Annotated in this window: 46 protein-coding genes, 6 tRNA genes and 4 pseudogenes (1 of these 56 cut by a window edge); 23 read left to right on the plus strand and 33 right to left on the minus strand. The window is 39.7% G+C overall.

Going from position 1 to position 57671, the window contains the following annotated elements; all coding sequences use genetic code 11:
• Positions 1-568: 568 nt before the first annotated feature.
• From F927_RS07350 to F927_RS07360, 3 genes are all read right to left on the minus strand, one after another.
• Positions 569-1084 carry a hypothetical protein gene (locus tag F927_RS07350; RefSeq protein ID WP_005083149.1) on the minus strand — a complete coding sequence of 172 codons (516 nt, stop codon included), beginning with the start codon at positions 1082-1084 and terminating at the stop codon, positions 569-571.
• 82 nt (positions 1085-1166) lie between these two features.
• Positions 1167-2237 (minus strand): DUF1176 domain-containing protein, encoded by a 1071-nt coding sequence (locus tag F927_RS07355; protein WP_005083151.1) that lies wholly within the window; start codon positions 2235-2237, stop codon positions 1167-1169.
• 93 nt (positions 2238-2330) lie between these two features.
• Positions 2331-3221, minus strand: coding sequence for a LysR family transcriptional regulator (locus F927_RS07360; protein ID WP_005083153.1), 891 nt, complete (start codon positions 3219-3221; stop codon positions 2331-2333).
• Between the two features lie 99 nt (positions 3222-3320).
• On the opposite strand from F927_RS07360, the gene F927_RS07365 reads away from it, so the two are divergent.
• Positions 3321-3893 carry a chromate transporter gene (locus tag F927_RS07365; protein ID WP_005083155.1) on the plus strand — a complete coding sequence of 191 codons (573 nt, stop codon included), beginning with the start codon at positions 3321-3323 and terminating at the stop codon, positions 3891-3893.
• Positions 3890-4405 (plus strand): chromate transporter, encoded by a 516-nt coding sequence (locus tag F927_RS07370; protein ID WP_005083157.1) that lies wholly within the window; start codon positions 3890-3892, stop codon positions 4403-4405. The genes F927_RS07365 and F927_RS07370 overlap by 4 nt, the downstream gene beginning before the upstream one ends.
• A gap of 59 nt (positions 4406-4464) precedes the next feature.
• Here F927_RS07370 and sbmA read toward each other — a convergent pair whose 3' ends face one another.
• The 5 genes from sbmA to F927_RS07395 all read right to left on the minus strand — a co-directional run bounded on the left by sbmA (position 4465) and on the right by F927_RS07395 (position 11282).
• Positions 4465-5661 carry a peptide antibiotic transporter SbmA gene (gene sbmA / locus F927_RS07375; protein WP_005083158.1) on the minus strand — a complete coding sequence of 399 codons (1197 nt, stop codon included), beginning with the start codon at positions 5659-5661 and terminating at the stop codon, positions 4465-4467.
• A gap of 203 nt (positions 5662-5864) precedes the next feature.
• Complete coding sequence (locus F927_RS07380; RefSeq protein ID WP_205680142.1) at positions 5865-6815, minus strand: patatin-like phospholipase family protein; 951 nt, start codon at positions 6813-6815, stop codon at positions 5865-5867.
• 139 nt (positions 6816-6954) lie between these two features.
• The gene (locus tag F927_RS07385) at positions 6955-8430 is read right to left on the minus strand and encodes an alanine/glycine:cation symporter family protein (RefSeq protein ID WP_005083162.1); all 1476 of its coding nucleotides are present in this window, start codon (positions 8428-8430) and stop codon (positions 6955-6957) included.
• Between the two features lie 95 nt (positions 8431-8525).
• Complete coding sequence (gene gltS / locus F927_RS07390) at positions 8526-9761, minus strand: sodium/glutamate symporter (RefSeq protein WP_005083164.1); 1236 nt, start codon at positions 9759-9761, stop codon at positions 8526-8528.
• 180 nt (positions 9762-9941) lie between these two features.
• Positions 9942-11282 carry a DcaP family trimeric outer membrane transporter gene (locus F927_RS07395; RefSeq protein WP_005083166.1) on the minus strand — a complete coding sequence of 447 codons (1341 nt, stop codon included), beginning with the start codon at positions 11280-11282 and terminating at the stop codon, positions 9942-9944.
• Positions 11283-11707: 425 nt separating this feature from the next.
• Here F927_RS07395 and F927_RS07400 point away from each other — a divergent pair, with 425 nt between their 5' ends.
• Positions 11708-12415 carry a nitroreductase gene (locus F927_RS07400; RefSeq protein WP_005083177.1) on the plus strand — a complete coding sequence of 236 codons (708 nt, stop codon included), beginning with the start codon at positions 11708-11710 and terminating at the stop codon, positions 12413-12415.
• 45 nt (positions 12416-12460) lie between these two features.
• On the opposite strand, the gene F927_RS07405 is transcribed toward F927_RS07400, so the two are convergent.
• Entirely contained in the window at positions 12461-13672 is a 1212-nt protein-coding gene (locus F927_RS07405; RefSeq protein ID WP_005083178.1) for a multidrug effflux MFS transporter, read from the minus strand.
• Positions 13673-13814: 142 nt separating this feature from the next.
• Here F927_RS07405 and yccS point away from each other — a divergent pair, with 142 nt between their 5' ends.
• The 6 genes from yccS (at position 13815) to F927_RS07435 (ending at position 24089) form a co-directional block, all read left to right on the plus strand.
• A complete protein-coding gene (gene yccS, locus F927_RS07410; protein WP_005083179.1) occupies positions 13815-15995 on the plus strand; it encodes a YccS family putative transporter in 2181 nt (726 codons plus the stop codon).
• Positions 15996-16127: 132 nt separating this feature from the next.
• On the plus strand, positions 16128-16712 hold the full coding sequence (locus F927_RS07415) for a YcxB family protein (RefSeq protein ID WP_005083180.1): 585 nt from the start codon (positions 16128-16130) through the stop codon (positions 16710-16712).
• A gap of 375 nt (positions 16713-17087) precedes the next feature.
• Positions 17088-18773 (plus strand): aspartate-alanine antiporter, encoded by a 1686-nt coding sequence (gene aspT / locus F927_RS07420; protein ID WP_005083181.1) that lies wholly within the window; start codon positions 17088-17090, stop codon positions 18771-18773.
• Between the two features lie 55 nt (positions 18774-18828).
• Positions 18829-20433: a bifunctional aspartate transaminase/aspartate 4-decarboxylase gene (locus F927_RS07425; protein WP_005083182.1), complete on the plus strand. Its 1605-nt coding sequence runs from the start codon at positions 18829-18831 to the stop codon at positions 20431-20433.
• Between the two features lie 218 nt (positions 20434-20651).
• Positions 20652-23180 (plus strand): PepSY domain-containing protein, encoded by a 2529-nt coding sequence (locus tag F927_RS07430; protein ID WP_005083186.1) that lies wholly within the window; start codon positions 20652-20654, stop codon positions 23178-23180.
• Between the two features lie 123 nt (positions 23181-23303).
• On the plus strand, positions 23304-24089 hold the full coding sequence (locus F927_RS07435) for a YdcF family protein (protein WP_005083187.1): 786 nt from the start codon (positions 23304-23306) through the stop codon (positions 24087-24089).
• Between the two features lie 50 nt (positions 24090-24139).
• On the opposite strand, the gene F927_RS07440 is transcribed toward F927_RS07435, so the two are convergent.
• The 9 genes from F927_RS07440 to F927_RS07480 form a co-directional block, all read right to left on the minus strand.
• Positions 24140-24610 (minus strand): DUF2750 domain-containing protein, encoded by a 471-nt coding sequence (locus F927_RS07440; RefSeq protein ID WP_004640608.1) that lies wholly within the window; start codon positions 24608-24610, stop codon positions 24140-24142.
• Positions 24611-24703: 93 nt separating this feature from the next.
• Positions 24704-24779, minus strand: a tRNA-Val gene (locus tag F927_RS07445).
• A gap of 140 nt (positions 24780-24919) precedes the next feature.
• Positions 24920-24996: transfer RNA gene (locus F927_RS07450), tRNA-Asp, on the minus strand.
• Positions 24997-25035: 39 nt separating this feature from the next.
• A tRNA-Val gene (locus F927_RS07455) sits at positions 25036-25111 on the minus strand.
• A 100-nt stretch (positions 25112-25211) separates the two neighbouring features.
• Positions 25212-25288 (minus strand) — tRNA-Asp (locus F927_RS07460).
• Between the two features lie 43 nt (positions 25289-25331).
• Positions 25332-25408, minus strand: a tRNA-Asp gene (locus F927_RS07465).
• Positions 25409-25431: 23 nt separating this feature from the next.
• Positions 25432-25507: transfer RNA gene (locus tag F927_RS07470), tRNA-Val, on the minus strand.
• 143 nt (positions 25508-25650) lie between these two features.
• Positions 25651-26181: a cell wall-recycling L,D-carboxypeptidase ElsL gene (gene elsL / locus F927_RS07475; protein ID WP_004640609.1), complete on the minus strand. Its 531-nt coding sequence runs from the start codon at positions 26179-26181 to the stop codon at positions 25651-25653.
• 273 nt (positions 26182-26454) lie between these two features.
• Entirely contained in the window at positions 26455-26820 is a 366-nt protein-coding gene (locus F927_RS07480; protein WP_004640610.1) for a YbaN family protein, read from the minus strand.
• 100 nt (positions 26821-26920) lie between these two features.
• On the opposite strand from F927_RS07480, the gene F927_RS07485 reads away from it, so the two are divergent.
• From F927_RS07485 to dapE, 3 genes are all read left to right on the plus strand, one after another.
• On the plus strand, positions 26921-27784 hold the full coding sequence (locus F927_RS07485) for a DUF1853 family protein (RefSeq protein ID WP_005083188.1): 864 nt from the start codon (positions 26921-26923) through the stop codon (positions 27782-27784).
• A 109-nt stretch (positions 27785-27893) separates the two neighbouring features.
• On the plus strand, positions 27894-28037 hold the full coding sequence (locus F927_RS07490; RefSeq protein WP_004640614.1) for an entericidin A/B family lipoprotein: 144 nt from the start codon (positions 27894-27896) through the stop codon (positions 28035-28037).
• Positions 28038-28162: 125 nt separating this feature from the next.
• Positions 28163-29296, plus strand: a complete 1134-nt coding sequence (dapE, locus tag F927_RS07495) for a succinyl-diaminopimelate desuccinylase (RefSeq protein ID WP_005083193.1) — start codon at positions 28163-28165, stop codon at positions 29294-29296.
• Between the two features lie 48 nt (positions 29297-29344).
• Here the strand turns inward: dapE and F927_RS07500 are convergent, their stop codons facing one another.
• The 7 genes and pseudogenes from F927_RS07500 to pilG form a co-directional block, all read right to left on the minus strand.
• A complete protein-coding gene (locus F927_RS07500; protein ID WP_004640619.1) occupies positions 29345-29800 on the minus strand; it encodes a hypothetical protein in 456 nt (151 codons plus the stop codon).
• 16 nt (positions 29801-29816) lie between these two features.
• Positions 29817-33401 (minus strand): annotated as a pseudogene (locus tag F927_RS07505) (Hpt domain-containing protein); the annotation flags it as partial.
• An 84-nt stretch (positions 33402-33485) separates the two neighbouring features.
• Positions 33486-34898 (minus strand): annotated as a pseudogene (locus tag F927_RS17445) (Hpt domain-containing protein); the annotation flags it as partial.
• Positions 34899-35055: 157 nt separating this feature from the next.
• Positions 35056-37137, minus strand: coding sequence for a methyl-accepting chemotaxis protein (locus F927_RS07510; protein ID WP_005083206.1), 2082 nt, complete (start codon positions 37135-37137; stop codon positions 35056-35058).
• Between the two features lie 47 nt (positions 37138-37184).
• Positions 37185-37721, minus strand: a complete 537-nt coding sequence (locus F927_RS07515) for a chemotaxis protein CheW (protein WP_005083208.1) — start codon at positions 37719-37721, stop codon at positions 37185-37187.
• 48 nt (positions 37722-37769) lie between these two features.
• Entirely contained in the window at positions 37770-38132 is a 363-nt protein-coding gene (locus F927_RS07520; protein WP_004640626.1) for a response regulator, read from the minus strand.
• A gap of 21 nt (positions 38133-38153) precedes the next feature.
• Positions 38154-38537 (minus strand): twitching motility response regulator PilG, encoded by a 384-nt coding sequence (pilG, locus tag F927_RS07525; RefSeq protein ID WP_004640629.1) that lies wholly within the window; start codon positions 38535-38537, stop codon positions 38154-38156.
• Between the two features lie 277 nt (positions 38538-38814).
• Here pilG and F927_RS07530 point away from each other — a divergent pair, with 277 nt between their 5' ends.
• Positions 38815-39471 carry a hypothetical protein gene (locus F927_RS07530; protein ID WP_004640632.1) on the plus strand — a complete coding sequence of 219 codons (657 nt, stop codon included), beginning with the start codon at positions 38815-38817 and terminating at the stop codon, positions 39469-39471.
• A gap of 202 nt (positions 39472-39673) precedes the next feature.
• Entirely contained in the window at positions 39674-41389 is a 1716-nt protein-coding gene (locus F927_RS07535) for a proline--tRNA ligase (protein ID WP_005083211.1), read from the plus strand.
• Between the two features lie 61 nt (positions 41390-41450).
• Here the strand turns inward: F927_RS07535 and F927_RS07540 are convergent, their stop codons facing one another.
• The 3 genes from F927_RS07540 to F927_RS07550 form a co-directional block, all read right to left on the minus strand.
• Positions 41451-41786, minus strand: a complete 336-nt coding sequence (locus tag F927_RS07540; protein WP_004640635.1) for a YegP family protein — start codon at positions 41784-41786, stop codon at positions 41451-41453.
• 159 nt (positions 41787-41945) lie between these two features.
• The gene (locus F927_RS07545) at positions 41946-42290 is read right to left on the minus strand and encodes a zinc ribbon domain-containing protein YjdM (RefSeq protein ID WP_004640637.1); all 345 of its coding nucleotides are present in this window, start codon (positions 42288-42290) and stop codon (positions 41946-41948) included.
• A gap of 186 nt (positions 42291-42476) precedes the next feature.
• Complete coding sequence (locus F927_RS07550; protein WP_171055811.1) at positions 42477-42929, minus strand: SRPBCC family protein; 453 nt, start codon at positions 42927-42929, stop codon at positions 42477-42479.
• Positions 42930-43110: 181 nt separating this feature from the next.
• Here F927_RS07550 and ygfZ point away from each other — a divergent pair, with 181 nt between their 5' ends.
• Both ygfZ and F927_RS07560 read left to right on the plus strand, forming a co-directional pair.
• On the plus strand, positions 43111-43833 hold the full coding sequence (ygfZ, locus tag F927_RS07555) for a CAF17-like 4Fe-4S cluster assembly/insertion protein YgfZ (RefSeq protein ID WP_005083213.1): 723 nt from the start codon (positions 43111-43113) through the stop codon (positions 43831-43833).
• A 256-nt stretch (positions 43834-44089) separates the two neighbouring features.
• Positions 44090-44896, plus strand: coding sequence for a tetratricopeptide repeat protein (locus tag F927_RS07560; protein ID WP_004760852.1), 807 nt, complete (start codon positions 44090-44092; stop codon positions 44894-44896).
• Positions 44897-44958: 62 nt separating this feature from the next.
• On the opposite strand, the gene F927_RS07565 is transcribed toward F927_RS07560, so the two are convergent.
• Positions 44959-47043 (minus strand): TonB-dependent receptor family protein, encoded by a 2085-nt coding sequence (locus tag F927_RS07565; RefSeq protein WP_370736363.1) that lies wholly within the window; start codon positions 47041-47043, stop codon positions 44959-44961.
• A 252-nt stretch (positions 47044-47295) separates the two neighbouring features.
• Between F927_RS07565 and mutM the strand changes: the two genes are divergently transcribed.
• Both mutM and F927_RS07575 read left to right on the plus strand, forming a co-directional pair.
• Positions 47296-48117 (plus strand): bifunctional DNA-formamidopyrimidine glycosylase/DNA-(apurinic or apyrimidinic site) lyase, encoded by an 822-nt coding sequence (gene mutM / locus F927_RS07570; protein ID WP_005083219.1) that lies wholly within the window; start codon positions 47296-47298, stop codon positions 48115-48117.
• Between the two features lie 10 nt (positions 48118-48127).
• A pseudogene (locus F927_RS07575) lies at positions 48128-48421 on the plus strand (peptidylprolyl isomerase); the annotation flags it as partial.
• Positions 48422-48492: 71 nt separating this feature from the next.
• Here the strand turns inward: F927_RS07575 and F927_RS07580 are convergent.
• From F927_RS07580 to typA, 3 genes are all read right to left on the minus strand, one after another.
• Entirely contained in the window at positions 48493-48828 is a 336-nt protein-coding gene (locus tag F927_RS07580; RefSeq protein WP_005083225.1) for a gamma-glutamylcyclotransferase family protein, read from the minus strand.
• Between the two features lie 157 nt (positions 48829-48985).
• Complete coding sequence (gene mscL, locus F927_RS07585) at positions 48986-49420, minus strand: large conductance mechanosensitive channel protein MscL (protein ID WP_004640655.1); 435 nt, start codon at positions 49418-49420, stop codon at positions 48986-48988.
• A 245-nt stretch (positions 49421-49665) separates the two neighbouring features.
• On the minus strand, positions 49666-51501 hold the full coding sequence (gene typA / locus F927_RS07590; protein WP_004640657.1) for a translational GTPase TypA: 1836 nt from the start codon (positions 51499-51501) through the stop codon (positions 49666-49668).
• 175 nt (positions 51502-51676) lie between these two features.
• Between typA and F927_RS07595 the strand changes: the two genes are divergently transcribed.
• From F927_RS07595 to F927_RS17200, 5 genes and pseudogenes are all read left to right on the plus strand, one after another.
• Positions 51677-53035: a uracil-xanthine permease family protein gene (locus F927_RS07595; RefSeq protein WP_005083229.1), complete on the plus strand. Its 1359-nt coding sequence runs from the start codon at positions 51677-51679 to the stop codon at positions 53033-53035.
• 61 nt (positions 53036-53096) lie between these two features.
• A complete protein-coding gene (locus F927_RS07600; RefSeq protein WP_005083230.1) occupies positions 53097-54122 on the plus strand; it encodes a methyltransferase in 1026 nt (341 codons plus the stop codon).
• A gap of 68 nt (positions 54123-54190) precedes the next feature.
• A complete protein-coding gene (locus F927_RS07605) occupies positions 54191-55648 on the plus strand; it encodes an amino acid permease (RefSeq protein ID WP_005083231.1) in 1458 nt (485 codons plus the stop codon).
• 248 nt (positions 55649-55896) lie between these two features.
• Positions 55897-57107, plus strand: a pseudogene (locus F927_RS07610) (RtcB family protein).
• A gap of 4 nt (positions 57108-57111) precedes the next feature.
• Positions 57112-57270, plus strand: coding sequence for a hypothetical protein (locus tag F927_RS17200; protein WP_005083233.1), 159 nt, complete (start codon positions 57112-57114; stop codon positions 57268-57270).
• Between the two features lie 124 nt (positions 57271-57394).
• Here F927_RS17200 and omp38 read toward each other — a convergent pair whose 3' ends face one another.
• Positions 57395-57671 carry the final stretch of an outer membrane protein Omp38 gene (gene omp38 / locus F927_RS07615; protein ID WP_005083234.1) on the minus strand. Its footprint extends 752 nt past the window's final position, so only the last 277 of its 1029 coding nucleotides appear in the window; the start codon falls outside the window, past its right edge; it ends in the stop codon at positions 57395-57397.

Raw genomic sequence — 57671 nt, forward strand, 5'->3', positions numbered from 1 at the left:
AAAGTTAAGATGATGGTATGACAATTTTATATACTCCATAAACCCTTTAAATTAATTAGGTGGTTTATGTCGCACTTCAAGTTTTACTCTGCCCATTTATCAGAAAACACCTTATATTTTGCTAAAAAGAACCATATAGATGAGATATTAAAATCATTTGAAAAATCAGCTATACTACACTATTTAACATTAAGTTTTTCCCTCCCAATTTTTATTATCATATTATCCACCTTGGTAGATATTGAACAAAAGGGAGTGAATAAATCTAAAAAAGATCTAATAAATTCACAACAAATTATCATAATTGATAAGACGAAGGATAAGTACTACCTACAAATATGTTCCAGAAATTTATGCATTTTTTCGAAAAAAGACTATAGCGATTACAAAGTAAAAAACATCAATGAAATTACATTAAAAAGTAATGAATAAAAATCATCTAAACAACAGTTCTCTTTTTAAAAGAAGGGCTGTTGTTTAGTATTATCTATTAAGTAGAGTTAAAACTTAAATTTAGGAGATTAAGTCTACTTTTCCTAAGAAAATTTTAGAGTATTAAGTAGATTTTTTATCTTGTAACACCCAACTTATTCCAAATATCAGGCGTTAAAAAAGTCGTGACCAATTTATTTAAATCAATATAACGCAACGTCCCTTGCAATTGCTGTCGAACCGCTGGATCTTTCACAATATCCTCACCCGCACTCTGACCTAACTGCTGAAAAGCCTCACCAACCGCTTGAATCCCCTCAGCCTGAATCACAGCCTTAGTCTGTGTCGAACACTGCTCCACAATCACACGCTGTAAAACTTGTGCCAATTTCTGATCCAGCTGATTCTTTTGCTCAGGCGTGACACTACTAAAACCCTTTAAATCGGGATGTGCAGCTAAAGCCGTAAATGTCCATTGCAATACCGTGGTTTTATCCGCTGCTGTAGTGGCTTTCACTAAACAATCACTGAGTTGATCGACGGTTGGCCCTGCCATCGCCACTTGCGTTGTACCCAAAACAGCCACAGCCATCAACACAGAACGACTTAAACGAGAAAATTTACCAAGGAGAGAAATATAAACACGAGACATAAGCACAAGTTCCAAAAAGCAATCAGCTTCTTTGTACCATAGCCATAGTATGCTCATCAGTGTGACTGTGTAACGGTAGGTATCATTTCACAACAGCTTCGATCAAATCTAACTCCCATACCCCACCAGCGGCTAATCCCTTACACATACCTGTCCACATATCTTTGGTTTGGACAAACTTTTGACCATCCCACACCCATTCCGAACTCGACCAGCAATCCCCAATCCCTCGACCTTTTTGTGCACTGCTAATTACACCTTCATTAAAATATGATGCAGCTTCAGTCACAAACGTCGCTTTACCCTTTAAGGATTCATCCAATACCCATGCACCATAACCCTCGTTATAGGCTGCACGCCAACACAGACTCATTGCCAATACTTTTTTATTACTCAATTTATAAAGTGCTATCGGCTGAGGTTTTGCACCACCACTGGTATAGTCATATACACCGTCACAAAAATGCTCATCTCTCGCCGAAAATGATGCAGTCATTAATTGTGAGTAAAGCGACTGAAATTGCTTATTTTTAGGTTGCAGAACTAGGTAAGGCTTTGCAGCGGTTTTAACATGTTTCACTAAGATTTTAGGACGAGCTGCCAACACCTTTGACTCATCTGCTTTGCCCTTTTTAACCAGTGCGCCGACTGTGCCAACACGTTTCTGAAAGTCATCCATTTTTAATAATGTAGCCGTCATTCCTGCATCAGAAATTCGCCATTGGAAAGCTGAGTTTTTAAATACAATCTCATTTTTCTGTTTAGACTGTTGTAATAAGGCATTCACTTGTTGGGTAGATAATTTCCCCATCAAAGGTGCTTCCTTAGCATTAACACCGACTGGCCCTAAGTCTTTTCCATTGACATAAAAATGAATATTTCGGAGTCGATTGGCTGCAATAGGACTTTCATCATAAAGCGACAATGCATATTCGGCATTTACAACTTGCTTCGCCCCTGCATGGCGCGTTAATAAAATCGATGCAGGGTTTTCACTTCCATCTAAAGCTTGATAACCTGCAGCACGACATGTCCCAGTATTACTACAATAGATTTCCCAATCTTGATGTGAAAATGAAACCCCTTTCATCTCCTGCGCGACTGCAAAAGAGCTGATCGTGAACAGACAACATACGGAAAATATATTTTTCATTATGGTATTTCTCTAAGGTATAAGGTTATTTTTAAAAATTAACTATAGTTTAAATCTCTTGGTATATTGCGTCATATTTTTTTCATTGACCAACTACCTCATTTTAAGTAGATCAACAAAATGCTCTATGCGTACACTCTTTTGCTTAGCTCGGTATATCGCATATATAGGGGCAATACTGGGTTGATCCGCTGCAAGCGGACGATACACAATCTGCTTATTCCAAAAACCTTGAATCGATGCTGGAACAATCGAAAGCCCAATCCCTGCTGCAATCAAATTCAGACTTGACGTTAAACGTGGTGCTTCCTGCACGATATTGGGACTAAAACCAGCTTGATAACAATTTGCCAAAATATTATCAAACAAGTCTTGTCCACCTAAACGGCGATATAACACAAACTCATAAGCCTCTAAATCAGACAACCGAATTGTCCCCTGTTCCTCTGCCAAAGGATGATTACTCGGCAAAGCCACGATGAGTGGTTCATCGAGCACATAAAAACTATGCAAATCAGCATGAATAGGGGCAGGTTTACGTAAAAAGGCGATATCTAATTTTTCGTTGATCACAGCATCTACCAAAGAGCTACTGCTGTCTTCTTCTAAATGAATCGCCACAGCAGAAAATCGCTCCCGATACTGGCGTAATAGCGCAGGTAAAAAAGGATGTAGTCCTACAGAATGAGTAAATCCAATATTAATCTGCCCCTCCTTTCCTTGTGCAATATTGCGTACTCTTTGGGGGATAGAATCAGCATGATCCAAAATCGTGATTGCTTCTTGATATAAGGCTTTACCCGCTTCAGTTACCTCCACACCGCGAGGTAGACGTTTAAGCAATACCGTATCTAAATCTTTCTCTAAACTTTTGATAAGTCGCGTCAATGGCGGTTGCTGAATATGCAAACGAACAGCGGCCTTGGAAATATTACTTTCCTCCACCACAGCAATAAATGCCTTGAGTTTATGAATATCAATCATACATACCTTGAAAGTATAGATAAGGAAAAATAAAGCATTTGTAAATATACCACTATTCCACCATCCTATCATGAGTCAGATTGATGAGGATAATCCCCAATGAAAGCTCAAGTCATATCCGTAGCGAATCTAACACAATCAAGTACCCCAGATTGTAAAGCGCTATTTATGGGATTTATGAGACTGGGCTTAATGGGATTTGGCGGAGTCTTACCACTGGCGCAAAGGGTGATCGTTGAAGAGCAAAAATGGATTGACCTTAACAAATTTACCGACCTACTTGGGATCTGTCAGATCTTACCCGGCGGCAATATCATTAACATGGCCGTTGCGATTGGAATGGAGTTTCAAGGTGTTAAAGGGGCGATCAGTGCATTATTAGGTCTGATTTCTGCTCCAACAGTGATTGTCTTGCTGATTTATCAAACTTACGTGCATTTCCAGCATTTATCGAGCGTCAAGCATTTAATCCAAGGTTTAGCCGCTGCCGCTGCAGGTTTACTTTTTGCAACAGGTTTACGCATGCTGCAGCCTATTTTAAAAAGTTATCTCACCCTGATCACGATTGTGCTGACCGCAGTTTTTATGCTTTGGATCAAACTGCCATTAATCCTCACCCTGATCCTTTTAGTGGTAATGAATATGTTGATCTTAGGAGTGAAAAAATCATGATATTGCTTACGCTTGCAATGGTATTTACTCAGCTTTCTATCGTCGCTTTTGGTGGAGGAAATGCGATCTTGCCAGAAATGCAGCATCAAGTTGTCACTGTACATCAATGGATGACAGCAGAGCAATTCAGCTCCTTATTTGCGATGGCGCAGGCAGCCCCCGGTCCCAATATGATGATTGTCCCTTTGGTGGGTTGGCATGTTGCAGGACCAGCAGGACTACTTGCGACCTCGATTGCCAAGTTTGGTCCATCTTCTGTCTTAACCATCTATGCACTGAAGTTTTGGCAACGTTTTAAAGATCATCCTCTGAGAGCACGCTTTGAACAAGCACTAAGACCAATTACAGTCGGTTTGGTGTTGGTCAGCGCATGGCTGATTGCCGATGCATCTGTACAAAATTTCTTGCTCGTTTTGATTGTAATTTTAACCGCAATACTGGGCTTATTTAAGAAGATACATCCTTTATGGGTCATGGTATTGGGTGCAGGATTAGGTGTTTGCTTCCTATAAATTCTCATAAAAAAGACCTGTATTTCATCAATACAGGTCTTCACTATCAGATTTACTCTTTATTTCTCTAATGTAGACTCAAAAGCCTTGAGACGTTTATGAATCGACATTAACTCAATAATCGTTGGCCATGAACTAATCAAATATTGGAATGAACTACGTACCTGATTAAAGACATTTAAGATCTGCATCATCAATCCTAAGGTAATTGCACCCGCAGCAATCGATGGAAACAAAATAAAGAGTCCATAAATATTATCTAACTGCAAATACCAAATACGCACTAAATTAAAGTAGGCATAATGAAAATATAAACGAAAATAATTTTGACGTACTTTGGAAAAAAGCTGTTTAAGTGTTTGTGGTTGTGCCCGATCATGCTGATCTTCCCCATAAACTAATTCTTTACGGAAGGCCGCCTCTACTTTTTGATTATTAAACTCTAAACCCGGCAACTTATAACCAACAACCATCAATACAACTGTACCCAACACGGCCCAACCAATTGCAGCAATCATAAGTGCATGTGGAATTTCCCCAACAATAGGTAACTCTTTTACATGTACAGATAATTGTACCAAGATCGGTAAAAAAGCAATCAAGGTTAAAAGTGCTTCGACGAGATTAACCCCAAGTGTTTCCGTCGTCTTCGCAAAACGCATCGTATCCTCTTGAATACGCTGTGAAGCCCCCTCAATATGTCTTAATCGCTCCCAATGTGAGGTATAAAAATCATTCATCGCTGTACGCCAACGAAAAACATAATGGCTCACAAAGAACAAGTTAAACACAGCAAAAGTCACATAGACCATCGCTATATATAGGAAGGTCATGACACCTGAATAGAGTTCTTGTACATTGCCACCACCACTAGATAACATGGTTTGGATGAGATTATAAAATGGGTTATACCACGCATTAATCACGACACTGACTTGTACCCCAAACCAGATATTAAACAAAATAAATGCCGACCCCCAGACTGACCAACGCTGCCATTTATTGTCGGAGAAAAATCGCCAAAAAATCGCAAATAATGCTGTTGCCGCAAAAAACCAAAGGTAGAACCATAGAAATGTTGGAGACCAAAAACGGCTCACATCAATGGGTAAAGCTGCCTCATGATATCCCGCTGAAAAGCCAAGATATGTCCCCCATTCTTTTCCACCTGAATACCATAACAACATGTTAATGATGACCCACAGTAACAATGAAGCAAAAAAATAAAGTGGATTTGGGAAAAAAGATTTAAACATCGTACTGAACTATCCTTGTGGTGCTGCAATAGACGGATGGTTGTATGCTATAACCTCAAACTTAAATCAGTCTGATGGATTGCTAATGTAGTTATTTACCTGTTTTTTCATTATTTTCATAGCGTTTTATCAGGCATTTTTTTTATTGTTTTAATCATTTTCGGAAAATCTTTCGATCTTGTTTTAACCCCCATCATCCTTGATTAAGGCAATAGCGCATTCACGCGTTCTTTTGAATAACGCTTGGTTTGAATTGCCAGCTGAATATCTGCAAGTTTACTTTGCGCAGCATCAACGCCAGCTTGCATGGTGATTTCACGTCCTTTCACATCAAAAATATGAACTTTCTCACGTAGGTCTGGTTGAATCACAATATCCGCGTATTTAAGTTCTTCTTCTGCTAATCGTCCCTGCATGATATTGATATTTTGGTTAAACAGCCCCCAAACATTGGTCGTTTCTGTATGGACGGGTTGCGCCAGAATATCCACCGCAATGACAATATCTGCCCCCAAATCTCGTGCAACTTGAACCGGTACAGGACTTACCAAACCGCCATCAACATATTCGTTGTGACCAATTTTGATCGGAACAAACATACTTGGAATCGAAGCCGAAGCACGTACCGCCTGCCCAGTGTTGCCATAATTAAAGACAGTTTTAGTTCCTTCTTTGAGTTCAGTTGCGACCACATACATCGGGATCTTAAGGCGCTGTAATGGTGTATTTTGGACTTGCTCATTGACATAATCCTCAACCTTTTTCCCATCGAAGAAACCTTTTAAACTCACACTCACATCACGTACATCATTGGCTTTTAACTTGAGTGCAATCTCACGTAACTCAGCTGCACTTTTTCCACTGGCATAGATTGAACCTACAATACTTCCGGCACTGGTTCCTACGATTAAATCAGGACGAATGCCATGTTGCTCTAACACCTCAATCACACCAATATGTGCATAACCTCGTGCACCACCACTGCCTAAAACCAATGCGACGACAGGGCGTTTTTGTTGTTTAATTTTAGCGAAGGGTTGTTCTACAACACGTGTTCGAGCGTCTTCCACAACTGGGGATATATGTGCAGTTGTTTGACAACCAACCAAAGTCATCATCGGTATAACTAACATCCATAATCCAAGCTGTTTCATACGCAATCTGGGCCATTTCCACGCAATTTTCGAGCAAATTTTAACGACTCAATTGTGAAAATACTGTAGCAATTTTTTGTATTTTGACAGCAAAACGGCATAAAAAAGCTCCTCGAAAGGAGCTTTACGACTTAGAACATTACCAAATATCCGAATCGACTTTTTTCTTCAATTCTGGATATTGATCCAACTTAAACTCAGGCTCCTTAACACCCTTTTTAAGCTGAGAGAGGTAATCTTTTAATAAAATCAATAAGATTGGCGTGAGTAATAAAATTGCAATCAAGTTAATGGTTGCCATTAATCCCATAGATAAATCGGCCATTGACCAAACTAATGGAACGCTGGTGATTGCACCAAAGTACACCATGACCAACACCAATACTCGGAAAATGAACATGATTGTTGGATTGTTATTGATAAATTGCACGTTACTTTCTGCGTAAGCATAGTTACCAATAATCGAACTAAACGCAAATAAGAACAACAGCACCGCTAGGAAACCACCGCCCCAACTTCCGATCTGACTCTCTAAGGCTTTTTGAGTTAAGGTCACACCTTCAAACCCTGCCTCATGATACAAACCTGAAACCATGATAATAATAGCTGTACACGAACAAACCACGAACGTATCAACAAATACCCCCAGCATTTGTACCAAGCCTTGATTTACAGGATGTTTAACATCTGATGCTGCTGCGGCATTCGGCGCAGAACCCATACCTGCTTCATTTGAGAATAAACCACGTTTGATTCCCATCATCATTGCCATAGAAATCATTGCACCAAAGAAACCGCCTGCTGCCGCTTCAAATTCAAATGCTTTGGTGAAAATCAATTTGAAAATTTCAGGCAACATTGGGAAATTAATCATCGCAATGTATAACGCAACTAAAATATAAAGTAGCGCCATAAAAGGAACAATTTTTTCAGCAACTTTAGCAATACGTTTGATACCACCAAAGATGACCAATGCTGTCATAATAACCAGCACGATTCCAAGCCATGAAACTTCTAAATCGAGTCCACCTAATCCCATAATGAGATTTGCTTTATCCCAACCCCAAGCGTGTGAAGTTGCGCCGATAATTGCATTTGCTTGCACCGCATTGAAAACAAAACCATAAGCAAGAATGAGTGAAAGCGCGAATACCACGCCAAGCCATTTTTGTTTTAAACCTTGGGTAATATAGTAAGCAGGTCCACCGCGGAATTGTTTATTTTGATGATCACGGACTTTAAATAACTGGGCTAATGATGATTCAACAAATGCCGAACTCATCCCTAGAAATGCAGTCAGCCACATCCAAAATACAGCTCCAGGCCCACCAATCGCAATCGCGATCGCAACCCCTGCAACATTCCCTACCCCAACACGACTAGCCAAACCTGTCACAAAGGCTTGGAAAGGAGTAATACCATGATCATCCTTGCCTTCTTTGCGACTTCCTTTCATCACACGAATACTGTGTAAAAAGAGGCGTAACTGTACTGCACCTGTGATCAAGGTATAAAACAAACCAACTGCAACGAGTAAAATAACCAAGAAATTCCACAGCGGATCATTCAAGTATTGTACCCACGACATGAGTGTGGCATTTAATTGTTCATTCATCACTTATTCGCTTTTGCATGTGCTATGTAAATATCAACATAGACGATTAACAATGGATGAATCAAAAAAGCCCCATTTGGGGCTTTTGATCCGACTTAGGCAAAGAATTTCAAGATCACTTGAATTACAGTTGCATTAATTAAATCGACAAAGAAAGCACCACATAATGGAACAATTAAGAATGCTTTATGTGATGGTCCATACATATTGGTAATGGCTTGCATGTTTGCAACCGCAGTTGGTGTTGCCCCCATACCAAAACCACAATGACCCGCAGCCAATACCGCAGCATCATAGTTTTTACCCATGATCCGGAAGGTAATAAATGCTGCATACAATGCCATCACTAAAGTTTGCGCCGTTAGAATGATCACCAATGGACCAGCCAAGTCAGCCAATTGCCACAACTTGAGAGATAACAATGCCATTGCTAAGTATAAAGAAAGTGATGCATTACCAAATACATCAATTGCGCGATCAAAAATATCGACCTTCAACACACTTTCTAAAATATTACGTAGGATAACACCGCCGCCTAAGGCCCAAACGAAGGTTGGTAATTCAAACCATGTGCCTTTGCTGTATCCCGTCATAAACTCTGCAAATGCAAGACAAGCAGCAAACATACCTAATGTGGTAATCGCATTGTCAGCAGTAATCAAACGGACTTGATGTGGATTTTCAAAAGGTGCTAAATCTTCTGGATGTGGATCTGGATGAGTATCACGATCTTCGATCTGTGCAGGCGTTTTTGCGCGCGCTAAACTATGACGGTTGATTAGCAACTTCGCCAAAGGACCACCGATAATACCACCGATAATCAAACCAAAAGTTGCACTCGCCATACCCAATGCCAATGCACCTTGGATACCGTATTGGGTTTCAAAAATCTCACCCCACGCACCCGCCGTACCATGACCACCCGTTAAGGTTACAGAGCCTGCGATTAGTCCAATCAGAGGATCAACCCCCAATAAGGTTGCCAAACTCATGCCTACCGCATTTTGTACAACAATATAAGCTGCGACACAGCCAAGGAAGAGTACTAAGCCTATACCACCTTCCTTTAGCTTCATAAAATTGGCACTCAAACCAATCGAAGCAAAGAAGATCAACATAAAGCTTGTCTGTAACTGACTACTAAAGGTAATACTGTATCCCAAGAATGAATGGACCAGTAATGACAGTATTGCTGCAACCAAACCACCAGCGACTGGCTCAGGAATATTATAACGCTTTAAGAAATCAATTTTGTTGACGAGCAAACGTCCTAATAACAAAACGATAACCGCTGAGATTAAGGTATAAAAACCATTAAAAGTAAATTCCATATCTTCTTCCGTTTATTTCATTTGTTCTTAGACGTTTTTTCCATCTTATAAACAATGAAATAGTAACTCTCAAAATGAGTGAAAACTCAATCCACTTAATAAAACAATACAGTTCTTTGTAAGAATGTTGCTTCGATCAAGTTGATTCATTTTCACGGATGATTACACCTACAGGGTAGGCTAGAAGTTATAGCGTGCCATTGCTCCTACACGGCTATCCTTACCTTTTTGTCCATCAAAGGTTTTACGTTCACCATAGATATACTCCAGACCAAACGTAATAGGTGTGACAGGTGAATACATGACGTTCCACCAACCTTGTTGCAAAGTCTTATTTTGGGTTTCATCTGTTACAGCCTGTTTAGCAAAGTCATTGCTATCATCTGCAAACATTGCGCCATAAGCTAAGGTACTACGCAATTTAGGCGTAATTTGATAGCTTGTACCGACAGTCAATGCATCAAACTCATTCAGATTTAAACCCATATTATTTGGATTCACATTAAAAGCATTGTTGGTATACAGTAAAAATTTACTGTCACCTTTGACATGCGAATAGTCAACCATCGCTTGCAATGCATCTGTGAGTTTATATTTTGCACCGACTGCAACACCCCAACCTAAATCTGAATCATTGCGACTGATTTGCATGTTGTCTTTGTTAAAAGCAACTTTACTACGTGCTTCTGTCAATAAAGCACGTACAGAAGTCGTGCCTTTCCCTTCTGCAAAATCATATTTCAGTTTAGAGCTTAGCGCTGGTAGTCGATTATCATCATTGCCTTTTTCCAAAGCAATGGCATAACTTATATCTGGATTTAATTTATTACTGTAACGCACCATTGGCGTACGATAAGTACCAATTCCTAATGGCGAGTTAAAATCAAGCATTTCTGGCTGTAAATCAGTTGCCAAAAATGTCGATGTGGTTTGACCAAATAGCCATTCATTCATGGTTAAGTAAGCATGACGAATACGGATCGTGTCATTATTGCTACCACCACGGAAATCAACTTCTAACTTTCCACCCACTTCTGTGCCTTCAACTGGCGATTTAAAATCGAGGCCCAGTCGCGTTACAGTCGCTGTGCTATAGAAACGATCACTATTTTTTTCAGCGCCTTCCAAATCTACTTTATTGATGCGGTTAAAAATCCCATCACCACCCTTTGCTTGATAAGATGCGTCACCACGCAAAAAACCATAGAGTTTAACTTGCGCACCGGAAGCAGTATGTATCGCGAGTGGAGATTTTTTTGCAGGCTCTGTATTTACAACTTTAATATTTTGATTATGTGTTGTAACAGATGCAGGTTGTGCAACAACTTGAGAGGCAACATTTTCTTGTTTTGGTTGTGAAACATATTGTTCTAGTAAAGCCCTCAATTCACTCACTTCTGCACGAAGTTGTTGAATTTGCTCTTGCTCACTCGTCGCGTGAGCAGTGTTCATCATAAGAGTAGCAACAATAATTGCTAAACTTTGCATTACGAACGGCTTGCGGATGAGAGTTAAACTCATAAGAAGCTCCTTTATCCAGTGTATATTTCCACGTTTTCCCAAAGCATAAAACTCGAAAATTAAAATGCTTTGTACAGAAAATCTCCCCCCACCCTAATCAGTAAGGACAGTCTAATCGGTTTTTTAAAAAGGGCGTATTATGCATAAATTTAGGATATTGTGTGTACTTTTTTATTCGAAGAGCCACGGCACTTTTTAGAATACCTATAAAATATTTTATTTTTTTCATCGTGTTATAAATAAAATTCTTTTTCATGCAAATATAACATAGTTCAAAAAACGCACTAGAATAATCAAGTCTTTTGCAGTAATGACTATTTTTCACTCAACATATAAACCATGTTCAAAAAATCATCCGCAAATCTCATGTATTGCTTTATAGTCACCTCACATGAGAAAGATTCGAAAATAAAGAGGCATTTTTTATGAACATGGAACAAGTCCGTTACGTGGATGAGGCAATCCGATCTCGTCATTCTGTACGTGCATTTTTAGACCGCCCTGTTGAGCAACAAATCATCAAAGATATTCTAGATGTTGCCTGTCGTGCCCCTTCAGGTACAAATACTCAACCTTGGAAGGTTTATGTCATCACAGGAAAAAAACGTACGGAAATGATTGACCGTGTTTGTACCGCCCAAGTTGAATCATTCCAAAATCCTGCGCTTGCATCACAATACAAAGAAACCTTCGCTTATTATCCTGAAACATGGATTTCACCTTTTATTGATCGCCGCCGAGAAAATGGTTGGGGACTCTATGGTTTATTAGGTATCCAAAAAGGTGAGAAAGAAAAGATGGCGGCACAGCAGTTGCGTAACTTTCAATTGTTCGATGCGCCTGTTGGTCTTTATTTTACTGTGAATAAAATAATGGGCATTGGTGCCAAAATGGATATCTCCATGATGATTCAAAATGTCATGGTCGCAGCTAAAGCTCGTGGCTTGGATACTTGCCCACAAGCCGCATGGAACCATTTTCATCCAATCGTTTTAGATATTTTGGGTGCCCCAGACGATGAAGAGCTGGTTTGTGCTATCGCACTCGGTTATGCCGACCCCGAACATATTGTGAATACCTTCATTACGCCTCGTGAGCCAGTTGAAAATTTCACTGTGTTTCTTGATGAATGATTAAAGTTTAGGACAATTCCAGAGGCTATAGAAATCTATGGCCTTCTAAACTGAAGCTCGCTGTTGTCGCCCAACTTTAAAGATCATCAATAATCCAAGACTGGTAAACATCAGCATCATCAGCCCCATATTGAGTGATGCCTTCCAAACTAAAAAGTTCAGTATCACCCCACCCAACAACCCACATGCAAACTGCATGCTCCCCATGATCGCACTCGCCGTACCTGCACGAGCACCTTGTTCAGACATTGCCAATGCCATTGCATTTGGACCAGTCAAACCTATACCAGAAACAACCAAAAATAAGCCTGACATTAAAAACCACAATGGCGCATTGACCATCAATCCAGCACTCACCACGCAAACTGCTCCAAAGCACTGGATTGAACCGCCAAGGACTAAACGAGGAAATACCCCCATTCGCGTATTCAAATGCTTATTTAATGAAGACATCAACATAATACCCGCAGCATTAAAGGCAAAAGCATAAGAAAAATGTTGCTGTGACAAACCATACTGTCCCATGAAAACTGCGGAAGCAGAACTGATATAACAAAATAGTGCTGCGCCAGTCAGACACCCAGCCAGCATCGGAAGTCTAAAGCTTTGATCCTTAAAAATGGCAGCGTATAGAGTGGTTACTTGATAAGTCGATAATTTTAAACGGCGTTCTACAGGCAGTGATTCTTTAAAGAAAAAGTGTACACATAAGCCACAAATCACCCCAATCATTGCTAAACAAACAAAAATAGACTGCCAAGGAAAGAAAATTAAAATCCATGCCCCAAAAATCGGTGCCAAAATCGGTGCCAATCCCATCACAATCATCATGCTCGAAAAAGCTTGTGCTGAACCTTGTACATCTAATCGATCTCGAATCGCAGCCCTAGCAATCACGACGCCAACACAGCCCCCCAACGCCTGAAAGATACGAGCAATGATCAGCGCCCATTCATTCGTAACTAAAACACAGGCTAAACTGGCAATCACATAGAGCGTCAACCCAAAATATAAGGGTGTTTTTCGACCTATACGATCACTGACCGGTCCATAAAAAAGCTGCCCGATGGCAAGCCCTAAAAAGTAAGCTGGTAGAGTATTGGCCACCATTTGGGTACTTACCCCAAATTCATCTGCCATCTGGGGTAAGGCAGGCAGATACATATCAATAGATAAAGGTCCCAAGGCCGTTAACAAAGCAAGCAACATAATCCATGTTGTTGAATATTGACGTTGATTGGTTTGCTCTACCTGCATAATGCTCTACTATTCAAGTTTATTCATGTGCAAGCTTAACACTCTCACGTGAATTTGTGCATAATAATACTGTCTGTTAATCATTGATAAACATTCAGCGCACGCAGAATAATTTGATTGCAAAATACAAGAAGGATAAACCTTGAATTCTGGGTCAAAACGCTTAAAACAAGCGACCTATAACACCACGTTTATGTATAACGTACGGATGTTAATTGCTTTTACAGGAACGGCTTTCGTTCCTTATTTGCTCGACTACCAACTCGCAACCATTCCACTTACGCTGGGTGTCGTAGCAGCAGCAATCAGTGACATTGACGATCGCTTTTCAGTTCGTCTAATGAACCTGATTTATACATATATTGGTTTCTTTATTACCGCAGCTTCAGTTCAGCTACTCTTCCCTTATCCAATTGCGTTTGCAGTTGGCTTAATTGCTTCGTGCATCGGATGGATTCTATTAGGTTCACTTGGGCGTCGCTATGCAACGATTGCCTATGGCTGTCTGGTGATCTCTGTCTATACCATGTTGGGTGTACATCTATTTGAAGAATGGTATCTGCAACCTGCACTTTTAGTCGTTGGTGCTGCTTGGTATGGTTTGCTCTCCACCATTAGCTTTTTATTGTTCCCTGTTCGCCAACTACAAGATCAACTTGCTGCGTCCTATAATGCTTTAGGCGGTTTCCTTTATGCTAAGTCAAACTTATTTGATGTAGATATGACGCCATCCAGTTATCAACAAAGTATGATTGATTTGTCCATGGAGAACAGCAAACTCATTGGACTTTTCAACAACTTACGCGTTGCGTTATTAACCCGACTCAAAGGTGATCGAGGACAAAAAGATACACGTAGAAGTCTCCAATACTATTTTGTTGCACAAGACATTCATGAACGCGCAGATTCAGCACATATTGATTATCAAAAGCTGACCAAAGTCTTCCAACACAGTGACATCCTATTTCGTTTTCAACGAATTCTATCTATTCAAGGTAAGGCTTGTCAGGATTTAGCTCAATCCATCTTAAGTCGTACTCGCTACACGCATAACAAACGCTTTAAACATAGCTTTGAAAATCTAAGATTGTCTTTGGAAAAACTTCGTGAAGATGGGCTATATGATCAAGTACGGGTCAATGCACTGTTCGCACTGTATCAAAATCTTAAATCGATTGATGCACAATTACAAAACCTAGAAACCGAACGAAATCTCGTTTTAGATAATGCACAACAGCCTGAGCATCAACTCAAAGATGATGATCTCAAAGGAATGAAGGATATCGTTGTTCGAATCAAACAGAATCTTACGCCTGAGTCTGTTTTATTTCGCCATGCTGTCCGCTTATCAATTGTGCTTTTTATTGGCTATCTCTTTATCCAAATGACCAATATTGCTTATGGCTATTGGATTTTATTGACAGCACTGTTTGTTTGCCAACCCAACTTTAACGCGACTAAACGTCGGTTATATTTACGGATTATTGGTACTTTGGTTGGGATCATCGTCGGTCTTGCCATTATCTATTTTATTCCTTCACTCGAAGGTCAACTGGTGATGCTAGTGTTAAGCGGCATTTTGTTCTTTGAATTACGAAGTAAACAATATGCTCAAGCTACTGCATTTATTACCATCCTTGCTTTAATTAATTTCAACTTGGATGGTTCAGCATTTGCCGCAGGATTTCCTCGTTTTATTGACACAATTATCGGCTGTGCATTGGCATGGTTTGGTGTCAGCTTTATTTGGCCAGATTGGAAATTCCGTAGACTTCCACGTTCAATTCGACGTGCTTTACAAGCTCAATGCCAATATTTAGCTGAAGTCGTCACCCAATACCATCAAGGTCGCAACAATGCCCTCAATTATCGAGTGGTTCGACGCGCAGCACATAATACCGATGCTGAGGTTGCTTCTTTAATTTCTACGTTGGCTACGGAGCCTAATATTGACAGCACTCAAAAAGCCCAAGCTTTTGAATTCTTATGTCTAAGCCATACTTTTTTAAGTTATATCGCAGCACTCGGTGCACATCGTGAACAAATACAGGACCAAGAAGTTCTTGACCTATTAGATCAAGCGCTGGATGATATTCAAGGTGCATTACTCAGAGATGAAGTCCCAGACCTTTCCGCACAAAATATGCTACAAACCATCAGGCAGCGCTTAACCCAAAAAGAAAGTAATGAAAACGACCAAAAGTCATTGATTATTTTACAGCAGCTGTCACTTATGCTCAGTATTTTGACTCGTTTGAGTATGCTCAAACAAAGCTTAGGACATGAACCAAGTGAGGATGGCACTGAGTTTGCGTCACTTTAACCTTGAACTATCCTTTGGATTTCATAGTACTTGATACATTGGTAGAATATCTTTGATTATGAGGGTTTATATCGTGTCAACACCCTCTATTAATGCTAAACTTAATTCAGTTCTAGACTCATTTTTTAAACTATGACCGCCAAAACTCTATACGCTTATACGCTACAACCTGTTCCTTATGAAGTTTCTGAAGTTGAACAACGTCAAGCTCAACTTATGATTTGGCGCAGCAGCAACAAATTTAGCCGCAAAGCTTGGATCATTATGATCTCTCTTGTTATGCTTTCTTTAGTCGCAGCAGGACTTATCAAATATTACTCGACTTACTCGACTGTGATTTGCTGGGTAGTCATTATTGGGGTTGCTTTTTACTACCTCACCAAAAAGTTTGGTCTTGAATGGTATGTAAAACGTAAAATGAAAGAATTCCCAGTACAAGAAATTAAAGGGATTCGCTTAGGCGTACAACCGCATGGTCTTGTAATGCGTCAAAAAGTAGGTTTACAAGATGGTACAGCAACCATTGGCTGGAAAGATATCTATGAGTGGTATGCTTCACCTGACTTTATTTTGGTTAACTTCAAAGTAAAAACACCAAAAGGTGATGAGCAACAAGGTGCTTATATTTTACCTAAACGAATGGATTCAAAGAACTTCTCTTTCAAAACCATTCGCAGACATTTAAATGAAACTGTGGGTGCGCCAAAAACCTTATAAGTTAAACGATCAATATCAAGGCTAACCAATTGGTTAGCCTTTTTTGTTTCTGATGGGCACGCAATCAAATCATCCTTTGCGCCCAATTGTAACAATACGAAAATATATGTAATAAATTTTATACAGCAACTCTGAACACTTCTAGAACAATTCTGCTCTACCTATTCAATCCTTGTCCTGATTCAGTAATAAATACACCAGCTTAACTTTAAAACGATATAAACCAAGTAAAAGACTCAACAAAATATTCTGATATAACAGTAAATTGCCAAAATAAAACATCAAGAGTATGTTATCAATCACATAAAAAAGAAATCAAATTCATTCATTTTTATTCGATATACAAAATATTTAATAATAGTAAGGTTATAAGCAATGATAGAAACCATACAAAATGAGTTAAGACACAGCCCTGAAATTCTCCTTTTTTTATCTTTAGCAATCGGATTTTGGATTGGTCAATTTCAGTTTGGCAAATTCCAGTTTGGCGGTGTTGCTGGCTCGCTTTTAGTAGCAGTTTTACTAAGTCTTTTAGGCGTTCCTATAGACAATGGAGTCAAAGCAATCCTCTTTGCATTATTTATATATGCAGTTGGTTTTGAAAGTGGACCTCAATTTTTCAAATCTTTAGGTCCTGAATCGATTAAAGAAATTTTATTGGCTGTTTTCATGGCAGTCACAGGTCTAATCACTGTTCTGATTATGGCCAAACTATTCAATTTAGATAAAGGTTTAGCCGCAGGAATGGCGGCTGGCGGGATGACGCAATCAGCAATTATTGGAACCGCTGGCGATGCCCTATCACGATTGGATTTACCCTTACAAGAAATTCAACGATTACAGGCTAACGTTGCGATTGGATATGCAGTCACGTATATCTTTGGATCATTGGGTGCCATCATCGTATGTGTCAATATTTTACCTAGATTTATGGGAAGAGAAATCCGTGATGACGCCCTCAAGGCTCAATCTGAAAAATTAAAAGGCGCTTTTGAACTGGCACCGGGGCAGGAGCTAGCAATGCCTGAAATTGTCGGGCGTATCTACAAGGTTGAACACATTGATGGTCAAAAGGTTTCAGAGTTAGAAAGTAAAGTATCTGGGATTACCTTGGAACGCTTAAAACGTAAAAACCAACTCGTTGACATTCGCCCAGATACCATACTACAAACGGATGACATCGTCCTTGTGGTTGGAAGACGAGCAGCAGTCATCCAAGTCGCTGATCTAATTGGCACAGAACTGCAATCCTCTCAAGGTATGGAAATGATCATGGATACAACTGACATTATCCTAACCAATACCAAATACACCAATCGCTCGCTTGGAGATATTAAAACCAATACACCTTCTGATTTAAAACATGGCATTTATGTATTGGGGATTCAGTGTAACGGGGAACAACAGCCCCTTAATGATGAGACCATTCTAAAACAAGGCGATCGAATCACTGTTTACGGTACGGAGAGTGACCTTAAACGTTTAATCAAAGAAGGTGGTCAAGCCCTTCCCGAAAGCCTAAAAACCGACTGGATCTTTCATGGTGCAGGTCTAGTCGTTGGTCTGTTAATTGGTTTAATCGTCGTTCGTGTTGGAGGTGTTCCACTTACGCTTGGTGCTGGCGGTGGTGCTTTATTATCAGGTTTAATCTTTGGATGGCTAAGAAGCCGACATCAAGTACATGGCAATATGCCAGCAGCAGCCTCACAGTTGCTTAAAGATCTGGGACTGGCTAGTTTTGTGGCAGCGGTTGGTCTGCAATCTGGTCTGCAAGCCATCCAAACAATTAAAGAAAGCGGCCTTTCCCTATTCATGATCGGTGTTGTAGTTACGCTGGTACCACTCATTCTTTCGATGTTTTTTGCGCGTTATGTTCTCAAATATACCAATGTTGCTGTCATGGCAGGTGCTATCTCAGGCGCCCGAAGTGCAAATCCAGCATTTGGTGGTGTTCTCGATAAAGCTGGAAACTCGATTCCAACAGTTCCATTTGCAATTACTTATGCATTGGCAAACGTCTTCCTGACATTGCTTGGGCCATTAATTGTCGGTCTAGCCTAAATAAGTTTATGTATTCATCACTGATCTAACTTACGATAACAAAGGAGAAATTCCCATGGGGAATACTGATTACTCAAAATATGCAAAACTAAGCCCTTTCGAGCTTAAAGATAATTTAATTGAATTAGCACAAAATCATACTGATCGAATGATGTTAAATGCTGGACGCGGTAATCCTAATTTTCTAGCGACTATCCCACGCCGAGCTTTTTTCCAACTTGGTCTTTTTGCAACGACTGAATCAGAGTTTTCATTTTCGTATATGCCCGAAGGTCTTGGCGGCTTTCCTCGACCTGTAGGCTTACAGTCTAGATTCGATCATTTTGTGATGGAAAATAAAGATAAAGCAGGTGTGCTGTTTTTAGGAAAAGCGATTTCTTATGTTCGCGACCAACTTGGTTTAGACCCTGATGCTTTTTTACTGGAAATGGTTGAAGGAATTTTAGGATGTAATTATCCAGTTCCAGATCGAATGTTGAGATTAAGTGAAACCATTATCAAAGAATACATCCTTCGTGAAATGGGTGTACAAGGTATGCCGAAAGAAGGTCTAGACCTTTTTGCTGTTGAAGGTGGCACAGCAGCAATGGCTTATATCTTCAACTCTTTAAAAGAAAATAAAATTATTGATAAAGGCGACCGTATCGCGATTGGAGCACCAATTTTCACGCCATATCTAGAGATTCCAAAACTCAACGACTACCAATTAGAACAAGTTTTGATTGAAGCTGATCCTCAACAAGGTTGGCAATACCCAGAAGCTGAGCTACGTAAACTAGAAGATCCAACGATCAAAGCTTTCTTTTTGGTCAATCCAAGCAACCCGCCATCCGTCAAAATGAGTGACGAAGGTCTAGCAATATTAGCGGATATTGTTCGAAAACGACCTGATCTCATTATTCTAACCGATGATGTTTATGGAACCTTTGCCGATCAATTTAAATCAATATTTGCGATCTGCCCAAACAATACGATTTTAGTTTATTCATTCTCTAAATATTTTGGTGCTACAGGATGGCGACTTGGAGTAATTGCATTATCCAATCAAAACATTATTGACCAAAAAATTGCTACGCTGTCTAAGAAGGATAAGAAAGAGTTAGAAGAAAGATACTCCTCACTAACCACTGACCCAAGTGGCATTAAATTTATTGACCGTATGGTTGCGGACAGCCGTAACGTAGCATTAAACCATACGGCTGGACTGTCGACACCTCAACAAGTACAAGTGGTCTTATTTGCACTATTCAATATGATGGATTCACGCCAAGATTATAAGAATGCTGTTAAATCTGTAGTTCGCGAACGCGATGCAGCATTACACCGCCAACTGGGAGTTGAGTCTACTCATGACCTGAATGCAGTCAACTATTACACACTCGTTAATCTTGAAAGTACATCACGTGAATTGTATGGCGATGAATTTGCAGACTGGGTAATGAAAACTAAGAACCCGACCGAACTTCTGTTCCGTATCGCAGATGAAACTGGTGTCGTATTGTTACCCGGCTCTGGTTTTGGTGTACTACATCCCTCTGCACGTGCTTCGCTAGCCAATTTAAATGAATATCAATATGCAGCTATCGGAAACTCATTACGACGTTTTGCTGAAGAAGCCTATGAGGAATATTTAAATAACAGACCTAAACGGAAAAAATAATCCTTACTCATCTCACCAAACAGACTCAGAGAAGGCCTAGTTATTCACATTATTAGGTCTTCTCTTACTTAATGCTGAATCATTCATAACTTCCTTCGATACAATGCACCAAAATAAATGATAATCAAAATCAATATTACCTACAAAATCCACATTATGTACGTATTCTTGCGTTATAATTTTTTACATGAATTCCATTATCTTTTCATTTTTCAACCATGTTTAAAAAAGTTTTCTTCCAAATCCATTGGTTTTTAGGCATTACTGCGGGCTTAATTCTTTCGTTAATGGGAATCACAGGTGCAATTTACTCCTACGATCAACAAATCCTGAAGTGGATCAACCAAGAAAGCTATGTCGTTGAAGTCGTCAATACACCTAAGCTTACCCCAGCCCAACTTTATCAGCACTTTAACCAGCAACAACCTGAAATCGAAATCAATAGTATTACCATCGCTGCCGACCCTACTGCATCCTCTACTGTTAATATCAAAAAAGAAGGTGCACGTCGCGGCTATAACATGATGGTCAATCCATATACCGCAGAAATATTACCCGAAGTAAAAGGGCGAGAATTTTTCCAATTCATTCAACGCTTGCATCGAAATCTCACTGCGGGTGAATATGGAGCTCAGATCACTGGTGCATCAACATTGATGCTTATTTTCTTTGTACTCAGTGGACTTTACTTACGCTTTCCCAAAAAACATAGCTTGAAACAATGGCTTTTCATTAAACCCAAATTAAAAGGTCGTAACTTTATTTGGGACTTGCATGCAGTCGTTGGTACGTGGGTAGTTGCTTTCTATCTTCTATTTGCCTGTACAGGTCTATATTGGTCATATGACTGGTGGCGTGCAGGTATGTTCAAAGTCATGGGAGTAGAACAACCCCAACGTCATCAACAAAATCATGATCATGAGCAACCAGATTTATCAGATCAACAAGTGAATACAATTTTGACCCAAGCCTGGGCGGGAGTGAATACCAATATTGGTCGTGAATACTCAAGTTTGACCCTTCATATCCCTAAAATTGCTGATCAAAAAGTTGAAGTAACCTTTATTGATCCAACTCCACAGCACGAACGTGCACGCAATCAAGCAATCTATAATTATCAAAGTCATCAATTTGAAAAACTAGATCTTTATGAAGATAAAAAGCTTAATGAAAAAATCATGAGCAGTATGCTTCCTGTCCACCGAGGAAGCTTCTTTGGATCAACCTATCAATTTATTGCGATGCTTGCCTCACTGACAATGCCGTTATTTTTTGTGACAGGTTGGATGCTTTATCTTAAGAGACGAAAGCAGAAAAAACTCACTCAATCAGCACGCCAAACGTTAATCAACCAACAAATAGATCCAAATGCAACCCCATGGTTAATTAGCTATGCATCGCAAACTGGCGTGGCAGAACAACTGGCTTGGCGTACTGCTACCAGTTTACAAGAGGCACAACAACCAACAACGGTTAAACCAATCCAACAACTCACTGAACAGGATCTGCAACAAGCACAGCAGGTTTTATTCGTTGTGAGCACATATGGCACAGGTGAAGCCCCTGATCTTGCCACCAGTTTTAGTAAAAAACTCATGCAGCAATCGCTTGATCTTGCTCATCTAAAATATGCTGTATTAGCGCTTGGTTCAAAAGAATACCCTGACAGTTACTGTCGTTTTGGTTATGTTGTTGATGCATGGTTAAAACAGTGCAAAGCCCAAGCTTTGTTTGATCTTGTCGAAGTTGATAATGCCAATAATGAGGATATTCAACGGTGGAATCAGGCTTTGTCGGTTGTGACTCAGCATGAATTACATGCAATGAATATTGAAAAAGTCTTTGATCAATGGACTTTAACTGAACGTAAATTATTAAACCCGAACAGTTTGGGAAATGCAGCTTACAATATTGAGCTCAGAGCTCCTTATGACATAACATGGCATGCAGGTGATATCGCAGAAATCCAACCTGCAAATAGTTTGATTGAGATTCAAAACTTCTTGATTAAATATCAAATTCCAGCGCAGGCAGAGATTAAATCACTCAATCTTACGATTGAACAAGCACTATGGAATAAGAATTTACGTATTGAGATTGATCAAATCGACGATCTCGAAACTTTAGTTGCACAGTTACCGACTTTACCGACCCGTGAATATTCAATCGCCAGTATTCCTTCACAGCAATTACTACGACTTGTGGTACGTCAAAAGTACGATGCAAATGGCGAACTCGGATTAGGTTCGGGCTGGCTTACAGAGTTTGCTCAACTAAAACAAACCATTGCATTGCGTATTCGCACTAATGAATCATTTCATTTGATTGATGATAACCGCCCAATTATTTGTATTGGCAACGGTACAGGCATTGCAGGTTTGATGAGTCTATTACAGCAACGCAATCGACAAAACTATACCGCCAACTGGTTGATTTTTGGAGAGCGTCAGCATCAATGTGATTTCTTCTATGAAGAAACCATTCAAGCATGGCTAAACATGGGAAGTTTACAGCGTCTCGATCTGGCTTTTTCTAGAGATCAGGAGCAACGTCGATATGTTCAAGACGTATTACGCGAACATGCAGATGAGTTGAAAAACTGGATTGAGCAAGGTGCTGTCATTTATGTCTGTGGTAGCATTGAAGGCATGGCCACTGGTGTAGATCAGGCCCTAAACGATATTTTAGGTGAAGACGCTGTTGATGAATTAAGACAAACCAAACGTTATCGACGGGATGTATATTAGTCCTATTTAAAAAGTAAAAAACGAGTGGTTCACCACTCGTTTTTTATTTGATGAATGAAAAGATTTGCCTTTCGACTTTTTTTCCATACACTTAGCAAGTTTAAATCGACATCGATTCAGAGTATGCAAATAAGTTCTTGGCTTCGTATTTTTTTTGCGGTTATCGGTTTTATATTATTAATCGATGGCGCAGTGCTCATTGCGCTTAAGAAAATTCATATCGGAACCGTATTACCTTTATTACTTGGGCTTTTTTTCTGTCTCTATTCATTTTTTTACTATCACCTAGAACGCTTTTTCTTCTACCATTTTCGTCTGCATTCAATTTGGAGGTTTGGCTGGCTATGCTTTTGGGTATGGTTGATTAGCTTAGGCTATTTCTTTAACTATTTAAATAAGAATAATAGCCAAGTAGAAGTACCGACTTCAGTCGCTGCCATCATTGTACTAGGCAGTGGTATCGAAAATGGTCAACCATCTGCTACGCTTGCAAAACGCTTAGATCGTGCCGCCCCAATTGCCCTCACCCAACCAAATGCTAAACTATTGCTCACAGGTGGTGTTGATTTTGGTGAAACAGAAAGTGAAGCAATTGTGATGTCACTCTATTTACAGCAACAACATCATATTCCAGCAACACAAATAATATTGGAAGATAAAAGTACCAGTACTGAATTAAATCTCAAAAATAGCCAACCCCTATTACAAGCTCACAAGATTTCACTTCAACAACCCATCGCGATTGTCACCAGTGATTTTCATACACTACGAGCTGCTGCAATTGCGAAAAAACAAGGTTATAGCAACATCACAACGATTGGTTCAACAACACCGCTACAAACACGATATAACGCATGGTTAAGGGAATATTTTGCCTACGTAAGTGGTTGGTTACTTAATGAATATTGATTGGGAAAGACCCAATCAATATTTCTAGCTGCGATCGCTAAGTCTTAAAACTATTGATGTATACGAATATCACGAGGTAATGGTAACTTTAATTCAGCAAAAATATCAGGACGCTGTAAATAGATTTGATACAAGAAATTTTTAATATCTAATAACAAGGTGTCAGGTGTTACCAGTAAATTATTTCCTTCAGGGGTTAAATCTAAAGAAAGAATTGTATTATTTTCTCTTAGAAAAGGGATCATTTTTCCAACAAAGTCCAGCAAAGGAACTTCTTGCAAATCGTATTTCACCCAATTGTCTTTGATGAGTAATTTAGCCAAACTTTTATTTTGCCAAACAGCTAAGGCATGTTGTCCAGAAGGCGTTGAGCATAATGCCCAACCATCGTGATATAAGGCAATCACTTGACGTTGTAAAATAATATTTTCAATAAACTGGCGATAAGCGTCTTTAGAAGATGTGTTTGATGTCGTTGTTTGAGATTTCGACGCAGCCTTACGTTGATAAGGGTTTCTCATATATTACTTCAATATTAGAATCATTATTGAGGCTAATAATAAAAGAATTTAGTATTGATTACAACGATCTGAGGAGGAGTATCTAAGGAGATATGGTGGGCGCTGACGGGATCGAACCGCCGACATTCTGCTTGTAAGGCAGACGCTCTACCAACTGAGCTAAGCGCCCTGAGCGAGGATAAACAAAGCGAAGCTTTGTCTGAGCGCAAGAGAAAAATCTTTGATTTTTCTAATGGCATCTCGAATCAGAGATCAAGTATAAAGATACTTGTTAAAACTAACACCCTCTTGAACAGAGAATCAAGAGAATGGCGCAGCGGACGGGGCTCGAACCCGCGACCCTCGGCGTGACAGGCCGATATTCTAACCAACTGAACTACCGCTGCACTACGATACTTCTATAAAGAAGTAAATGTCACAAATTATGGTGGGCGCTGACGGGATCGAACCGCCGACATTCTGCTTGTAAGGCAGACGCTCTACCAACTGAGCTAAGCGCCCTGAGGAATAAAAATTGATTGACTATCAATTTTTATGACGCAAGACAAACAAAGTGAGTAGTCTTGTATCCTAAGGTATATCCATTCTTGCAATCTTAAAGTGGCGCAGCGGACGGGGCTCGAACCCGCGACCCTCGGCGTGACAGGCCGATATTCTAACCAACTGAACTACCGCTGCACGATAATTTTGCAATTATGGCAAACGACTATTAAAACTTAAGTGGCGCAGCGGACGGGGCTCGAACCCGCGACCCTCGGCGTGACAGGCCGATATTCTAACCAACTGAACTACCGCTGCACTTGAGTTTTAACATAAAGGCTTGGTGGGCGCTGACGGGATCGAACCGCCGACATTCTGCTTGTAAGGCAGACGCTCTACCAACTGAGCTAAGCGCCCTTAACGTCTTCATCGTTTGTGAGGTGCATTATAGAGAATCTTTACAGACTGTCAAACGCTTTTCATATACTTTTCCGAAAAAACCACCTGAGTGATTAAAAAATAAGTAATTCTTTGATAATTCCAATGTTTTCGTATTTTATTTAAACACTTCTTTCTGATTTTATCATCGACTCATCCAGCGCATGTTCCGAAATATAAACCAATGCCTGCTCTGAAATCAGCTCAAAAAGCTCAATGACCTCATCATTCTTCATTCGAATACAGCCATGCGACATTGGGATGCCCATAGGTTCTGTCTCTGGTGTTCCATGAATATAGATATATCGCTTGAATGTATCACATCCATCACCTTGATTGAATCCAGCTTGTAACCCATCCAACCACAAAATCCGAGAAAGAATCCAGTCTCGTTCAGGAAATTGTTGCGCAAGATCTTGATCGTATATTTCACCAGTCGCTTGTCGGGCAATAAAAACCGAATTTTTAGGCGCATCATCACCAATTTTCTGAGCAATACGATGCCACCCTCTTGGTGTCTTCCCTGTATTTTCTTGCTCACCAATACCATTTTTTCCTGAGGAAATAACATAAAATTTATTATGTTTTGGCAAGTACAAAGTTTGTTGTGCTAAGTCAATTAAGATATCGGCCTGTTCGAGCGCATAGGGCATGTTCAGTCTCTATATTTTTAATCAGATGGTGTTATTTCAACATAAATAGAACTGCTTTTCTGTAGTTTTGATATAAGACAGGATGATTATTGATTTTCAGATGCTCGTCTTATTACAAAGCTTTAATTCCATCTCAGGACAAAGCGTTGCTTTTCTTAACTCGCCACTCACAGCATAGCTGCTCGTCTTGCACTCGGACAAAGCGTTGCTTTTCTTAACTCGCCACTCGCTGCATAGCCGCTCGTCTTGCGCAGCTAAAAAGCGTTGCTTTTCTTAACGCTGCTCAGGCTCTGGGCGGAACCACAGCCAAACAGCAACAATAAACATGGTTGTATTGGTAAACACCTTTACCCAAAAAGGTGCATTGGTAAATAACATCAAAATGCCGCTAATTAACATCATAATGCTGGCAAGCCACTTTGCTCTACGTGGCACAGTTCCATTTTCTCGCCAGTTACGCAAGGTAGGACCATATTTGGGATGATTGAGTAACCACGCATCCATTTGTGGCCAACCTTTAGATGCCGCCCAAGCAGCGATAATGAGAAAAACAGTGGTTGGCATGCCTGGCAAAATAGCCCCTATGATCCCTAATGTCACAAAAAGGATAACTAAACTGCGCCAGAATAGGATCTTCATTTACCAATTCACCAACATGTCAAAACAACCGTGCTAGTATAAAGTGTTTTTGTTCTTGTTTCTTAAACTTAGCCTATTATTTCCATGATCGAGTTCCTTCATGTTTAGCGTCGCTGACCGTCCTTGCTTTTTTGAACCATGGTTAAAATTTAAGAACCCAATTGTACGTCAACTGGCCTTCGCTATCGCTAGTCCAAATATTTTATCAGCCGTCCCTAGCGAGCTAATGATAAAAAACAAGTTTGACTTACACGATAACGCGACTTGGCAAATACTGTATCAAAACTACGAAAAACGTTTATATCAACTCGATCAACAACCTCAACCTTTACACGACTTTTTAGCTCGACTTAAAAGTACTCGCTTAGGTTTACGTTTTGAGAACTTACTTTGGTTTTGGTTACTCGATGACGAATACCACCCTTATAAACTGTTCGGGCATAGTATCCAAAAAATTGCTGGTGCAATCACTTTAGGCGAAATTGATTTTCTTGTGCTTAATCAACTGACACAAGAAGTTGAGCATTGGGAGGTTGCTTTAAAATATTATCTTGGCGAGGGTCATTTAAATCTAGCGCACTGGTATGGACTCAATCGAGAAGATACATTACATCGTAAACTAAAGCATTTTACTGATCGCCAATTTCAATTTTCAGAAGCAAATGGCTATAACATCCAACGAAAATTTGCGGTCATGAAAGGCCAACTTTATCTTCCCCATCAACAGAAAAACAATCAATGCTTACCGATGTGGATAAATACATCTCGTCAATTAGGAACATGGGGAACGAGTATCCCTCAGCAAAGATACTATCGACTTCAACGCCATGAATGGCTTTGCCCGAATCAAATAGCCACTTCATCCAATGCAATATGGTGGACCGACGGTTTATATCATACAACTGAATCTAATCCGGCATTTTATATGTTCCGCCAACCTGCATTATTATTTAATCAAACTTAACTTACCCAAGTAACATTTCATAACACATCTATAATCAAACCATTATGTTCATTTTCTTCTAATTTTCTTAGCCTCTTAAATACATCAAAATTAAATTGAAACGGAGAATATGATGAAAAAAGTTTTAGTTGCATCAATCATGACTGCTTTTGTTTTAACAGGCTGTAATACATTTAAAGGTTTTGGCCAAGATGTGTCAAAAGCTGGTGATAAGGTTACTCAAACGGCTGAAAAGACACAAAATAAAATGTAATTTTACCGAACAATCCCCCACAAGACCTTATCTACACGTAGATAAGGTTTATTTTGACATACCTTTCTTGGCAATATTCCCCTATTATATCGGTTCAGATTTCACCAGATTTAGCACCATCTCGCATGAACCACTCCGATACGCTTGAACTTAGTTTACAACTCCTCCGCCAACCTTCTGTAACGCCAGTAGACCATGATTGTCAAAACATCATGGCTGATCGTTTAGCAAAAATTGGTTTTAATATCGAAAAGCTCCGATTTGAGGATGTCGATAACTTATGGGCTCGTCGTGGTACAGAAAATCCAGTTTTCTGTTTTGCTGGTCATACTGATGTGGTTCCAACTGGACACCTAGATGCATGGAACTCAGATCCGTTCCAACCCACCATTCGTGATGGAAAATTATATGGTCGTGGCTCGGCGGATATGAAGACCGCTTTAGCTGCAATGGTTGTTGCTTCAGAGCGTTTCGTCGCAAAACATCCAGATCACAAAGGCTCAATTGCTTTTTTAATTACATCAGATGAAGAAGGCCCATCGATTAATGGTACGGTCAAAGTAGTTGAAACTTTAGAAGCACGTAATGAAAAAATGACTTGGTGCTTAGTTGGAGAGCCATCAAGCACTAATCAACTCGGCGATATCGTAAAAAATGGTCGTCGAGGCTCTTTAAATGCAGTATTGACTGTAAATGGAAAACAAGGTCACGTTGCTTACCCTCATCTTGCAGAAAATCCGATTCATCTTGCTTCTAAAGCTTTGAATGAGTTATGTGAAACTGTATGGGACAATGGTAATGAATATTTTCCAGCCACCTCATTCCAGATCTCGAATATTCAAGCAGGTACGGGTGCGACCAATGTCATTCCTGGTCACCTAAAAGTGACATTTAATTTTCGCTATTCGACTGAAGTTACCGCAGAAATCCTTCAACAGCGTGTTTTGGAAATACTAGATAAACATAAGTTAAATTACGATATTAGCTGGACATTTTCAGGCTTGCCATTCCTAACACCCGTCGGTGAATTAGTAAATGCTGCAAAAACTGCAATTAAGGGTGTGACTGGTGTAGAAACAGTACTTTCAACCAGTGGCGGCACGTCCGATGGTCGCTTTATCGCTCCAACAGGCGCACAAGTTTTAGAACTTGGGGTTTTAAATGCAACAATTCATCAAATTAATGAACATGTTAATGTCGATGACCTAGAACCATTAGCTGAGATTTATGAACAAATTTTAGTGCAACTGCTTACCTAAAATCATGATTTAAAAATAAAAGGAACTCAAAATAGAGTTCCTTTTATTTTATAAGCCCAATTGGGTTTCTATATTTTGTAAGTTAGGGACAAAATATCTTTTCTCCCCCATTTTCACGTACTTAAAAACCTTCGGATCCTCAACGTCTCCATCTTCATCCACGATCTCAGAAATACGTAAACGAATTGATTCAGGCATTTCATTACAAATGAGTGCAAAACGCTGTGAAACGTCCTCACCTTCCACAACCAACGCAACCCCCTGTTTTTGCATTGGGTCATGCAAAGCCAGTACGGGTAACTTTAAATCATGCCACTCAATATGTTCCACATTGGTAGGCGTATCCATTGCGGATAAAACAATATTTTGCGGTAGAAGCATCGGAACTTTCTGATGACACTCAATAATATAAGCATCAATAAATCCAGTCGAAACTGTAATAAGATGCTGCAACTCTTGTTGATCAATCTGTCCTAATGCGGTGTTAGTGCTTTTCTTTACCATTCTTTTTTCACCTTAATCAACGCACAGCAAGTAAGCTTTCAATATTTTCTAAGAGCGTTTCCTCTTGGAATGGTTTACCCATATATTGACTCACGCCTAAGGATAACGCACGTTCACGATGCTTCTCACCCGTACGAGATGTAATCATAATGATTGGTAAATCACGGTGGATTTCATGATGTCGTACTAGATTCGTTACTTCAAAACCATCCATTCGCGGCATTTCAATATCCAGCAACATTAAATCAGGCTTCACTGTTTCAAGCTGCTCCATTGCATCGACACCATCCTTTGCAGTCACCACATCATAACCTTGGCGCTCTAACAAGCGCGACGTTACTTTACGAACTGTCACCGAGTCATCGACAATCATGATGAGACGGCGCTCATCGTAACGCTGCTTCGTATAGGTTTCATCTGCGTGCTTACTTCGTGCAGTTGACTGGGCTTGGCGCGCTAAATTTTGACCATCTAAAATCAAACAAACCTGACCATCACCCAAGATCGTTGCACCAGCAATAACACCAATGCTTGAGAATTGTTGACCAACTGGTTTAACAACAATTTGACCACGAGAGCCGATTAACTGGTCAACCAATAATGCAGTCATCTGACCTTGAGCACCTTTAATCAACAACACAGGTAAAGAATGAACAATACCAGTTAAACGAGGAATAGGCTGTCCAGCAACAAACTCTGATAAATAGCGTAAACGATAATCTTCTTGATCAATTTTGAAGTAATCATCTTGGCTTTCAAAGTATTGTTCTAAAGCCATTGGTGAGATACGAACAATACGATCAATCTGTGCCAATGGGAATGCAAACTGTTGATCGCCTGCTTTTACCATCAAAGCATCACTTACTGCTACAGTAGTCGGTACACGAATCGTAAATGTGGTTCCCTTACCTAAAATAGAACCCACACTGACATGTCCACCTAAAGCTTTAATATCACTTTGCACCACATCTAGCCCGACACCACGTCCAGAAATTTGTGTGACTTGTGCTGCGGTACTAAAACCAGGATGGAAGATAAACTGAAGAATCTCATCTTGATCAAGTTTCTGATCTTTGGTCATCAATCCAGTTTGAATCGCTTTTTCTTTAATACGATTGACATCGATCCCTTTACCATCATCACTGAAAGTGACAACAACATCTGTACCTTGACGACCGATGTTTAAAACAATATGTCCAGTTTCTGGTTTCTTTGCTTGTAAACGTTGTTCACGGTCTTCAATACCATGGTCAATCGCATTACGGAGCATATGCTCAAATGGTGCAACTAAGCGCTCCAAGATACTACGATCTAACTCACCTTCTGTATTATTCACGACCAACTCAGTTGGACGATTAAGGGTCGAGGCTGTTTGACGAACAATACGTTGTAACCGAGGTAATAAACGCGAGAATGGTACCAATCGTGTACGCATTAGACTTTCTTGGATTTCTGCCTGAATACGAGATTGTTGTAATAATAATCCCTCTGTATCACGGATCTTCTCTGAAAGCGTTGTCTTAAAGTCAACCAAATCTGATGCAGACTCTGCGAGAGATTTTGATAACTGATTTAAAGAAGAATATTGATCCATTTCGAGCGGATCAAAGTCTGCATAGCGTGCATCTTCACCACCATGACGGGCAATAATCTGACTTTCTAATTCCCCTTCCATTCGTCGTAGCTGGTCTGCTAAACGCTTGATCGCCAACTCCATTTCCGTCAACGTACCACCGAGTTGACCTAAATCCATTTCAATACGTGAACGGTTAATCGCATTCTCACCTGATAAATCAATCATCTTCTCAATGACTTCAGCTGAAACACGAATCATTTCATTGTTCTGTTCAATACGTTCAGTGCTTTCCCACTCACCCAGCATCGATGGTGGTTCGGTGCCATCCCCTTGCACAAACTCCATTGTGTATTCTGGAGTAAATATATCGCGTGCAGAAAGTTTTTGCGGCAGTTGCGCAGCTACATCGACAAACTCCATATTTTCAAGACTTTGTTTTAAGCCATCGAAATTGGCATATTGACGTTTAAAGATTGCATCATTGAGCCATGCTAATGCAGTATTCAATAAATTATCGTAAACGTTTGAACTAAAATGATGTAAACCAAACTGCTCAAATGCATTTTCGAGATGGTAGGCAATAATTGCGATTGCATCCATTTCAGCCATACGTGCACCGCCTTTAAGACTGTGTGCATTACGTTGAAGCTGTAATAACAAACTGCGATTACCGCGTTGTTCAAACCACTGTTTTAATAGATGTTGAGCTTGGCCGAGTAACTCTTCTGCTTCTTCGAGGAATGTTTGTTCTACTAAAGAGCGAACATCATCTTCTTCGGTGTCATCCTGCACAACATCCTGCATCAGACTCGATGTAACATCATCTTTATCCGAATCTGCTTCAGCTATTTGAAGCAATGATTCTGTCTCTACAAAATCGAGTTGCGTTTCAGCCGATGTACTCTCTGATTCAACATTATCAATAGATGCGGCAACGACCTCTAAATCGGCATTTACAAGTTCAGCTGAGGTTTGCTCAATCTCAGTTTCAGTCGCATAGCGCTCAACATCGATATCTTGATCAGCATGTTGTAACAACTGAATCACATGTGTTGAAGGATAATCTGTTTGTTGATCACGGATCGTTTGAATGCGATCTGCAATATCATCTTGAACGAGACGAATAATTGCAACTAACTGAGGCGATGCTTGAATTTGTTGATTGATCAATTTCTCATAAATCGTTTCTAATTCATGCGCAATCAGACCAATGTGACGCGCTTGAATCATATTTGAACCACCTTTTAAGGTGTGCAAATATCGCATCAAATTCTTTAAAGCATTTACATTATGACGATCTGTCGTCCATGTATTAAGATCAGCATCAATACCCACCATCAGCTCATCAGCTTCCTCAAGGAAGATATCTAAGAGGTCAGGATCAAAGTCTCGATTAGATTGCTCTGATTGTAATTGTTGTTTATCCAAAGCCAATTGAGCAGCGAAACTAGTAACATCAACCGATGGCTCTGCAACATCTGAATGAGTCGATATTTCTATTTCAGTTGTGCCATCTAAATCTACTGCTTTTTCAATATCTTCATCTTCTGACACAACAAATTTATCAATCTGAATAGCTGTCGTTGCAGTTGATTTCATCAAATTAGTCAACACGTCTAAGACATGCGTAGATGGATAATCCACTTGCTGGTCACGAATCGTTTGAATTCGATCCGCAATATCGTCCTGTACTGAGCGAATCACAGAAATAAGTGATGGCGTCGCTTGAATCTGTTGGTTAATCAGCTTTTCATAAATTGTTTCTAACTCATGCGCAATCAAACCTATATGACGCGCATGAATCATATTTGAGCCACCTTTTAAGGTGTGTAAATATCGCATCAAGTTTTTAAGTGCATTCACATTTTGTAGATCAGCAACCCAAGTATTGAGATCCTCATCGATACCAACTAAAAGTTCATCAGCCTCTTCAAGGAAAATGTCCAATAAGTCTGGATCAAAATCACGATTTGATTCACTCGTAGACAGTTGTTGTTTGTCTAATGCAAACCGAGCGGCTAAATCACTTGTATCAACAATTGAATCCTGCACAACTTCTGCTTCACTCAATGGAGCAGCTTGATCAAGATTTGTTTCAATCAATTCCGCTTCTAATAACTCGATATTCTGTTGAGTGAATGTACTTAACTCATTGAGCATCTGCTCATGTTCTTTCGTCAGCGTAACTCGTTGTCCAGCAGCCAATGTATCAAATAACTGAATAAACTGTTGATGAACTTGATCATACAACTCAAATCCATATTCAAGATTAAGTAAACTTGGCTTATAAATTAAGTCCTGATAACTCGATCTTAAGAGGCTTGTGTATTGATACATGCCAATCGTTGCATGATGATGTGTATGCTGTAGCAAAATTTCAGCTTGCTGGCTGAGTTGCTGAATATATTGTGGGAACTCAGTCCTTGCACGCTGATCAAAATCAGATTCCACATCTAACAGATCTTGAATATTGAGCTCCAAGAGCTGTGAAACTAAGCCTTGCGGTCTTAGATTTTCTCCATGAGAATCTTCAAGTTGGAAATCATAGCTATCCCAAGCAGTATTGAAAGTTGCATGAATTTCGTCTGTTCTTTGCGCTGTCTCTAACTGTCTCAAACTATATAAATAATCACGCACAAATTGAGCATAATGCGTTAGCAAGGCTGTTTCATTTGAGTTCGAATCCAATTCATCATGCAATAGCGTTTTAAATAAATTTTCTACTTTTGAACTAGCATCAAAAATTTGATCAATGTGCGCCATTGCCGAACTACCACGAAGCGTATGTAAGGCTCTGATTAAATGGTTGTAATGCTCATTCGTCGGATGATCATTTTGTAAGAATTGATCAATTGTCGCCAAGTGCTCCTCAGCTTCCTCCAAGAAAATAGCCAAAGTTTCTTTAGCAAGTAGCTCATCTTCAGCTAGCACTTTATCTGCATTATCTAATGCCGATTGCTCAGTTTGAGTTAAGTGATCAACAAATAGTGTTTCTTCAACTAATTCTAATCCCGTACTTATGTCCTCACTTACCAAATGATCAGCAAGCATTAATAAGTCAGAAAGCGCTGGTTCAACACTCTGTTGTTGTAATTGTTGTCCTAATAGCACCAATGGTCGTAAGTCGATCAGATGTGCTCGAACCGCTTTGAAATCGTGAATTAACTTAAAGCGATAAATATTAAAAATCGCTTGTACATAACGTTGAATTTCTGTCGTAAGCGGAATCGTTCCAGCTAAGACACGATTTAACGTATCTTCCACCGTCCAGCCTAGTTCTCCTGAAGATTTCGCACCGACCATGCGACCAGAACCTTTGAGCGTATGGAAATGACGACGAATATCAGTCAACACATTCTGTAGATTCGGCTGTTCAATCCATTGAACCAATAATGGGTCTAACTCGACAAAGATTTCATCTAATTCTTCAATAAAAATTTCAAGAATTTCTGCATCTTGTTCAAGATAACTATCTTCAGGAAGCGTCATCGTTTCAACTAACGTTTTTAATATTTCTTTCATAGCGGCTTCTTTCGTTTTTATCCACCAATTGTGGGTAAAAAATACGAGTATCAATCACACAAGATGTCGTTCCATTTCGCCATCACCTTGTAGAGATATCCTACATCTCTAAAAATGGAAAGACAGACACCCCCATCTGTCTTTCCAATCCTGCTGCTTATTCTGGTAACTTAAAGTCAGTCACCGATTCACGTAATGATTCAGCCATATTCGCCAACTCTGAAACCGAACGTGCTGTATCAAACGTTGCTGTTGTTGTTTGCGACGTAATTTCCTGTACAACATTCATCGTCGTCGCAATATGACTTGCTGAAGCAGATTGAAGTTTTGCTGCGTCCGAAATGCTTGCAATCAGTTTTGCCAAATCGCCCGATACCGTTTGAATTTCATCAAGTGCAATACCAGCATCTTTTGCTAAGTTAGCACCACGTACAACCTCAGATGTTGTTTGCTCCATCGAAATAACAGCTTCATTGGTATCTGTTTGAATGGTTTTTACTAAGCTTTCAATCTGTTTGGTTGCTGATGCAGAACGTTCTGCAAGACGTTGAACCTCATCCGCTACGACAGCGAAACCACGTCCTGCCTCACCTGCCATCGATGCTTGAATCGCAGCGTTCAATGCCAAGATGTTGGTTTGGTCGGCAATATCGTTAATCAATGAGACAATGTTACCAATCTCTTGAGATGATTCACCTAAACGCTTAATACGTTTAGATGTTTCTTGAATTTGTTCACGGATGTGATCCATCCCCTCAATCGAACGGTTTACCACTTGCGCACCATTGGTTGCAATTTGTACCGAACGTTTTGCTACTTCTGCTGATTCAGATGCATTCGCAGATACTTGGTCAATTGACAATGCCATCTCATTCATTGCAGCTGAAGCACCAGCAATCTCTTGAGCCTGATGCTCAGAAGCTTCCGCCAATTGATTGGTAATGCTTTGCGTATCTTGAGTATAACGTGCAACTTCTTGAGATGTATCGGTGATTCGAGAAACAAGATCGCGTAATTGATCAATCGCAAAGTTAATCGAGTCAGCGATTGCACCAGTGAAGTCTTCCGATACGGTCGCGTATGAACGTAAATCACCATCAGCTAAGTCAGCAATCTCATCAAGTAAACGTAAAATCGCGTTTTGGTTACGATCATATTCATCTTGTAAACGTGTCACACGCTCTTTATCTGTATTGCTACGTAACATTAAGAGCTTTAATACAAAGAATACCAACGCCGCTAAAGATAGAATCAGCACAATACCCGCAAAAATGTTATCCCAACCGCCTTCTGCTTTATCTGACAAAGCATTCAACGAAGTCAACAAGGCATCAGATTGAGTAAAAATTTCAGAAGATGCTTGACGTACATGGACAATATGGTTGGCATTTTTTAGAACCGTTTCAGCCGCCAATTTCAAAACTGCATCATAATCAGATTTAATACTATCAACAGACTCGCGCAGATCAGGTGAACTAATACGATCTACACCAAGTTCTGAACTACCATTCAATTGAGCATTTAAGTAAATACCAAAGGTGTCAATATCCGCACCGAAGTCATTCGCTGATGCATTAGAGTTGTCCGTACCGACCAATACCGAGTTGATCGAACGCAAGATACGCTCTGCAATAAACACTTGGTTCTTGGTAATGATTACCTGACTACTTGGCATGTTCTCACGAACCATTTGGTCAACCATCAAGTTATATTCAGCTTGAATCTCAGGAATCGTTTCACTAATCGAAATGTTAGTGTCATAAAGCTGATTAATGATCGCTTGTTGAGATGCAATTAAGTCGATGTTTTTAGATACGTTGGTCCACAACTCATTGACCTTTTTATATTCATCTGAGCTTTTACCATATACATCTTCAACAACTTCCAGATTTTCTGCAAATCGCTTTTCAGAAGCAACCAAGTTATTCATCGTCTCAGATGTACCTGAAGCAGTGGCTTCAGTTGCTTGGCGTGAAATCATCTGCGAAAGCAAACGCAACTCACCTAAGCTACGCGTTAATTGGTTAGAACGTGGCAAACTCACGAACAAATAAATTAAGAGGATAACTGCAAGGACCAAAGCAATTAAGGCACGATAGATAATCGGCTTAGACTTTTCAGTTTCACCGAATAAACGAGAAAATTGATCAAGTTGCGTTCGAATTTTTCCTAGAAAAGCCCCGCCCTTTTTCGATCCTGCACCGTCACTACCATTCTTCTTTTTAAGTTTAAAGCCCATTCCAGCTTCTCCCCTGAATACGCGCTTATCTTCCGTCGCGTATTAAATTAGTTTATAAACTTTATTGATGCGTTCATGTACTGAGGATTTTTTAGCAATCGACTCAGTAAGAACACATGCCATTGTTGATTATGTTGGTGGAAATACCCCTGACAATAGTCTTTTAATTTACTGTCTAGCTCATTACTTTGAGAAAAAAAACTCTTTTTATTGAATTGTTGAATTCCCAAGACCTGATCAACGACCAACCCCACATAATGATCTTGATGGCTAATACAAATTACTTTTTGTGTCGGAGAAAATTGACTTCGTTGATCTGAGATAAAATGTGATAAATCAGTCACTGAAAGCAATCTTCCGCGGATATTTGCCAAACCGCGCACCCATGCCTGAGTATTCGGTACAGGTGTGTATTTCGGAGGATAAATCACCTCTGAAATTTCCCCCAATGGTGCAACAAAATATTGCCCTAACATCTCAAATGCAATACCAGACCAACGGCTGACTTCATTTTGAGTTGCAGTATATTGTTTGTTGCCTCGCTTGGATAAACGAAGCAACTCGATAAATCCGTTTGCTGCCATACTCTATCCCGTTATTACGTCATGAGAGGCTCATAGTGAGCGAACCAATTAACTTAATAGCTGTTTAATCACATCAATAAGCTGTTGCTCATCTACTGGCTTGGTCAAATAATCACTTGCCCCTTGACGCTTACCCCATACACGATCCGTCGCTTGGTCTTTAGTGCTGACAATCACAACAGGAATATGTTGTGTATCTTTCGCTTTACTGATCTGACGTGTTGCTTGGAAGCCATTCATGCCAGGCATGACAACATCCATAAGCACTAAATCAGGCAATTCAGCTTGTGCCATCGTTACCCCATCGGCACCATTAGTTGCTTCTAAAACTTCATAACCGTGTTTAGTTAAAATTTCTCTAAAGCGAAATGTTTCAGTAGGTGAATCATCTACAATAAGAATACGAGCCATTTTTTCCTCAATTTTTAAATTTTATGCGCTGACATGGTTACGGATCGCACTCAACAGCTCATCCTTACTAAACGGCTTAGTTAAATATTCATCAGACCCCACAACACGCCCTTTTGCTTGATCAAATAAACCGTCTTTGCTTGAAAGCATGATGACTGGAATATTTTGATAATTTAATGAATTCTTGATCAATGCACAGGTTTGATAACCGTCTAAACGCGGCATCATAATATCCACAAAAACAATATCTGGATTTGCTTCAGCAATTTTTGATAATGCTTCAAAACCGTCAACTGCAGTAATTACCTCACAACCTTCACGTTGTAATAAGGTCTCAGCTGTACGACGAATCGTTTTAGAATCGTCAATCACCATCACCTTTAAATTTTGAAATTTATCTTCCATTTAATTGTTCCGCCCCATTCACTCAATACAAATTGTGGTTGGTTTAATTTGTTTTATACAGTTTGATATTTTTAACATATCTTTACTTGCATTATCAATGAAGTTTTTTGAACCAACCTATCAGTTTCTTAGAACAACCGTAAGTAGTTCACACTTTTAATTAAATTCCTATTTTTTTTGCATTCCAACTATTTTTAATTGTATAAATAACCACTAATATACAATTGATTATTATTTAAAAATAAGTGATTTAGTTAACTTTTTTACGGGAGATGTAATGACTGGTTCGTTAAAGTGCGCTTTCCGCGTTAGCCAGCTTAAAACGATGACTTGCATTTACATTTGCTCATTTTCCCTATTGATATTCATTTGCACATCTACCCTTGCTGCCACAGACCAAGCTAAAGCCGTTTGGTACCGCTATTATGATAATAATGGTGTTGCCAATGTCAGCACATCTGTTTCACCAGATCATATTCGTCACGGATACGAAGCACTTGATCGAAATATGCAAGTGATCAGGCGTAACCGACCATACAATGCAGCTGTAGACGCACAACAATCAGCACAAAGAGAAGCTTTAGCTCGCCAAAGAGAACAGGATTTACGGTTAAAACGAGCTTATGGTAGTGCTCAAATTGCAACGGCAAAAAGGAATCAGATCCTAGAAAACTTAAAAAAACAGTTAAATTATCAGCAAGAACAACTCCAGCAATTACAAAGCGATAAAATTCGATTTAAACGCCAAGAAATGGAATATCATCGCAAAGGGCAAGCAGTTCCAGCACAACTCAAGAGCAACCTAGCAAATAATACGCAGAATATTGAAAGTGTGAAAAAAACGGTTGAAAGTCTTCGAAATGCATATCAAAAAACAGATCACGAATATACAGACATCATTAATCGACTCAAAAAACTCGAGTCAAATCAATAATCACACAATAAATCCAATCTTATATTGTCCTTTAAATAACAAGGATTTTGTTAGATCGCACCTTCATTTAGAAATCAGATATGACTTTTTACTGCGCCAAATCCCTTGATTCATGTCATAATGCCCGTCAGTTCAAATGTAGGTGAGCTGTATTGACCTACACTCACCATTTTTAATTACACTTAACTTTAGGACAGTTTCCATGCGCGCAAGCCGCTTTTTATTTGCAACGTTAAGAGAAACCCCAAATGATGCTGAGGTTATTTCTCATCAGCTCATGTTACGTGCGGGGATGATCCGTAAACTCGCTTCTGGCTTATACTCTTGGTTGCCCATGGGAACACGCGTTTTAAAGAAAGTTGATGCTATTGTCCGCGAGGAAATGAACCGTTCGGGTGCATTAGAAGTTTTTATGCCTGTGACACAACCTGCAGCGTTATGGGAAGAATCTGGTCGTTTTGAACAATATGGTCCTGAATTACTTCGTTTCAAAGATCGTCACAATAACGATTTTGTGCTTGGCCCTACCCATGAAGAAGTCATCACAGATTTGGCGCGTAATGAATTAAAGAGTTATAAACAACTTCCTTTGAATTTTTATCAAATTCAGACCAAATTCCGTGATGAAATTCGTCCACGATTTGGTGTAATGCGTTCTCGCGAATTCATTATGAAAGACGCTTACTCTTTCCACGCAAATCAAGAATCATTGCAAGAAACATATGATGTGATGTATGACACTTACAGTCGTATCTTTAGTCGTCTCGGATTGGACTTCCGTCCTGTACAAGCAGACACAGGTTCTATCGGCGGCTCAGCATCCCATGAATTTCATGTGCTTGCAGCAAGTGGTGAAGATGATATCGCATTTTCGACTGAGTCAGACTATGCTGCAAATGTTGAAATGGCTGAAGCAGTTTTAGTCGGTGAACGCGCTGCTGCGACCCAAAATCTTGCTTTAGTCGACACGCCAAATCAAAAAACCATTGCTGATGTCTGCCAATTTCTGAATGCTGATGCTAAACAATCTGTAAAAGCACTCCTTGTACAAGGAATTACTGATGAAGCTGGCAATACACCAATCGTGGCATTGTTCATACGTGGTGATCATGAGCTGAATGAAATCAAAGCAGAGAAACATCCTTTGATTGCAGCACCTTTAACTTTTGCAACTGAAGAACAATTACAACAACACGGTTTAACAGCTGGTTTCTGTGGTCCACAAGGTTTAGTCGAAAAGGGCTTAACTGTCATCGTAGACCGTGCTGCGTCTGTATTATCTGACTTCATTGCTGGCGCAAATGAAGTTGATAAACACGCGACTGGTGTCAACTGGGATCGTGATGCAATCTTTACAGAGGTTTACGACCTTCGTAATGTGGTTGAAGGAGATCCCTCTCCTGATGGTAAAGGCACTCTGCAAATTAAGCGCGGTATCGAAGTCGGTCATATCTTCCAACTCGGTACAAAATATTCAGAAGCTTTAGGCTGTAAGGTACTTGGCGAAGATGGCAAACCATTTACAGTGACCATGGGCTGTTATGGTATTGGTGTGACCCGTGTTGTCGCAGCAGCAATTGAACAAAACTTCGACGATAAAGGGATTATTTGGCCTCAAGCAATCGCGCCATTCGATGTAGCTATTGTTCCAATGAATGCGCACAAATCACCACGTACCGTAGAAGCGGCTGAAGCACTGTATGCTGATCTACAAGCACAAGGCTACGATGTGTTACTTGATGATCGTAATGAGCGTCCTGGCGTTAAATTTTCTGATCTTGAGTTGATGGGTATCCCGCATCGTATCGTCATCGGTGAAAAAGGCTTAGATGCTGGTACTTTTGAGTACAAAGGTCGTCGTGATGCAGAAGCAAGTAATCTCAATAAAGAAGAGTTATTCGCAAAACTTGTTCGCTAATCTGACTTTAATTCAAGATGTAAAAAAAGCCGTTTCATTGAAACGGCTTTTTATTTAAACGTTAAACAGTGGAATCCTTGATGGTTTCTGATGAACCATTCTGTTTGACCGATTCAATTCCTTTATCGCGTGACTGTTCGCTCGCATACATCTGACTCGTACCAATAATCTGGTGATTTGCTGCCTTAAGATTAAAATAAGGCTTATCATTTTTAGCGGTTAAACGTTCATAACGCGCATCATCTGGGCTATTCTTTTGTACCGAGGCAATGCCATTCATTGCTGAAGCTTTTGCTTTATACAACTCACTCGTTAAAATCACTTCACCATTACCAGCTTTTAAAACAAAACGATATTGGCCATCGCTCGCTTGACTCACTTCAAACCACCCTGCCATAAACACCTCTTTTTCTAATATTTAGATTCATCTTATTGTTCAAACAATATAGAACAGCACAAAAGCGCATTAGATCGTTTTTTGTTCTTTTTTGGTAATTGATATAATTGTAAAAAGGGAGCTCTAACTGCTCCCTCATATAACCTGATCGCAAATAAATCAAACTTTTTTCACAAATTCAGATTTCAGTTTCATTGCACCAACCCCATCAATTTTACAGTCAATGTTATGACCATCACTTGCGTCAGGTACTAAACGAATACTTTTAACTTTTGTTCCTACTTTAACAACTGAAGATGAACCCTTGATTTTCAAATCTTTAATTACGGTAACACTATCACCATCAGCTAGAAGGTTGCCATTTGCATCCTTAATCATTTCTTCTAATTCTGCAGCCTGACTCTCTCCTTCTTTCCACTCATGTGAGCACTCAGGGCAAATCAATAAGTCGCCATCTTGATAAGTATATTCTGATTGGCATTGTGGGCAATTTGGAAAAGACATAAAAAATCTCAAAAACTCTATTATGAGCTATAGACTTTATTTTTCAAAATTTTGCACTTAACTCTTTTTTCTATGTAAACCGTTCTGGAATCAATTTGATATCTGAGCTCCGTATTTTAGATTGCAAATACAATTAAATCTTCCTTTTCAATTTTACAGTGATCAAATGATAAATGTTAGTGTCTGTTATTGGTCAGGGATATCTGCTTGGACCAATAAACTTAATAGATACAATGATTCTTGCCAACCTAGATAACACGCCTCAACAGGAATCACATCAGGTAAGCCCTCTTGGGTAATATAAACCTCAGTGCCAACCATGACGGGCTTTAATTCAATCGTGACCTGAATGTCTCCAACTAAATTTGGATCATCAAATTTATCGATATAACGGAGTCGTTCATTTGGAACCAGTTCAAGATAAGTACCACCAAATGAGTGTACCTGACCCGTTGAAAAATTTGTAAATGATATCTTATATGTCCCGCCTTTCTGCGGATCTAAATGGTGAACTTTAGCAGTAAACCCATGGGGTGCCATCCATTTAACCAATGCATCCGGATCTAGAAAGGCTTTAAAGACTCGTTCTGCTGGTGCACTAAACACACGATGTAGCTTCACTGTGCCTGTCATTTTTATTCTCCAATCTCACTATTATTCTCTAAATGTAGCCTGCAATCACAATCGTTCTACCAAAATGATGTGATCAATTATTTATTTCAACACGAATATCAACATTCAAAAGCTGCTTTTTTGTGAAAAATGGCGCAAAATAATATCCCTTATTTTAACGATCAGAATGCTGCTTTAGGATTGATCTATGAACCAACTTGCTTTTACTGCTTTTAGCTTAAATGGTGTAGATGCACAAAAATTCTTACAAGGTCAAGTCACTGTTCATGTTGAACGATTGGTTGAGAATGAAAGCCGTTATACTGCAATTTGTGATTTAAAGGGCCGTATCCACTTTGGTCTATGGATCAAAAAAATAAATTCAGAAAGCTTTGAGCTGGTGACTACACAGGATCAAGCAGAAGAGTTTGCCAAACATATTCGTAAGTTTGGTGCATTTTCTAAAATGAAATTAGAAGAGATCAGTTCAGTTTTCCCAACGATAAATGGTATTCAAACTGATTTTTCTACTACAGAAACCGACATCAATACATGGCAAGTTCAAGCAATTCAATCTGGACAAGCATGGATTACTCAAACAACTGAACATCTATTTCAACCTCAAGAACTGCGTCTACATCAACGGGAAGGCGTGCACTTTGATAAAGGCTGTTATCTCGGGCAAGAAATTGTGGCTCGTCTTTGGTTTAAAGCTAAACCGAAACACTGGTTACATTTAATTCAAGGTAAAGAGACAACACCTGCCCCTGCAACACAGCTCAACAAAGATGTTGAGGTAGTCAATAGTATTGCTTTTGACAATGGTTATCTCGCTCTGGTGATTGCCAAACCTACAGCTTTACAAGAACTTGATGTTAAGGTTTTAGATTTACCTGAAGCTTTGAATGGTGATGTCGCTCGACCTAGCTAAGTTCTTCTCCAAAAAATTAATCGTACCAACTCATGTGTGATCACGGCGAATGAATCCGATGAACACATGAGTTAATTTTATTTATTACACTTAAATTTTCTTATTAAAACAACAAATTCATCTATAAAACAGGCTTCCTCACAATACATACAAAATCATTATTTACATTCTCTGCGAAACTTTTATGATGTGGGGATTAAGTTATTTTCTGCTGATTACAAAGGATTTGAGCAGAAATGAAGGAAAGGAAAAAAAGATGAAAAAGTTGCTCATTGCCAGTCTAATGATCGTTGCAAGCCACTCAACATTGGCAGCAGACAACAAAGCAACCAATAAGCCCGATGTATTTGCAAAAGCAACTCAACTCTACGAGGCAAAAAATTACCCAGCAGCATTTGCAGAAATGCAACGTCTTGCAGAATCTGGAAATGCTCAAGCAATCTATAATCTTGGCTCCATGACCCAACATGGTCAAGGAACCAATAAAGATGAAAAGAAAGCACTGCAATATTATCAAGACGCTTCAAATAAAGGTTTCGGGAAAGCAAGCTTCGTGATTGCCCAAGCCTATCGTCAAGGTAACTTAGGTTTAAGCAAAGACACTCAAAAATTTAAAGAGTACCTCGACAAAGCATCCAAACAAGGGTCCGAAGAAGCTATTGTTGAAATCGCAACTTTATTATTTGCTCAGGGTAAACCTGAGACAGATCAAATTGCAATTCGCCAACTCAGACCATTAATTCAGAAGAATTATTACCCTGCAATGCATATCAGAGCGATATATGATCTTGGACAAGGGGTTAAAAATAAGAATCCTGTTACGCGTCAACAAGCGATTAGATCTATCCAATCACTTGCTGAAAAAGGTTACGCACCGTCTTTAATGGCTTTGGGTAATATGCTCGCAAATGGTGATATTCTTCAGCAAAATCTACCTGAGGCGAAAAAGATTTTTACCGAGCTGGCGAGACAAGGTATCCCTCAAGCTAAAGAATCCTTGGCCAAAGTAGAACAGATTGAAGCTCAACAAAAGCAAGCTAAAGCATCTGGCGCAAAGCCATAAATATCGTAAAAATTCACCAAATACCTATTCTTTCAAGATAAGGTATTTGGTGATTCATATGGTTAGAATTGCTTAGTTACGGAAAAACCCGCACTCCAGTTACGCCCATCTGCTGGTTCAAAGAAACGCCCATTACCATCATTTACGATCACTGAACCAATATAATTTTTATCCAACATATTATCGATACGTGCATAAGTATTTACACGCCAGTCATTCATATTCCAAACATAGCCAGTGTAAGCAGAAATGGTGGTGTAACTTGGTGCTACCTCAGTATTAATATCATTGACATATATTTTGTCACTATATTGAGCATCTACACCGCCATATAATCCAGCTTTAGGTTTCCATGCCAATGAAGCATAGGCTCGTTGTTTTGCGATCCCTGGAATCAGATTACCAGATTCGATTTTGGAAACTGAACCAATCTCAGGCACATCCGATTCAAAAGTCGCATCTAAATATGCATAACTAGCATTTGCAATCAAATCATGCCATAGCGCTTTGTTCCATGTTAACTCTACACCTTCACGTAAAGTTTTATCAGCGTTGCGGAAAGTATTGCGTCCATCTTTTGCACCAGCCGAAACAATGTCATCTTTAGTCTTGGTCTGAAATACCGCCAACGTAAAATTACCCAACATATTTTGTGACTTTAAGCCAAACTCATAGGTATCACTACTTGATGCTTCTAAATCAAAATTAAATCCACCTAACCCATCAGGGCGATATGCCATTTCAGTAAATGTTGGCGTTTCAAAACCCTTAGCGTAACTCACATAGGTCAATAACTCTGGTAAGACTTGCCAGCTTAACGCAATCGACGGAAGTAACTTAGAATAATCTGTTTTGCCACTATCATCCCCATTGACTCCAACAATGAAATGATCCTTGGATTTGTAGTGTACATTGCTATAACGCACACCTGTATCTAACTTCCATGTAGGTAAGAACTGCCAAGAAGCTTGTAAATATGGGTCAATATTCCACAAGGTGTTATCTTCATCACGGCGCAATTTGCCTTTAACACCATAAGAAGGTTGACCATTTACTAAGTTAAAATTCTCATATCCTTTACGGTCTTCGTCCATTGCATCAAGCGCAACACCTAAACTCACTATAGTATTTGGCAATAGCTCCTTGCCTGTCCAACGAAAGTCAGCACCATAATAGTTACGCTCAAAGTCAATTACACCACCTGCATGTCTCAGATTTTCTTGAGTAGATTTTGGAATGGATTGATACTGCGTGACTTGGCGATTTCCCCAATATCCCATCATATAAAGTTCATTTTGCTCATCAATTGGTTTTGACCACGTTACTCCAGTTTGAATCTGCTCTATATCCTTACGCACATCAAACTGCTTGAGAAAAGGAACCTGTTGTCGTGGATTTTCACGCCATTGTTCGCGAGTTAAACCTTGTGGATCATTTGCATTGATTTTGACGTAATTGGTAATCCAGTTCACCTTGGAACCATCTTCCAAATTCCACGTTAGCTTGGCATTATTTTGAACTTTATCAGCATCACTATGTTGTCGGTAGCCATTTGTATCAAAGTAAGATGAACTAATGATATAGCTGGGTTCATTTTGATTTTTGGCGCCACCTTGCAAAATGATACCCGCACGATTTTTATCGTGACTACCACCAGTATAATTTAATTCAATTGAATCCTTGCCTTGACCTTCTTTGGTTGTGGTTAACAACGTCCCACCAGAAGAATTTCCATAGAGAGAAGAAAATGGTCCTGTTAGAACTTCAAGATGACTCAGACTACTCAAATCAATATTTGAAGTTTGACCTTGACCATCCGGCATCGTCGCAGGAATACCATCAACATAAAGACGAATCCCTCGCACCCCAAAAGTAGAACGCGCACCAAAACCTCGCATGGATAGCTGTAAATCCTGTGCATAGTTTTCACGATTATTCAATTGTAGACTCGGTACACCTTTTACCAATTCAGTCAAATTAACTTGAGCAGATTGTTGTTGCTCAGATGTATCCACCCGAAAAACAGATGCTGGTGTATGTAAATAGTCAGTATTCATACGAGTTGCTTCAACAGTAATCGTTGGGAGCTGAACTGTAGGCTCTGAATTAGATTCAGTAGCCCAGATTGAGCTACTACCTAAACCCATACATAACACGACACAACCGTATAAAAAGTTAATTTTCATTGAAGGCATGAAGATTCCTTATTTCTCAAAAATTCAAACAGGATTTTTAAAGTAAGCATTTGATTATTTTATATTTGTCTTACATCATTAACTTTAGCCACAATCATCAATCTTGTTACTGATCGACATTGGCAAATAAAGTTAAATACCCTCATAATTGTAAGTGAAACATTTACCCTCATTGTATTGTTGTTGAAACAACTTGAGCTTTTTATGCCTGAACTTCCTGAAGTTGAAACTACGAAAACCAGTCTATTGCCGCTACTCACACAACGTGTTCAATCGGTTAAGGTATTGAATGCCAGTCTCCGATGGCCCATTCCTGATAATCTTGAAAAGTTAGTGGGACAACGCTTAACAGCTCTTAAACGTCGGTCTAAATATATATTGGCTGAATTTGAACAAGATCAAATGCTATGGCATCTCGGCATGTCAGGAAGTTTTCGTTTATGTGAACCGAATGATGCTTTGAGAAAACATGATCACCTCATCATTGACTTTGAAGATCAGCAACTTCGCTATCACGATCCTCGACGTTTTGGATGTATTCTTTGGCTAGATCAGGCAAACCAAAGCAAACTGATTGACACTCTTGGACCTGAGCCACTCTCTGAGGATTTCAACGCTAGGTATCTTTTAGAAAAATTACAAAAAAAGAATGTCGGCATTAAAATTGCTTTAATGGATAATCATGTGGTGGTTGGCGTTGGCAATATTTATGCAACCGAAAGCTTGTTTAACATTGGCGTTCATCCAGCACAACCTGCTAGCACCTTAACGAAGGCACACGTAGAAAAGCTAGTGATTGAAGTGAAACGGATCTTGAAACATGCAATCGACTTAGGTGGTTCAACTTTGCGTGATTATAGCAATGCAATGGGTGAAAATGGTTATTTCCAACAAACCCTATTGGCTTATGGTCGCGCTGGTGAAATGTGTGTCAACTGTGAGACCACATTAGAGAATCTGAAACTTGGTCAACGAGCAAGTGTGTTTTGTCCACAATGCCAACCATTGAAATTGAAAAAAGCATAGTTTTAAAAAAGGAGAACAACGCATGAAAACTGCTATTGTTCGACATATCTTAGTCAAAGATAAAGACATGGCTGAACAGTTGAAAAAACGTATCCATTCTGGTGCTGATTTTTCAAAAATTGCGAAGCAATATTCAACCTGTAATTCAGCCAAACGCGGTGGTGAACTCGGCGAAGTCAAAAAAGGGCAACTCGTTCCTGTGATAGATAAATTGGTTTTTAGTGCAGCAGAACGCGTTTTACATGGCCCAATCAAAAGCCAATTCGGTTTCCATTTGTTAGAAATTAAGTTTCGGATGGATTAAGATAATCCAAGATGAGCTTAAACCTTATTTTAAGCTCATTAAAATAATAAATATTAAATAGATAAGAAACACTAGTTTTGTTTCGGTTTCATCACATACGTCCATGCACCTATGCATTCACCTGAAGTGAGAATCACCTCCGTCTGTACGCGTTGATATTGAAATCCTTCAAAATCATCTAACATTTTCCAATTTTCATCTAATTTTTCGGAACTGAATAAGTATCCCTCAACAAATGGGTCTTGTGAATTAAGAACGATCGCTGGCAACCCTTTATCAGGCCCCCAATCTAAAACGTAAACAGTTCCATGCACACGTGCTTGCTGCCAATCCCCTTCGATCGCCCCCAAAATATGGGCATTTTCTCGATTTGGACACAAGGTTCCATAAACAAAGAGACGATTCATTTCTCCACTCCCCCTTTAATATTCGGATGTATCTTAGAATGAAATTCAGGATTTTTCTATGTAAGCATAGGCATTAAAAAAAATGGATGTGCTACTGCGACCAATTGATTGGCAATAAAAAACGGCATCCCCTGATGCCGTTTTTTTATTACGGATATTATCCTTGTTTTTTCAACTCATCACGAATTTCACGAAGCAATTGAACATCTTCTGGCGTTGGTGCAGGTTCTGCTGGCGCTGCTTCTTCTTGTTTACGCAGACGATTCATCACTTTCACTAACAAGAACACCACCCATGCCAATAATAAGAAATTAATCAACACGGTAATGAAATTACCATACGCAAACACATTTAACCCAGCTTCTTGGGCTGCTGCAAGATTGCTAATACTATTCGGATTATCTCCCAACACCACAAACCAATTGGTGTAATCTACATCACCACCCAAAATCCATGAAATAATTGGCATCAGAAGATCTTTGACCATAGAATCAATAATCTTGCCAAAAGCACCACCAATGATCACACCAATCGCGAGATCCATGACATTGCCTTTGACAGCAAACTCTTTAAATTCTTGAATAATACTCATCTATAACGCTCCAGAATTAAAATGAATACAGCCTGTTTTGGGATTGTTTAATACACAGGTGTAAATCGTTAGCATAATGTTGATAATTTAATATTTTTATCAAAAAAAGAAAGTTATTTCACACTTTAACAACATATTTTATTTTAGTAAAAATATGAACTTAAGCATGTAATCACTCTTTTCATGATGCAATAAAAAAACCGCCAAATCAATTTGGCGGCTTTTCACTTTTCACTTAAGAAAAATTATTTATCACGGTTACGTTTACGTTCATTTTCAGTCAAGTAACGCTTACGAATACGAATTGATTTTGGTGTTACTTCAACCAACTCATCATCTTCAATGAATTCAAGCGCTTGTTCTAGCGTGTATTCCAATGCAGGTGTTAAAGTCAGTGCTTCATCAGTACCTGAAGCACGAACGTTGGTTAACTGCTTCGCTTTGGTTGGGTTAACAACCATGTCATCTGAACGCGAGTTAATACCGATGATCATGCCTTCATATACTTCAAGCTGTGGCTTAGCGAATAAACGACCACGGTCTTGAAGTGTGAATAATGCATAGCCCAAGCAAGTACCTTGAACCATAGAAATCAACACACCATTTTGACGTTTCGCAACAGTACCTGCTTTTGCTGGACCGTAATGCGAGAAGCTTGATGTCATGATCCCTGTACCAGAAGTCATAGTTAAGAATTCAGAACGGAAACCAATCAAACCACGTGAAGGTACAGTTGCTTCAATACGGATACGACCTTTACCGTCAACTTCCATATTGGTCATTTCGCCTTTACGGAAGCCCATTTGCTCCATTACAGAACCTTGATGCTGTTCTTCAACGTCAAAAGTTACGTTTTCGTATGGCTCTTGTTTTTCGCCATCGATTTCTTTCATGATCACTTGTGGACGTGATACGCCCATTTCAAAGCCTTCACGACGCATGTTTTCAATCAATACTGAAAGGTGAAGTTCACCACGACCAGAAACTTTAAAACGGTCTGGACTATCAGTATCTTCAACACGTAATGCAACGTTGTGGATCAATTCACGATCAAGACGTTCACGAATGTTACGTGAAGTAACGAATTTACCTTCTTTACCAGCGAACGGTGAATTGTTCACTTGGAATGTCATCGAAACTGTAGGTTCATCTACAGACAATGCAGGTAATGCTTCAACATTTTTCGGATCACAAATCGTGTCAGAAATATTTAATGCATCAATACCTGTGATACAAACGATATCACCAGCAGAAGCAGATTCAACATCAACGCGCTCTAAACCGTGATAACCCATGATTTTTAAGATACGACCATTACGTGTCTTACCTTCTTTATCAATTACGGTTACTTGAGTGTTCAATTTTACAGAACCACGTTGAATACGACCAACACCGATAACACCAACGAAGCTGTTATAGTCAAGTGAAGAAATCTGCATTTGGAACGGACCATCAACATCAACTGCTGGTGGTTCTACGATATCAACAATCGTTTCAAACAACGGTGTCATATCATCCGCTAATTCTTCTGGTGATGGACCGGCCACACCACGAAGACCAGAAGCATAAACAACTGGGAAGTCCAATTGCTCATCAGATGCACCTAAGTTATCAAATAAGTCGAATACTTGATCAATAACCCAGTCACAACGAGCGCTTGGCTTGTCAACTTTGTTAATAATCACGATTGGCTTCAAACCACGAGCAAATGCTTTTTGTGTTACGAAGCGAGTTTGTGGCATTGGACCTTCTTGAGAGTCAACAAGAAGCAATACACAGTCAACCATCGACATTACACGTTCAACTTCGCCACCGAAGTCTGCGTGTCCCGGGGTATCCACGATGTTGATACGGTATTCCGTATCAGTACGCTTATCTAACCATTTGATCGCAGTGTTTTTAGCAAGAATGGTAATACCACGTTCACTTTCAAGCGCATTCGAGTCCATGACACGCTCAATCTCACCCGCGCGTTCGCCGAGTGCACCAGATTGTTGAAGTAATTTATCGACAAGCGTGGTTTTACCGTGGTCGACGTGCGCAATAATTGCGATATTGCGGAGATTCTTAATATCAGACATAGAATTCGAAACGCTTAAAATTTGAGGGCAAATTATACAGAAAAATACTACGCTTTAGTAGTGACAGTTTATTGACATGCGACTTTTTTTCTGACGAAACGTTACAGAATCGTTGGTAAAGTAGGCTAAGTCTATTAGAATATTCCACTAATGCTTACCTGTTTTATATACTCCCATGTCGAATCCCCAACCCCAGCAACAGTTAGATCTGGTCTATGGACTCAATGATCGTCCGAAACCTTTTGTTGCATTTTTAGCCGCTTTACAACACCTTTTAGCAATTCTGGTACCGATCGTCACCCCTGGCTTATTGATTTGTTTAGCCTTAGGCGTATCTCGTGAAGATACCAATATGATCCTTTCAATGTCCTTGATTATCTCAGGGATTGCCACCTTCTTACAATGCAAAAAAGTGGGACCATTTGGTGCAGGACTTTTGATCGTTCAGGGCACAAGCTTTAATTTTATTGGTCCAATCATTGGTATTGGTAGCGCGATGGTCGCGGCAGGTACACCGGTTGAGCAAGTAATGGCTGCAATTTTTGGTGTGGTCATCGCAGGTTCATTTATCGAAATGGGCGTTTCTCGAATCTTACCTTGGGTAAAGAAGCTAATCACGCCCTTGGTTACGGGTATTGTGGTTCTGTTAATTGGTCTGACCTTGATTAAAGAAGGTCTGATTAGCATGGGCGGTGGATATACTGCCATGCAAGACAATACTTTTGCCAATGCGGACAATCTAATCATGTCTTGCACCGTACTCGGCATCATTATTTTATTGAATCGTATTCGCATTATTTGGGTGAAAAGTTCAGCAATTTTAATCGCCTTAATTATTGGTTATATTCTTGCTGGATTTATGGGGCATTTAAACTTTTCAGCCCTCGGTGAAACACCTCTGATTCAAATTCCGACCCCAATGCATTTTGGTTTGAGCTTCTCATGGAGCTTATTTATTCCAATGGCATTTATTTATTTGGTCACATCGCTTGAAGCGATTGGCGATGTAACAGCGACCAGTAAAATTTCCAATCAACCCGTTGATGGTCCTGTTTGGATGCAACGAATTAAAGGGGGCGTATTGGTGAACGGTGCTAACTCATTCTTGGCTGGTATTTTTAATACCTTCCCTAGTTCTGTTTTTGCCCAAAACAATGGCGTTATTCAACTCACTGGCGTAGCAAGTCGTTATGTCGGCATCTGGATTGCAATCTTACTGATCCTATTAGGCTTATTCCCTGCCGTTGCGGCCGTAATACAAGCCGTTCCTCAAGCTGTCTTAGGCGGTGCAGTGATGGTGATGTTTGGCGCTGTAGCGGCCTCTGGAATTAATATCTTGTCAGGAATTCACTTAGATCGCCGCGCTTTGTTGATCATTGCGATCTCACTGGCACTTGGCTTAGGCGTTGCTCAAGTCCCGCAGATTCTAGAACACCTTCCTGAATTATTTAAAAATATTTTTAGTTCAGGCGTTGCAACTGGCGGTATTGCTGCTTTGGTTTTAAATCTTGTTTTACCTGAAACTCACAAATAATCATCCAACCATAGCAAACACCCAGTTTGACCACTGGGTTTTGTTTTGATGAGAGATCAATATGGATCCACGTAGCGAAGTTGTCTTACGTCAACAAGATTATTTAAATGGGCATGTCTTGTTGATTAATGCCCCGAATGATCAACTGAGTAAAAATATGCCGAGTCAAGTCCAAACTTCGATATGGACTTGGAATTATGCAGATCATCAAAGTTTTGTTGGTCATCAAATTAACTCGTATTTCTCAACTGAATTTCCTCAGATTACGGTTGATCAAGTCATCATTTTCGTTCCGAAATCCAAGGAACTCCTCAACTATCTATTGCATGTTGTTGTGAGCCACTTAAATCAAGGGCAACGTATTTTTCTAGTGGGTGAAAAAAAAGGGGGCATCGAACGTGCAGCCAAACAATTACAAAGTTATGGAAAAACACTCAAACTCGATAGTGCTAGACATTGCCAATTATGGCAAATGCAAATTGAAAAAACTGAACAATTAAAACCACTTGACCATTGGTTAAAAACCTACACTGTGGATATGGGAGAAGATCGTTTAGAGGTCTGTGCCCTACCTGGGGTTTTCAGTCAAGATCATTTAGATACTGGAACGGCTGTATTAGTCCCTTACCTTCCACAGGTAAAATCGGGTAAGATTGCCGACTTTGGTTGTGGTGCAGGCATTATTAGTGCGTATTTAGCTAAGCTTCATCCAAACCAACATATTTTTGCGCTTGATGTTGATGCATTTGCATTACGGTCGACTGAGATGACATTTCAACGTAATGGGCTGAACTTGGCTCATTTACATCTTCAGCCAGTAACAGGCTTTGCCGATGCGCCAAAAGACTTAGATGCAATCGTAAGTAATCCACCTTTTCATCAAGGGATTCATACGGATTACGATGCCAGTGAAACATTATGTCGACGAGCAAAATTGCACTTGAAACGTTCAGGTGAATTATGGATCGTGGCGAATCGTTTCTTAAATTACCCTCCATTGATTGAACAAAGCTTTGGAGAATGTATGGTGAAAGCAGATCAACAAGGCTTCAAAGTATTATTCGCCTGTGCAAGTAGGGTCGGCTGATATTTCAGCCTACAACGTAATTCATTTATAAAGTGTCAACCGACCCTTATAGTGTTTAAGGATTTTTTATGAGCGATACATCTGCTCCCCAACAGCTTCTGCGTAAGCTTGGCGCCCGCCATCTCAATATGATCGCCATTGGTGGTTCTATAGGCACAGGCTTATTTCTCGCTTCAGGTTCAACCATTGCCAGTGCAGGTCCAGGCGGCGCATTATTAGCATATGCCTTAATTGGTTTAATGATTTATTTTTTAATGACCAGTTTGGGTGAACTTGCCACACACACACCAACTTCTGGAGCATTTTTCACTTACGGTAGCCGTTATGTGGAAAGTGGATTTGGCTTTGCGTTAGGTTGGAACTATTGGTACAACTGGGCAATTACAGTTGCATTTGAGCTGGTTGCAGTACAGTTCATCATGAAATTTTGGTTTCCCGATCTTCCAGGATTTTACTGGAGTGCCATTTTCCTCGCGGTGATATTTGGAATTAATGCACTCACGGTAAAAGGCTTTGGTGAAAGTGAGTTTTGGTTCTCAATGACTAAAGTTGTTGCGATTGTGATCTTTATCATTATTGGTATTTTCATGATTGTTAAGGTCATGCTCACTCCAGATGTTTCCGCTTTTAGCAATTGGACTAAAGGAGATGCACCTTTTGTTGGCGGTTTACAAGCCATGATTGGCGTGGCAATGATTGCAGGATTTTCATTCCAAGGCACAGAAATGGTTGGGGTTGCAGCAGGCGAATCTAAAGACCCGAAGAAAACCATTCCGATTGCAATTAAACAAATTTTCTGGCGTATCCTGTTGTTCTATATCTTATGTATTTTCATTATTGGTACATTGATTAGTTATGACAACCCACTGCTATTACACGCAGCGGAAAGTAAAGACATTGCGCTGTCACCATTCACTTTATTGTATGAAAAAGCAGGTTTTGCTTTTGCGGCGAGTGTCATGAATGCGGTTATTTTAACTGCGATATTATCTGCGGGTAACTCAGGCATGTACTCATCGACACGCATGCTGTTTGATATGGCTAAACAAGGGCGTGCACCGAAATGGTTTGCTAAACTTGACCCGCGTGGCGTACCTATGAATGCCCTTTATGCAACTACGGCAGTCGCTGCATTGTGCTTTTTAACCACGTTTATTGGTGAACAAGAGGTTTTCAACTGGTTACTCAATATGTCGGGGATGTGTGGCTTTATCGTTTGGTTAGGCATTGCGATCTCACACTATCGTTTCCGTAAAGGCTATTTAGCACAAGGTTACCGTCTTGAAGATCTCGCGTATCGTGCCAAATTCTTCCCATTTGCACCGTGGTTTGCATTCATTCTATGTTCAATTATTATTCTTGGTCAAAACTATCAAGCTTTAATGGGCGGAAAAATCGATTGGATTGGGCTTATCTCAACCTATATTAGCATTCCTTTATTCTTGGTCATCTGGTTAGGTTATAAATGGAAACACAAATCTAAGCTCATTGCTTATCAAGATATGAATGTTAAACCAGGTGAATAAACCACATAAGACTTGACCAAAATTTAAATATGAGTAGAATCTTTGCTCATATTTTAACGGCAACATTTATTTTAGGAGGACGACACGCATGCCAACATTACAAGGAACAACTTACTAAGATTTGGCACGCGGTCGACTCACGGACAAGTGGCAAATCAACTTCACTTGTCCGAATGTCTACTTAAACCTAGCATTCGCTAGGTTTTTTTATGCCTATTCGGACACCAAATAAAATAAGAGAGAATCTTATGGGCATACAAAAAATACTTAATGCAGATGCTCAATATGGTATGGCGTTCCAGTGAAAATATTCACTCGCGATATTGATCAGGAAAGCATTGAACAACTTAAGAAAATGGCACAACTTCAATTTGTTTATTCACATATTGCAGTGATGCCTGATGTACATGTCGGTAAAGGTGCGACCGTGGGCAGCGTTATCCCGACAAAACATGCCATTATCCCTGCCGCAGTTGGCGTAGATATTGGTTGTGGCATGAATGCGATACGCCTAAATCTAAAAGCTGATCAATTACCTGACAATCTTGCACCGATACGCCATGCGATAGAACGCAAAGTTCCTGTAGGTTTTGAGCTACACAAACAGGTTAAAGCGAAAGCCTCAAGTATTATTCCATTGGAAAAACGCTTGCAGCCTATCATTAAAAAACACCCGGGTCTTGTCCGAATGCTCAGAAAATTTGACGCAACTTGGCAAAAACAATTGGGAACACTGGGTGGTGGTAATCACTTTATTGAACTTTGCCTTGATGAAAATCAAGATGTCTGGGTCATGCTTCATTCTGGCAGTCGTGGTTTGGGCAATGTGATTGGTACCTATTTTATTGAGCTTGCCAAGAAAGAAGCGCAACATCGTTTTGGGCATGTTCCTGACAAGGACTTGAGCTATTTTGCTCAAGGCTCAAATAGCTTTGATGATTATGTTGAAGCTGTGGAATGGGCACAAAGTTATGCTTTCGAAAATCGTCGTGAAATGATGCGTCTGATATTAGAAGCGATCCGCCCTCTTCTACCAGCCTTTCAGATGACGAAAGAAGCGATCAATTGTCATCACAATTATATCAATCAGGAAAATCATTTTGGTGAAGACCTATTCATTACACGTAAAGGTGCAATTCGAGCAGGCCAAGATGAACTCGGCATTATTCCAGGCTCAATGGGCTCTCGCTCTTATATTGTAAGAGGGAAAGCCAATCCTGAATCTTTCTGTTCGTGCTCACATGGCGCGGGAAGAAAAATGAGTCGTAATAAAGCAAAGTTAATGTTTAACCAAGATGATCTTATTCAACAAACTCAAGGTGTTGAGTGTCGAAAAGATGTAGGTATCATCGATGAGATTCCTAGTGCCTACAAGGATATAGATGCGGTCATAGCCAATCAATCTGATTTGATTGATGTCGTACATACACTGAAGCAAATTCTATGTATTAAAGGATAATCATATGAAACTTAAAAAAATGCCACAAATCAAAGTTCGCAATCCAGTTGCTATGTCACCCTTGCTCAAAAAAGGTGGAATTCATGAAACTGAAAAGCCGCGTGCACAGCATCGCCGCGATCGCCAACATGCCAAACAGCAGCTCAACAAAGGTGTTTGGTAGGATAACTTAAGCCAGACTTCGATTTAAATTTTAGAATAAGGAGAGATAAAATGAATATTTACAGCATAATAACCATCAAAAAAGCGACTCATATTGAGTCGCTTTTTTCAGTTCAAAAACTCAATTATTGAGCTTGTTGATCTGGTTGTACTAAAACAGTACGGCTACCAGAAATCGCAGCGAATACGCGACGGTTCATAGCACGACCTTCTTTAGTTTTGTTGTCAGCAATCGGTTGATCCCAAGCGAAACCTTGAGTAGACAAACGAGATGCATCAACATTGTATTCGTTTACAAGCGCTGATTTAACAGAGTTTGCACGAGCTAAAGATAAACGTTCGTTCAATGCACGTGGACCAGTGTTATCAGTGTGACCTTCGATACGAGCAGTCGCATTCGGG

Source organism: Acinetobacter haemolyticus CIP 64.3 = MTCC 9819 (genome assembly GCF_000369065.1).
Taxonomy (GTDB): domain Bacteria; phylum Pseudomonadota; class Gammaproteobacteria; order Pseudomonadales; family Moraxellaceae; genus Acinetobacter; species Acinetobacter haemolyticus.

Excerpts from the sequence above, each read along its gene's own strand:
- F927_RS07350 (WP_005083149.1), bottom strand. The coding sequence starts at position 1,084 with ATGTCTCGTGTTTATATTTCTCTCCTTGGTAAATTTTCTCGTTTAAGT.
- F927_RS07355 (WP_005083151.1), bottom strand. The coding sequence starts at position 2,237 with ATGAAAAATATATTTTCCGTATGTTGTCTGTTCACGATCAGCTCTTTT.
- F927_RS07360 (WP_005083153.1), bottom strand. The coding sequence starts at position 3,221 with ATGATTGATATTCATAAACTCAAGGCATTTATTGCTGTGGTGGAGGAA.
- F927_RS07365 (WP_005083155.1), top strand. The coding sequence starts at position 3,321 with ATGAAAGCTCAAGTCATATCCGTAGCGAATCTAACACAATCAAGTACC.
- F927_RS07370 (WP_005083157.1), top strand. The coding sequence starts at position 3,890 with ATGATATTGCTTACGCTTGCAATGGTATTTACTCAGCTTTCTATCGTC.
- sbmA (WP_005083158.1), bottom strand. The coding sequence starts at position 5,661 with ATGTTTAAATCTTTTTTCCCAAATCCACTTTATTTTTTTGCTTCATTG.
- F927_RS07380 (WP_205680142.1), bottom strand. The coding sequence starts at position 6,815 with ATGAAACAGCTTGGATTATGGATGTTAGTTATACCGATGATGACTTTG.
- F927_RS07385 (WP_005083162.1), bottom strand. The coding sequence starts at position 8,430 with ATGAATGAACAATTAAATGCCACACTCATGTCGTGGGTACAATACTTG.
- gltS (WP_005083164.1), bottom strand. The coding sequence starts at position 9,761 with ATGGAATTTACTTTTAATGGTTTTTATACCTTAATCTCAGCGGTTATC.
- F927_RS07395 (WP_005083166.1), bottom strand. The coding sequence starts at position 11,282 with ATGAGTTTAACTCTCATCCGCAAGCCGTTCGTAATGCAAAGTTTAGCA.
- F927_RS07400 (WP_005083177.1), top strand. The coding sequence starts at position 11,708 with ATGAACATGGAACAAGTCCGTTACGTGGATGAGGCAATCCGATCTCGT.
- F927_RS07405 (WP_005083178.1), bottom strand. The coding sequence starts at position 13,672 with ATGCAGGTAGAGCAAACCAATCAACGTCAATATTCAACAACATGGATT.
- F927_RS07415 (WP_005083180.1), top strand. The coding sequence starts at position 16,128 with ATGACCGCCAAAACTCTATACGCTTATACGCTACAACCTGTTCCTTAT.
- aspT (WP_005083181.1), top strand. The coding sequence starts at position 17,088 with ATGATAGAAACCATACAAAATGAGTTAAGACACAGCCCTGAAATTCTC.
- F927_RS07425 (WP_005083182.1), top strand. The coding sequence starts at position 18,829 with ATGGGGAATACTGATTACTCAAAATATGCAAAACTAAGCCCTTTCGAG.
- F927_RS07430 (WP_005083186.1), top strand. The coding sequence starts at position 20,652 with ATGTTTAAAAAAGTTTTCTTCCAAATCCATTGGTTTTTAGGCATTACT.
- F927_RS07435 (WP_005083187.1), top strand. The coding sequence starts at position 23,304 with ATGCAAATAAGTTCTTGGCTTCGTATTTTTTTTGCGGTTATCGGTTTT.
- F927_RS07440 (WP_004640608.1), bottom strand. The coding sequence starts at position 24,610 with ATGAGAAACCCTTATCAACGTAAGGCTGCGTCGAAATCTCAAACAACG.
- elsL (WP_004640609.1), bottom strand. The coding sequence starts at position 26,181 with ATGCCCTATGCGCTCGAACAGGCCGATATCTTAATTGACTTAGCACAA.
- F927_RS07480 (WP_004640610.1), bottom strand. The coding sequence starts at position 26,820 with ATGAAGATCCTATTCTGGCGCAGTTTAGTTATCCTTTTTGTGACATTA.
- F927_RS07485 (WP_005083188.1), top strand. The coding sequence starts at position 26,921 with ATGTTTAGCGTCGCTGACCGTCCTTGCTTTTTTGAACCATGGTTAAAA.
- F927_RS07490 (WP_004640614.1), top strand. The coding sequence starts at position 27,894 with ATGATGAAAAAAGTTTTAGTTGCATCAATCATGACTGCTTTTGTTTTA.
- dapE (WP_005083193.1), top strand. The coding sequence starts at position 28,163 with ATGAACCACTCCGATACGCTTGAACTTAGTTTACAACTCCTCCGCCAA.
- F927_RS07500 (WP_004640619.1), bottom strand. The coding sequence starts at position 29,800 with ATGGTAAAGAAAAGCACTAACACCGCATTAGGACAGATTGATCAACAA.
- F927_RS07510 (WP_005083206.1), bottom strand. The coding sequence starts at position 37,137 with ATGGGCTTTAAACTTAAAAAGAAGAATGGTAGTGACGGTGCAGGATCG.
- F927_RS07515 (WP_005083208.1), bottom strand. The coding sequence starts at position 37,721 with ATGGCAGCAAACGGATTTATCGAGTTGCTTCGTTTATCCAAGCGAGGC.
- F927_RS07520 (WP_004640626.1), bottom strand. The coding sequence starts at position 38,132 with ATGGCTCGTATTCTTATTGTAGATGATTCACCTACTGAAACATTTCGC.
- pilG (WP_004640629.1), bottom strand. The coding sequence starts at position 38,537 with ATGGAAGATAAATTTCAAAATTTAAAGGTGATGGTGATTGACGATTCT.
- F927_RS07530 (WP_004640632.1), top strand. The coding sequence starts at position 38,815 with ATGACTGGTTCGTTAAAGTGCGCTTTCCGCGTTAGCCAGCTTAAAACG.
- F927_RS07535 (WP_005083211.1), top strand. The coding sequence starts at position 39,674 with ATGCGCGCAAGCCGCTTTTTATTTGCAACGTTAAGAGAAACCCCAAAT.
- F927_RS07540 (WP_004640635.1), bottom strand. The coding sequence starts at position 41,786 with ATGGCAGGGTGGTTTGAAGTGAGTCAAGCGAGCGATGGCCAATATCGT.
- F927_RS07545 (WP_004640637.1), bottom strand. The coding sequence starts at position 42,290 with ATGTCTTTTCCAAATTGCCCACAATGCCAATCAGAATATACTTATCAA.
- ygfZ (WP_005083213.1), top strand. The coding sequence starts at position 43,111 with ATGAACCAACTTGCTTTTACTGCTTTTAGCTTAAATGGTGTAGATGCA.
- F927_RS07560 (WP_004760852.1), top strand. The coding sequence starts at position 44,090 with ATGAAAAAGTTGCTCATTGCCAGTCTAATGATCGTTGCAAGCCACTCA.
- F927_RS07565 (WP_370736363.1), bottom strand. The coding sequence starts at position 47,043 with ATGGGTTTAGGTAGTAGCTCAATCTGGGCTACTGAATCTAATTCAGAG.
- mutM (WP_005083219.1), top strand. The coding sequence starts at position 47,296 with ATGCCTGAACTTCCTGAAGTTGAAACTACGAAAACCAGTCTATTGCCG.
- F927_RS07580 (WP_005083225.1), bottom strand. The coding sequence starts at position 48,828 with ATGAATCGTCTCTTTGTTTATGGAACCTTGTGTCCAAATCGAGAAAAT.
- mscL (WP_004640655.1), bottom strand. The coding sequence starts at position 49,420 with ATGAGTATTATTCAAGAATTTAAAGAGTTTGCTGTCAAAGGCAATGTC.
- typA (WP_004640657.1), bottom strand. The coding sequence starts at position 51,501 with ATGTCTGATATTAAGAATCTCCGCAATATCGCAATTATTGCGCACGTC.
- F927_RS07595 (WP_005083229.1), top strand. The coding sequence starts at position 51,677 with ATGTCGAATCCCCAACCCCAGCAACAGTTAGATCTGGTCTATGGACTC.
- F927_RS07600 (WP_005083230.1), top strand. The coding sequence starts at position 53,097 with ATGGATCCACGTAGCGAAGTTGTCTTACGTCAACAAGATTATTTAAAT.
- F927_RS07605 (WP_005083231.1), top strand. The coding sequence starts at position 54,191 with ATGAGCGATACATCTGCTCCCCAACAGCTTCTGCGTAAGCTTGGCGCC.
- F927_RS17200 (WP_005083233.1), top strand. The coding sequence starts at position 57,112 with ATGAAACTTAAAAAAATGCCACAAATCAAAGTTCGCAATCCAGTTGCT.